This window comes from Paenibacillus montaniterrae (assembly GCF_018403185.1).
Taxonomy (GTDB): Bacteria; Bacillota; Bacilli; order Paenibacillales; family Paenibacillaceae; genus Pristimantibacillus; species Pristimantibacillus montaniterrae.
On sequence record NZ_BOSE01000005.1, the window covers coordinates 261,414 to 319,084 of the forward strand.

The 57,671-nt window shown below is 46.3% G+C and carries 53 protein-coding genes (1 of these 53 only partly in view); 13 read left to right on the forward strand and 40 right to left on the reverse strand.

Annotated features, from left to right (window positions below):
• From KJS52_RS14910 to KJS52_RS14920, 3 genes are all read right to left on the reverse strand, one after another.
• Positions 1-3,338 (reverse strand): DUF8202 domain-containing protein (locus tag KJS52_RS14910; protein WP_213516593.1); only part of this gene is annotated, 3,338 nt, incomplete at its 3' end.
• Between the two features lie 409 nt (positions 3,339-3,747).
• Positions 3,748-5,634 carry a M56 family metallopeptidase gene (locus KJS52_RS14915; protein ID WP_213516595.1) on the reverse strand — a complete coding sequence of 629 codons (1,887 nt, stop codon included), beginning with the start codon at positions 5,632-5,634 and terminating at the stop codon, positions 3,748-3,750.
• On the reverse strand, positions 5,634-6,023 hold the full coding sequence (locus tag KJS52_RS14920) for a BlaI/MecI/CopY family transcriptional regulator (protein WP_213516597.1): 390 nt from the start codon (positions 6,021-6,023) through the stop codon (positions 5,634-5,636). Before KJS52_RS14920 ends, KJS52_RS14915 begins: the two co-directional genes overlap by 1 nt.
• 151 nt (positions 6,024-6,174) lie before the next feature.
• Between KJS52_RS14920 and KJS52_RS14925 the strand changes: the two genes are divergently transcribed.
• Genes KJS52_RS14925 through KJS52_RS14935 form a run of 3 tightly spaced genes read left to right on the forward strand, consistent with a single transcriptional unit; the run spans position 6,175 to position 8,931 of the window.
• On the forward strand, positions 6,175-6,861 hold the full coding sequence (locus tag KJS52_RS14925; RefSeq protein WP_213516599.1) for a FadR/GntR family transcriptional regulator: 687 nt from the start codon (positions 6,175-6,177) through the stop codon (positions 6,859-6,861).
• Positions 6,862-6,910: 49 nt separating this feature from the next.
• Positions 6,911-8,137, forward strand: coding sequence for an MFS transporter (locus tag KJS52_RS14930; RefSeq protein ID WP_213516605.1), 1,227 nt, complete (start codon positions 6,911-6,913; stop codon positions 8,135-8,137).
• Positions 8,138-8,148: 11 nt separating this feature from the next.
• Complete coding sequence (locus KJS52_RS14935) at positions 8,149-8,931, forward strand: ABC transporter ATP-binding protein (protein ID WP_213516607.1); 783 nt, start codon at positions 8,149-8,151, stop codon at positions 8,929-8,931.
• A 147-nt stretch (positions 8,932-9,078) separates the two neighbouring features.
• On the opposite strand, the gene KJS52_RS14940 is transcribed toward KJS52_RS14935, so the two are convergent.
• Positions 9,079-9,903 carry an ABC transporter permease gene (locus tag KJS52_RS14940; protein WP_246563593.1) on the reverse strand — a complete coding sequence of 275 codons (825 nt, stop codon included), beginning with the start codon at positions 9,901-9,903 and terminating at the stop codon, positions 9,079-9,081.
• Positions 9,900-10,874 carry an ATP-binding cassette domain-containing protein gene (locus KJS52_RS14945; protein WP_213516612.1) on the reverse strand — a complete coding sequence of 325 codons (975 nt, stop codon included), beginning with the start codon at positions 10,872-10,874 and terminating at the stop codon, positions 9,900-9,902. The genes KJS52_RS14940 and KJS52_RS14945 overlap by 4 nt, the downstream gene beginning before the upstream one ends.
• Before the next feature lie 208 nt (positions 10,875-11,082).
• Between KJS52_RS14945 and KJS52_RS14950 the strand changes: the two genes are divergently transcribed.
• Positions 11,083-11,859 (forward strand): TioE family transcriptional regulator, encoded by a 777-nt coding sequence (locus KJS52_RS14950; protein ID WP_213516614.1) that lies wholly within the window; start codon positions 11,083-11,085, stop codon positions 11,857-11,859.
• 5 nt (positions 11,860-11,864) lie between these two features.
• On the opposite strand, the gene KJS52_RS14955 is transcribed toward KJS52_RS14950, so the two are convergent.
• The 7 genes from KJS52_RS14955 to KJS52_RS14985 form a co-directional block, all read right to left on the reverse strand.
• Positions 11,865-12,716 (reverse strand): glycosyltransferase family 2 protein, encoded by an 852-nt coding sequence (locus tag KJS52_RS14955; RefSeq protein WP_213516616.1) that lies wholly within the window; start codon positions 12,714-12,716, stop codon positions 11,865-11,867.
• Complete coding sequence (locus tag KJS52_RS14960; RefSeq protein WP_373871366.1) at positions 12,694-13,776, reverse strand: glycosyltransferase; 1,083 nt, start codon at positions 13,774-13,776, stop codon at positions 12,694-12,696. The genes KJS52_RS14955 and KJS52_RS14960 overlap by 23 nt, the downstream gene beginning before the upstream one ends.
• A gap of 204 nt (positions 13,777-13,980) precedes the next feature.
• Complete coding sequence (locus KJS52_RS27975) at positions 13,981-15,174, reverse strand: collagen-like domain-containing protein (RefSeq protein ID WP_213516620.1); 1,194 nt, start codon at positions 15,172-15,174, stop codon at positions 13,981-13,983.
• A 196-nt stretch (positions 15,175-15,370) separates the two neighbouring features.
• Positions 15,371-16,756 (reverse strand): collagen-like protein, encoded by a 1,386-nt coding sequence (locus tag KJS52_RS27750; RefSeq protein ID WP_281425608.1) that lies wholly within the window; start codon positions 16,754-16,756, stop codon positions 15,371-15,373.
• A gap of 399 nt (positions 16,757-17,155) precedes the next feature.
• Positions 17,156-18,283, reverse strand: coding sequence for a tetratricopeptide repeat-containing glycosyltransferase (locus KJS52_RS14975; RefSeq protein ID WP_246563595.1), 1,128 nt, complete (start codon positions 18,281-18,283; stop codon positions 17,156-17,158).
• The gene (locus tag KJS52_RS14980) at positions 18,280-19,380 is read right to left on the reverse strand and encodes a tetratricopeptide repeat-containing glycosyltransferase (RefSeq protein WP_213516622.1); all 1,101 of its coding nucleotides are present in this window, start codon (positions 19,378-19,380) and stop codon (positions 18,280-18,282) included. The genes KJS52_RS14975 and KJS52_RS14980 overlap by 4 nt, the downstream gene beginning before the upstream one ends.
• Positions 19,377-20,927 carry a glycosyltransferase gene (locus tag KJS52_RS14985; RefSeq protein WP_213516624.1) on the reverse strand — a complete coding sequence of 517 codons (1,551 nt, stop codon included), beginning with the start codon at positions 20,925-20,927 and terminating at the stop codon, positions 19,377-19,379. The genes KJS52_RS14980 and KJS52_RS14985 overlap by 4 nt, the downstream gene beginning before the upstream one ends.
• 376 nt (positions 20,928-21,303) lie before the next feature.
• On the opposite strand from KJS52_RS14985, the gene KJS52_RS28015 reads away from it, so the two are divergent.
• Positions 21,304-24,039 (forward strand): hypothetical protein, encoded by a 2,736-nt coding sequence (locus tag KJS52_RS28015; protein WP_281425606.1) that lies wholly within the window; start codon positions 21,304-21,306, stop codon positions 24,037-24,039.
• A gap of 209 nt (positions 24,040-24,248) precedes the next feature.
• A complete protein-coding gene (locus KJS52_RS14995) occupies positions 24,249-25,400 on the forward strand; it encodes a WD40 repeat domain-containing protein (protein WP_213516627.1) in 1,152 nt (383 codons plus the stop codon).
• A 188-nt stretch (positions 25,401-25,588) separates the two neighbouring features.
• On the opposite strand, the gene nadE is transcribed toward KJS52_RS14995, so the two are convergent.
• The 9 genes from nadE to KJS52_RS15040 form a co-directional block, all read right to left on the reverse strand.
• Positions 25,589-26,407, reverse strand: coding sequence for an NAD(+) synthase (gene nadE, locus KJS52_RS15000; RefSeq protein ID WP_213516634.1), 819 nt, complete (start codon positions 26,405-26,407; stop codon positions 25,589-25,591).
• 18 nt (positions 26,408-26,425) lie between these two features.
• Positions 26,426-27,040, reverse strand: a complete 615-nt coding sequence (gene nadD, locus KJS52_RS15005) for a nicotinate (nicotinamide) nucleotide adenylyltransferase (RefSeq protein ID WP_213516636.1) — start codon at positions 27,038-27,040, stop codon at positions 26,426-26,428.
• Between the two features lie 708 nt (positions 27,041-27,748).
• Positions 27,749-29,227 carry a nicotinate phosphoribosyltransferase gene (locus KJS52_RS15010; RefSeq protein ID WP_213516638.1) on the reverse strand — a complete coding sequence of 493 codons (1,479 nt, stop codon included), beginning with the start codon at positions 29,225-29,227 and terminating at the stop codon, positions 27,749-27,751.
• Between the two features lies 1 nt (position 29,228).
• Positions 29,229-29,798, reverse strand: a complete 570-nt coding sequence (locus tag KJS52_RS15015; RefSeq protein WP_213516640.1) for a cysteine hydrolase family protein — start codon at positions 29,796-29,798, stop codon at positions 29,229-29,231.
• A 26-nt stretch (positions 29,799-29,824) separates the two neighbouring features.
• A complete protein-coding gene (locus KJS52_RS15020) occupies positions 29,825-30,601 on the reverse strand; it encodes an NUDIX hydrolase (RefSeq protein WP_213516642.1) in 777 nt (258 codons plus the stop codon).
• A 139-nt stretch (positions 30,602-30,740) separates the two neighbouring features.
• Positions 30,741-31,073 carry an MmcQ/YjbR family DNA-binding protein gene (locus KJS52_RS15025; protein ID WP_213516644.1) on the reverse strand — a complete coding sequence of 111 codons (333 nt, stop codon included), beginning with the start codon at positions 31,071-31,073 and terminating at the stop codon, positions 30,741-30,743.
• Positions 31,074-31,174: 101 nt separating this feature from the next.
• Entirely contained in the window at positions 31,175-31,606 is a 432-nt protein-coding gene (locus tag KJS52_RS15030; RefSeq protein WP_213516646.1) for a Fur family transcriptional regulator, read from the reverse strand.
• A 153-nt stretch (positions 31,607-31,759) separates the two neighbouring features.
• Entirely contained in the window at positions 31,760-32,839 is a 1,080-nt protein-coding gene (locus tag KJS52_RS15035) for a CobW family GTP-binding protein (RefSeq protein WP_213516648.1), read from the reverse strand.
• A 34-nt stretch (positions 32,840-32,873) separates the two neighbouring features.
• Positions 32,874-33,239, reverse strand: a complete 366-nt coding sequence (locus tag KJS52_RS15040) for a (2Fe-2S) ferredoxin domain-containing protein (RefSeq protein ID WP_213516650.1) — start codon at positions 33,237-33,239, stop codon at positions 32,874-32,876.
• A 166-nt stretch (positions 33,240-33,405) separates the two neighbouring features.
• On the opposite strand from KJS52_RS15040, the gene KJS52_RS15045 reads away from it, so the two are divergent.
• Entirely contained in the window at positions 33,406-34,404 is a 999-nt protein-coding gene (locus tag KJS52_RS15045; RefSeq protein ID WP_213516652.1) for a CobW family GTP-binding protein, read from the forward strand.
• Between the two features lie 47 nt (positions 34,405-34,451).
• Here KJS52_RS15045 and KJS52_RS15050 read toward each other — a convergent pair whose 3' ends face one another.
• The 9 genes from KJS52_RS15050 to KJS52_RS15090 all read right to left on the reverse strand — a co-directional run bounded on the left by KJS52_RS15050 (position 34,452) and on the right by KJS52_RS15090 (position 42,274).
• Entirely contained in the window at positions 34,452-34,910 is a 459-nt protein-coding gene (locus KJS52_RS15050; RefSeq protein ID WP_213516654.1) for a Fur family transcriptional regulator, read from the reverse strand.
• Between the two features lie 16 nt (positions 34,911-34,926).
• Positions 34,927-35,802 (reverse strand): class I SAM-dependent methyltransferase, encoded by an 876-nt coding sequence (locus tag KJS52_RS15055; protein WP_213516656.1) that lies wholly within the window; start codon positions 35,800-35,802, stop codon positions 34,927-34,929.
• A gap of 43 nt (positions 35,803-35,845) precedes the next feature.
• A complete protein-coding gene (locus KJS52_RS15060; protein WP_213516658.1) occupies positions 35,846-36,619 on the reverse strand; it encodes an ABC transporter ATP-binding protein in 774 nt (257 codons plus the stop codon).
• Positions 36,620-36,631: 12 nt separating this feature from the next.
• A complete protein-coding gene (locus tag KJS52_RS15065; RefSeq protein ID WP_213516659.1) occupies positions 36,632-37,738 on the reverse strand; it encodes a FecCD family ABC transporter permease in 1,107 nt (368 codons plus the stop codon).
• The gene (locus KJS52_RS15070) at positions 37,738-38,946 is read right to left on the reverse strand and encodes an ABC transporter substrate-binding protein (protein ID WP_213516661.1); all 1,209 of its coding nucleotides are present in this window, start codon (positions 38,944-38,946) and stop codon (positions 37,738-37,740) included. The genes KJS52_RS15065 and KJS52_RS15070 overlap by 1 nt, the downstream gene beginning before the upstream one ends.
• A gap of 90 nt (positions 38,947-39,036) precedes the next feature.
• On the reverse strand, positions 39,037-39,792 hold the full coding sequence (locus tag KJS52_RS15075; RefSeq protein WP_213516663.1) for a class I SAM-dependent methyltransferase: 756 nt from the start codon (positions 39,790-39,792) through the stop codon (positions 39,037-39,039).
• Between the two features lie 191 nt (positions 39,793-39,983).
• Positions 39,984-40,394, reverse strand: coding sequence for a CBS domain-containing protein (locus KJS52_RS15080; RefSeq protein WP_213516665.1), 411 nt, complete (start codon positions 40,392-40,394; stop codon positions 39,984-39,986).
• A gap of 126 nt (positions 40,395-40,520) precedes the next feature.
• Entirely contained in the window at positions 40,521-41,294 is a 774-nt protein-coding gene (locus KJS52_RS15085) for an alpha/beta hydrolase (RefSeq protein ID WP_213516667.1), read from the reverse strand.
• A gap of 35 nt (positions 41,295-41,329) precedes the next feature.
• Positions 41,330-42,274: a COX15/CtaA family protein gene (locus KJS52_RS15090; protein ID WP_373871367.1), complete on the reverse strand. Its 945-nt coding sequence runs from the start codon at positions 42,272-42,274 to the stop codon at positions 41,330-41,332.
• Positions 42,275-42,404: 130 nt separating this feature from the next.
• On the opposite strand from KJS52_RS15090, the gene KJS52_RS15095 reads away from it, so the two are divergent.
• Both KJS52_RS15095 and KJS52_RS15100 read left to right on the forward strand, forming a co-directional pair.
• On the forward strand, positions 42,405-43,031 hold the full coding sequence (locus tag KJS52_RS15095; RefSeq protein ID WP_213516669.1) for a TetR/AcrR family transcriptional regulator: 627 nt from the start codon (positions 42,405-42,407) through the stop codon (positions 43,029-43,031).
• 132 nt (positions 43,032-43,163) lie between these two features.
• The gene (locus KJS52_RS15100) at positions 43,164-44,450 is read left to right on the forward strand and encodes a leucine-rich repeat domain-containing protein (RefSeq protein ID WP_213516671.1); all 1,287 of its coding nucleotides are present in this window, start codon (positions 43,164-43,166) and stop codon (positions 44,448-44,450) included.
• A gap of 93 nt (positions 44,451-44,543) precedes the next feature.
• Here KJS52_RS15100 and KJS52_RS15105 read toward each other — a convergent pair whose 3' ends face one another.
• Both KJS52_RS15105 and KJS52_RS15115 read right to left on the reverse strand, forming a co-directional pair.
• Positions 44,544-45,875 carry a GNAT family N-acetyltransferase gene (locus tag KJS52_RS15105; RefSeq protein WP_246563597.1) on the reverse strand — a complete coding sequence of 444 codons (1,332 nt, stop codon included), beginning with the start codon at positions 45,873-45,875 and terminating at the stop codon, positions 44,544-44,546.
• An 80-nt stretch (positions 45,876-45,955) separates the two neighbouring features.
• Positions 45,956-46,108: an aspartyl-phosphate phosphatase Spo0E family protein gene (locus tag KJS52_RS15115; RefSeq protein ID WP_213516673.1), complete on the reverse strand. Its 153-nt coding sequence runs from the start codon at positions 46,106-46,108 to the stop codon at positions 45,956-45,958.
• Positions 46,109-46,356: 248 nt separating this feature from the next.
• On the opposite strand from KJS52_RS15115, the gene KJS52_RS15120 reads away from it, so the two are divergent.
• Both KJS52_RS15120 and KJS52_RS15125 read left to right on the forward strand, forming a co-directional pair.
• Positions 46,357-46,701: a helix-turn-helix domain-containing protein gene (locus KJS52_RS15120; protein ID WP_213516674.1), complete on the forward strand. Its 345-nt coding sequence runs from the start codon at positions 46,357-46,359 to the stop codon at positions 46,699-46,701.
• A 219-nt stretch (positions 46,702-46,920) separates the two neighbouring features.
• A complete protein-coding gene (locus KJS52_RS15125) occupies positions 46,921-48,294 on the forward strand; it encodes a PepSY-associated TM helix domain-containing protein (protein ID WP_213516872.1) in 1,374 nt (457 codons plus the stop codon).
• An 81-nt stretch (positions 48,295-48,375) separates the two neighbouring features.
• Here the strand turns inward: KJS52_RS15125 and KJS52_RS15130 are convergent, their stop codons facing one another.
• The 3 genes from KJS52_RS15130 to KJS52_RS15140 are packed head-to-tail and all read right to left on the reverse strand — an operon-like array spanning position 48,376 to position 50,231.
• Positions 48,376-49,005, reverse strand: coding sequence for a class I SAM-dependent methyltransferase (locus KJS52_RS15130; RefSeq protein WP_246563599.1), 630 nt, complete (start codon positions 49,003-49,005; stop codon positions 48,376-48,378).
• Positions 49,006-49,029: 24 nt separating this feature from the next.
• Positions 49,030-49,545 (reverse strand): nitroreductase family protein, encoded by a 516-nt coding sequence (locus KJS52_RS15135; protein ID WP_213516676.1) that lies wholly within the window; start codon positions 49,543-49,545, stop codon positions 49,030-49,032.
• Positions 49,542-50,231: a nitroreductase family protein gene (locus tag KJS52_RS15140; RefSeq protein ID WP_213516678.1), complete on the reverse strand. Its 690-nt coding sequence runs from the start codon at positions 50,229-50,231 to the stop codon at positions 49,542-49,544. Before KJS52_RS15140 ends, KJS52_RS15135 begins: the two co-directional genes overlap by 4 nt.
• A gap of 164 nt (positions 50,232-50,395) precedes the next feature.
• Between KJS52_RS15140 and KJS52_RS15145 the strand changes: the two genes are divergently transcribed.
• A complete protein-coding gene (locus KJS52_RS15145) occupies positions 50,396-51,490 on the forward strand; it encodes a polysaccharide deacetylase family protein (protein ID WP_213516680.1) in 1,095 nt (364 codons plus the stop codon).
• Positions 51,491-51,746: 256 nt separating this feature from the next.
• Here the strand turns inward: KJS52_RS15145 and KJS52_RS15150 are convergent, their stop codons facing one another.
• On the reverse strand, positions 51,747-52,601 hold the full coding sequence (locus KJS52_RS15150) for a helix-turn-helix transcriptional regulator (protein ID WP_213516682.1): 855 nt from the start codon (positions 52,599-52,601) through the stop codon (positions 51,747-51,749).
• Between the two features lie 197 nt (positions 52,602-52,798).
• Between KJS52_RS15150 and KJS52_RS15155 the strand changes: the two genes are divergently transcribed.
• Positions 52,799-54,808, forward strand: coding sequence for a beta-galactosidase (locus tag KJS52_RS15155; RefSeq protein WP_213516688.1), 2,010 nt, complete (start codon positions 52,799-52,801; stop codon positions 54,806-54,808).
• Positions 54,809-54,926: 118 nt separating this feature from the next.
• Here the strand turns inward: KJS52_RS15155 and KJS52_RS15160 are convergent, their stop codons facing one another.
• From KJS52_RS15160 to KJS52_RS15175, 4 genes are all read right to left on the reverse strand, one after another.
• Entirely contained in the window at positions 54,927-56,123 is a 1,197-nt protein-coding gene (locus KJS52_RS15160) for a macrolide family glycosyltransferase (RefSeq protein WP_213516690.1), read from the reverse strand.
• A gap of 60 nt (positions 56,124-56,183) precedes the next feature.
• The gene (locus KJS52_RS15165; RefSeq protein ID WP_213516692.1) at positions 56,184-56,783 is read right to left on the reverse strand and encodes a hypothetical protein; all 600 of its coding nucleotides are present in this window, start codon (positions 56,781-56,783) and stop codon (positions 56,184-56,186) included.
• 63 nt (positions 56,784-56,846) lie between these two features.
• A complete protein-coding gene (locus KJS52_RS15170) occupies positions 56,847-57,503 on the reverse strand; it encodes a PadR family transcriptional regulator (RefSeq protein ID WP_246563601.1) in 657 nt (218 codons plus the stop codon).
• 94 nt (positions 57,504-57,597) lie between these two features.
• Positions 57,598-57,671, reverse strand: partial view of an ABC1 kinase family protein gene (locus tag KJS52_RS15175; protein ID WP_246563603.1) — the final stretch only. Its footprint extends 1,597 nt past the window's final position; the window shows 74 of its 1,671 coding nt (coding positions 1,598-1,671); its start codon lies off the right edge, out of view; the stop codon is at positions 57,598-57,600.

A 57,671-nucleotide genomic window follows, 5' to 3' on the forward strand; every position in this document is an offset into this window, starting at 1 on the left:
TCTTGTGTTGCAGTTGGATCAGCAAGTACTGCTTTCGCTTCTGTCAACGCTTCTTCTAATGCTTGCCAGCTTGCTTCTGTGTACGCCTCTTCCTTCAGCTCACCTGTTGAAATCGCTTCGTCGATTTCATTAGCTTTTGCTTGAAGCAAGGTTTTGTCCACTACTGGCAATGTTGTATCTACCTTGATTGTCTTGCTGTCGCTATTCGTTTTGCCGTCTTTCGTCGCGGTCACGACTACCGTATGATCACCATCAGTTAGGGCGTTGTCTGGCGTGTAGCTCCAGTTGCCTTCCTCGTTTACAGTTACTGCCACTGCTTCTGCTTCACCAATCTTCACCGTTACCGTCGAACCTGGGGTTGCGGTTCCTGTTATCGTTGGTTTTGAAACAAAGACCGTATCTTCTGCTGGCTCTATGATCGTGACTTCTGGAATCGGTGCAATTTTATTATCAGCTTCCATGTCAAATTTGTGAACAGGTGCACCATTTAAGCCTTTAATATTGCCATCCACTTTCTCATAAGAAACCAAGATGGTATCGGTATCTAGAATTGCCTTACTTGGCTTCAATCTCAGCGTTGTTTGATCCGAGTCAATTACATAACTCGCGATTGCTAACGGCTGTTCATTGATTGTTACCGTAAATCCATTCAAGTTAGATAAAGTAATCGGCTTATCAAAAGTCAAGACAATCTCTTGCTCATCAATCGTAACATCTTCAAGTGTTACAGTTGATAATTCAGGAGCAATTACGCTAAACGTAAAATACAGCCCATCTTCTAACGAAACATTTTCAGCTACGTAATGCGGAATTCCATTAATCTCGCTAATTGTTAAAGGATATTCGGTAGCATCAGAGAAATCCGAACTGCTGCTAACAAGCAATTTCTTACCAGCTAGAATTGCATCCTCCGGAATTGCTAATTGCACGGCTCCGACATTGTTCGTATTTTGGACTTTCCAAATCCGTTGCGCATGGTATTCCAAAGTATCCCCAATCTGCACATCGAATACTAAGCTTTTTCCATTGTCGCCCCAGATCAGGTATTGCCCGTCTTGAGTAAACTCATGCCCATTAGCTGCATTGGTGCCTTCAATCTTGCCTAGCCCAATTGCCACCTGTGGGATACCCGCATTAATACTACGGCTTTGTTTCTGGTTAAGACCTTGTGTATTGTCATATCCAATACCTGCGATGTTGTGCTTATAAGTACCATCGACTTCCCATACGATATCATCGTTGGTAGCAACGTAAGGGCTGTTACCACTATTAAGCGTAATCCCGTATTTCACCGCTAAATAAGTCTCGATCTTAGCTGCGTGTCCACTCGTCAATTGATCGTACAAAATAATCTCGGCGACATCACCGCCAAAGCCATGCCAATCATCAGTACCGCCATTTGTAGCTCCGATTACAGGAGTCAGCGTAAATGCTGAAAAATTATTATTCCGTCTAAGTGCTTCTGCTTTACCATCTACTCTAGCCGTTTTAGTACCAGCAATTTCATAGTTGACAAGCTGATGCCGAGTTCTATTGACAGTCCCAAAGTAGTCATAAATATTAGTTAGACCAGGTCCAGTGGTAAAATCATTACCATAACCACCCATTATTATTGCGCCGTTAGTTGAGTTATTAACGTGATCTTTCGCCCCAACTAGAGCTCCAGCGCTCGCGGTGCCATCAGGATACTTATAAACAGCATAACCTGATCTGAATGTAATTGGCTTATCCCCGATCAGTTTGGGTGAAAGTGGATAATGACCAATTCTCACGCCATTATTTTTGAATGTGACACTCGGGTTAAAATTCACACCGTTTGCATTCACTTCAGGCGTCTTCGTTTCTTGACCTGCCGGAATATCAAGCGTAAAGTTAATAGGATCTTGAGACTGATCTTCCCAACCTGTTAGCAGTCCGCCTTGTTGACCCAATCCCTCATCTGCTTTTAGCCAAAGGACAGGCTGTGATTCATGGACGCCGCCCGGAACAGCCGGTTTGACTACTCTCGCAAATGAAAAGGTCGCTCCATGTTCAAGCTGAATACTATTCAGCGTTACTTGCCCGGAAGCATTTAATTTGGTCGCGCTGTTATCAACGAGCAAATAATAATTGTATCGTTCCTCGATACCATCTAATTGCAACGTAATCTCGGTATCTACCCAATTAGCGGTTTTCTGAACCTTAAACTCGCGTGCAATTCGCTTTAAATCATCTGAAGGAACACCCGGAATAGTAACAGCTTGGTCGTACTCAACACTTCCATCATTATCACTGATTGTAAGGAATGATTTATCTGCTGCGATTTCATTTAGATTTTCTTCGTTAGATGCAGCAATTTCTTCGCCCAAAGCAATCGTTACTAACGCACCTGTTTCTTGTGATTTGGACTGCTTCTGTTCCAACGCGCTGGCATCGTCTTTACCTATTCCCGCAATCCGATTACCGAAGCCAGTGTTTTCTGCAGCTGTCCACATTTCAGTGGCTCCATCGCTAGCAAGATAATCCATGGAATTCCCGTTCTCATCTTTGAGCGTAAGTCCATATTTCAGTGCCAGGTAACTGTTCACTTGCTGACGCTCGGCGGGAGTGAGAATTCGATCAAATAGAATAACCTCCGAAATGGAACCATCAAAGCGACTATAATGACCAGCCCCAATGTAATAAGTTCCAAGATTCCCAAATTTCATTTGCACCTGATTTGCGGAATCAACCTCCAATTGACGACCATCTAGAGAAAGAGCCCACTCTTCGTTTGAACTTCTAATATTTAGTACACGACTCTTCAAGAGATCATACTCGCTCGGATCAATTTCGACGGTTCTACTTCTTGTTGAAAAAGCAGAAGTTACAATCTGCGATCCGTCACCATACTTGGCATTCTGATAACTACTCCCGAGCTCCCAAGGGAATGCATTAGGGTTTTCATAATGATCTCGAGCTTGTACAGAGAATATTTCCCTTTCAAAATCGTCAGTTCCAAATGCAGATGTACTGAAATAACCCGAACTACTATTAATCGTAATCCCTGGGTTGAAGTTAATAGTTGAAGCTTTGTATGGTTGTTTACTGTTTTGTGTTGCATTCCATGTTCTGTCATCCGCTAAGTCCTGCAACTTGATAACCATATCGTCAGTGTCCTTAATTGCGCTCTCTACTACATCTACCCAAGAAATTAAGCTAGCACTTACTCCACCTGGAGCACTGGGTTCTACCGGCGTCTCTTCACCCTCCGCCGCATAAATCAAGCTGGCTGGCAGAGTGCCGATAATCAACATGAAAGCAAGCGTGAGAATGATAAAACGATGCCATGTCTTAGTTCGACTTCTTGCTGAGTACATAACTTCCTCCTATACTTGATTAGCCTGTATTTTGACAGTTTCAGATACCGCAGTTTCTGAATTGTCCCGGAGAACAGTGAAAACTTGCACGTATCATGTATACAGAGGAAAATATAATGCTTCTTCTTTAACAAAACCTCCCTTCATTACAAAACTCGACATTCATACAATGACAAATTTCCACAATATTCCCCACTACCATAGTTTAGCAACCCCACCTATACAAAATCTATACACAGTAAAAACGTGAATAATAACCCAATTTAAGGAAAATCAATGCATTGAGTGCAGCTTAATCTATACTCTTCATAAATGTAAACCTTAAATAAACGAAAAAAAGCGCACATTCAAAGTTTAGAGTGTACGCTGCATATGTGGTAGGTTGATCATATTGATCCCCATCCACAACCTATTTCTTAAGCTGGTCATACGCCGCATCATATTCCCAGCTTCGTCCATAATCATCGCTGACCAAATAAATGACTCCGGCAAAACCGATGTCTGGATCAATTAACTCGATCGGAAAATAGCCTTCTTTCCCATTAAATGTCGGAGATAATGGATTCTTTCTATATCTTTCGAATTCGTCTGGTAGTGACACCATTAGCCGCTCCCAGCTAAGACCTTGATCCTGCGTCCAATAAATTACAGGACCGTAATCGGCAAAATATCTGTATCCAAAAAAGCCGATCTCTTTGCTTGAAAAGCCGACTCCTGTTAAATGCTCAGCGTAGACTTCATTAGGATTGCCAATTTCCTGCCACGTTTTTCCACCATCCGAGGTTTGATAGACAAAATTCAAAGCTCTCGCGACTCCTGCCGAGTTGCCAACGGTCATCCAGCCATCCTTCTTATTCGTAAATCCAATAAAAAGCTCACTGCCGCTAGCTCCTTCAATAATAGAATTACTCCATGTTTTCCCCATATCATCGCTTATCGCCACATGAATTTGCAAGGGTTCATTTTCACTAGCATTATACACAATCGCTGTCTTATCCTCTGAAATGAAAAATCCGCTTTCGCTTATCCCATTTTCCCAAGCTGCTTTAGCAGGGTCCACCTTTACTGGCGATTTTGCGATAACCTCTCCATCTCGATAAGAAATTAAAATATTGCCTTCTTCATCAATCGAATAGGAATTGCCGGCATCAAATGTTACTATTGATGCGTAAGCAGGACTGGAATAGATTGTCCCCGGCTTCATTTCCTCACCCGCCTTGACGATATTAGTACAAGCAGCCAATACACTGACTGAAATAATGAGAAACAGTGCTGGTACAAAAACGGAAAGACCATTGCGTTTTTTATTCATGGTTAGGATTGAAATAAATCGTTGCTGCATCGTTTGAACTCCTCCGGTAAAATTTGTGGATAAAGCGAGCTTGCGAGACTTCGGACCTTGCATCGCATCCAAAATCGCTTCGCAATACTGCTTGCGATACGCCAAATCATGTGCAGCTACAAGCGTCTCGTCGCAATAGATTTCGAGCTCGCGGCTAGCCTCGCGCGACATGAACCATACAATTGGATTAAACCAGTGAATGGCCTGCACGAGCATAAGCATTAGCTTGTAAAAAATATCATGTCGCTTATAGTGAATCAGCTCATGCTTAACAATAAAGATCAGCTGATTGCGATCATAGTATTGATGCGGCAACAACAGAACAGGTTTAAATATTCCCACTAGCATCGGATTTGGTGCTTTCTCGCTTACTAGAACTGTAACGGAAGCCCGCTTTATCCCCATCTCTTTAAATACGCCAGCCAAGTCCATCTCCTGCTCCTGTGCTATGAACGGCTTGCTCCAACGAAGTGCCTGTTTCCGGAAAAACAAATAGCTGGAAATATGATAGAGTAATACGACCAGTACTCCCAAAAGCCAAATCCATGCCAAGCTTTGCAGCAGCGAGGACAGATTGAATGTGCTCGCATCTGTATGTATTGGCTGTGCTGCTGGTTGCAATGCTGACTGTGACTCTGGCTGCAATGCCGGATCTGATACTGCTGATACTGGCTGCGGTGCAACAGACATTTCGAACTGCATCGTTGAAGAAGGAGCTCCTTGAAAAATCGCTTGCAAAGCTGAACGATCCGTTATATCAATGGATATAATAGAGTCGTCAAATGAGAGATTAAAAGGAAGCAATAAACGAATCGCGATGATTAACCATATCCAATAGCGCCATTTGGCTGAGTAGTGCTTTCTTAGCTTTGGCGATGCGATTGCCATTGCAATAATTAGCAAGCTTGTTGTAAATGAGATTAGCAATATGTCTATAAAAATCTCTTCAAGCATTATCGCTCATCCCTTTCAACCTGATCCAGCAGTGCGCGCAAATCAGCAAGATCCCGTTTATTGATCGCTTTTCCGTTGTATAAGGACATCACCATATCTTGAATGGAATTTCCAAAAAGCTTCTCCAGGGTAGATTTTCCTTCACTCTCCTTGTACTCCTCCTCTGCAATGGCTGCATGGTAGCTGTTGCAGCGACCTTGTTTTACACAATGAAGAAATCCTTTATCGACCAGACGAGACAGCACCGTCATTAAAGTTGCAAGTGCCCATTTACGCTTGCCGCGAAGCTGCTCTAAAATATACGATGCGCTTACTGGTTGGTCTGCCTGCCATACAACAAGCATGACCTCCAATTCCGCATCGGGCAGGCGTTTGATTTCATTTTCCATATAATGTCCTCCCATTTATACAAGTGTATAAAACTATATTACACAATTGTATAAATTAACGCAAGCAGAAATGATCCATCATTTAATTTGTGACCAATACACTTGTAAAGCTCCAATAAATGTGCTATTTTCTTAAACAGGAGATGATCAGATGAATGATAAATTTTCATTTAAAGCGATTAACCAGCATAAGCTGGTCGATGATGTGGTGAATCAGCTGCAGCAAAAGATTTCCTCAGGAGACATCAAGCCCGGAGATAAAATTCCGCCAGAGCCGGAGCTGATGGAGCTGTTTGGCGTGGGCCGCTCTACAATCCGTGAAGCGATCCGTGTTCTCGTGCATGCGGGACTGCTTGAGAAAAAGCAAGGCTATGGTACTTATCTGAAAGCAAGCCCGGTTATTCAAGAGCCGCTCACTCATCGCCTGCATCGTGCGGAGCTGATCGAGGTCTATGAAGCACGTAAAATGCTGGAGCTGGAAATTTCCAGATTAGCCGCTCTTCGTCGTGATGAGGAAGATCTGAAAAATATGCGGACTCATCTGGACACGCGCAGCTTTGCACTGCAGCAAAATGATCGGGAGCTCTATGCGAAATCAGATATCGAGTTTCATATGGCAATTGCGGTTGCCAGCAAAAACGGTGTGATCATTGATTTATTCCGCACCTTTTCCCATGTATTAACCGATGCGATCAACAAGCTAAATAAAGAATATCGCTCGCATGATCCGCAAACCTACTATCATGAACAGCTATACGAAGCGATTAAAAATCAAGATCCAGAGCTCGCTTTAAAGTGGACCCTTCTCAATCTGGAAGGGACGATTGCCGAATTATAATTTTTTTAAGATCAAACGTCAGATGATATGATGTTTATTGGAGGTTACGATGAAAAACAGCACATCTCAAGCTACTGTGTATACGATTTTGTTTTCGATCAGCCTGGTTCACCTGCTCAATGATTCGATTCAATCCGTTATTCCTGCTATATTTCCAATTTTGCATGATTCTCTTAAGCTAAGCTTTACGCAAATTGGCTGGATCGCCTTTACTTTAAATGTGACTGCTTCGATGTTTCAGCCGCTAATTGGACTGTACACCGATGCCAAGCCAAAGCCTGCGCTGCTGCCGATTGGCGTTGTATTTTCCTTGATCGGGATGGTAGTATTGGCGTTTGCCGCTAATTTTTGGCAGGTGATCGCTTCCGTCATACTGATCGGTATAGGCTCTTCCGTGCTCCATCCGGAAGCTTCCCGCGTCGCTTATTTGGCAGGCGGACCGCGTAAAGGATTAGCGCAGTCAATTTTCCAGACTGGCGGAAATATTGGTCAGGCGCTCGCTCCAGTATTCACTGCGCTAATCTTTGTTCCGCTTGGACAGTTCGGGATTATTTGGTTCACCCTTGCCGCGCTTGCCGCTATTTTTGTACAAATGCGCGTTGCTCGCTGGTATCGCGGCTACATCAGCCAGCAGAACGCGAACAAAAAAGCAGTGATTCATAAAGCCAATCCACTGCCCAAACCAATTATCGCCTACTCTATCGGCATATTGATCATGCTATTGTTTTCCAAATTTGTTTACATGGCAAGCATGACCGGCTTTTATGCGTTTTATTTGATCGACAAGCATAGCTTGTCTACCGAGCATGCGCAAATATTCATCTTCCTGCTGCTTGCCGCAGGAGCTGTGGGCACCTTTGCCGGCGGACCGATGGCGGATCGCTTTGGCAGACGCAATATGATCTGGTTTTCCATATTAGGAACAGCGCCTTTTTCCTTGCTGCTGCCTTACGCCAACCTCTTCTGGTCGGCTGTGCTATGCTTTTTTATCGGTTTTATTCTGCTTTCCGGCTTTTCCGTCATTATTGTGTACGCTCAAGAGCTGCTGCCAGGCAAGGTCGGAACCGTCTCCGGGCTGTTCTTCGGCCTCGCATTTGGTCTTGGCGGACTCGGTTCCGTCGTGCTTGGCACGTTGGCCGATCATACGAGCATCACATTTGTGATTCAAATATGCGCTTTCCTGCCGCTTATCGGCCTGCTTGCTGCGTTTTTGCCGACGGATGCCACCTTGCGTCTGCAGCCTGACAACATAGAGGCTGCTGCCACTAATGCCTAGGAGGAATTAAGATGACTGCTATTATCGAGGTTAAAGATATTACTTGGGAGCGCGAACATAAAACGATTTTGCAGCAAATTAACTGGACGATCAAGCAAGGCGAGCATTGGGCGCTCTTGGGGCTGAACGGCTCTGGCAAAACTACGCTGTTAAATATGATTAACGGCTATATTTGGCCGACGAAGGGGCAAATTTCCGTGCTTGGCCATAAATATGGGACGGTAGATTTGCGGGAAATGCGCAAGCGGATCGGATGGGTAAGCTCTTCCTTTCAAGAGCGAATTCATCCTAGAGAAAAAACACAGCATCTCGTCATTAGCGGGCTGCATGCTTCAGTAGGATTATTCGACAGGCCAGAAGAAGAGGATATAGAAAGAGCTGTGCAGCTTATGGAAACGCTCGGCTGTGCGCATCTGTTCGATCGCCCTTTTCAAACCTGCTCACAGGGAGAGAAGCAGAAGCTGCTCATTGCCCGTGCGCTGATGGCCTCGCCTGAGCTGCTTATTCTGGACGAAGCAAGCAACGGACTTGACTTTTTATCGCGTGAATCGTTGCTGCACAGCATTGCAAATCTGGTCAGACAAAAGGACTCTCCGACACTGCTCTATGTCACCCATCATGTAGAGGAAATATTGCCGGAATTTACACATACGCTGCTGCTTCGTGCTGGAACGGTGTTTGCAAGCGGCAAAACAGAAGAGGTTCTGACCAGCGAGCAGCTATCCTCTCTGTTTGACACCGCTGTTCAAGTAGATTGGAGAAATAATCGGGCTCATCTGTCATTACAAGCTTAATGCTGGAGTATGATCTGACGACTTGACATTGATTATGTGCTGAGAGAGGCTGAGCTGACAGTCATAGTATTATCGCCGGTTCCATTTTTCACGGTTCGATTTACTGGCTTTCAGCTCGGCTCCAGCCTCTCTGCACACATTTATCGCTTATTCATTCGTTTTTCGACGGTAAAACCAAAAGGTCAGCGGCATAAAGATGATGAGAATCATGCCAAGACCGCCGAAGGTTGTGAGCATCGTCGAGGTTTCAGCTGTACCGTGCACCAAGCCTCTCGCCGCAGCCGACGCCAGGCTGACCGGATTGAAATCGACAATCCTTCCCAGCCAGGCAGGCATTGTCGATGTATCGGCGAATACGTTGCTCGTAAACATAAGCGGATAGAGCACGAGATAGGACATCGTGCTGAGCGTCTCCGTCTTCTTCACGACGATGCCAAGGCAGGCAAAAATCCAGCTTAAGCAGAAGGCATAGAACATCACAAGCAGAAACGCCAGCAAGGCTCCTGCAATACCTGCATCCGGCCGAAAGCCAAGCAGCATGCCGATGCCAAATGTTGTCACAAGCGCAGCGGCAAACTGCAGCAGGGTAATCATCATCGTGCCAATGATCGCAGCAGGCTGCCAAAACGGCAATGTTCGAAAGCGGTTGAACACGCCGCGCTCAATATCGGTTTTAATTCCAATGCCAATGTACACCGTCATAGTCGTAACGGTATACACCATCATGCCTGGCAGCAGAAACTGCAAATAATTTCCCGTTGATCCGGATATGGCGCCTCCAAACAAATAAGTGAAAATCAGCAGAAAGACCGCTGGAAAAATAACTGAATCAATCGCCAAATAATGCAGCTTGCCTACCGTTTTCCGCCAGGAGCGCCAACCAAACACACCGATTGCATAAAGCGCATTGGCTCGCTGTGGCCGTTCGCGAGAGCTCATCGTCTGCAGTAATTTCGTATTTGCCTGGTTCATACCATTCCCTCCTCTAAGCCTTCCTCCTGTACGGCTTTCCCGGTTAACGCAAGAAACACCTCGTCCAGACTTGGTTGTCCTAGTGAAAACTGTGCCGTCTCAATGCCTGCTGCGGCAAGCTCCGTTAAGGCTGCAGCGGCCTGCCTGGCATCTGTCGTTTGAGCAGATAAAGCGGTCGGGTCAGCATACAGTCTGACATCCGTATGTAGCACGCGCCGCAGCACATGTTCAGCTTCTGATCGCTGATGCGGATGAGCAAGCCTGATCATAATTTTTCCTGAACCAACGGAAGCCTTTAGCTCGCTTGGCGTGCCTTCCGCTATGACGACTCCCCGATCTATAACCGCAAGGCGATCAGCCAACTGATCAGCTTCCTCCAAATATTGCGTCGTCAATAAAACGGTCGTGCCCTGCTCTGCCAAAAAACGGACAATATCCCACACATCATTGCGGCTTCGCGGATCTAATCCAGTTGTCGGCTCATCCAAAAACAACAACTCGGGAGCAACAAGCATTGCAGCAGCGATATCCAGCCTGCGCCGCATACCGCCGGAATACTTCTCGGCTGGTCGATCAGCAGCTTCAAGCAGATTGAACGCTGCGAGCAGCTGTTCCGCTCTTGCTGCAGCCGCTCGATGCGAGTATCCTGCCAGTCTTGAAAACAGCACCAAATTATCTCGACCACTCAGCTCCTCATCTACAGCAGCAAATTGTCCTGTCAATCCAATTTTCCGACGAACGGCATCCGACTCGCGAACGACATCCAAGCCGAAAATTCGCAGGCTGCCGCCATCTGGTCGAAGCAGTGTCGAGAGAATGTTGACCAATGTCGTCTTTCCTGCTCCATTTGGACCAAGCACGCCATAAACTGTCCCTCGCTCGATGCTTAAATCCAGTCCTTTCAGCACCTCCTTCGTGCCAAATGATTTTTTCAACGCCTGCACCTCTACGGCAAGTTCTTTTTTACCCAAGCTTCCACCCGCTTTCTCATTTTTTCCTGCTGCCAATTAGCTTACATGTTCAATTCTATAACACTGATGCAAATGAGAAGGTTAGGAAAATTACCGCTTTTACCAAGCCGTAATATACAAAATAAGCTTATCATGTTACTTTAATGTTTTTCGTAAATGTTTGAGAAGTGCGCAAGCCTTTGCTATAGTAGGAACGGGAGGCGAAGAAATGCGCTACTATAAACCAATAGAAATCGCCAGAGAACTGTACATCAGCACAAGTGCATTGCGGCATTATGAATCGTGGGGCATCGTTCCCGCTCCTGAGCGTTCGGATAAAGGCTACCGGCTGTACACCAAGCTGCATTTGGCTTATTTTCGCTGTTTGCGAGCGATGTTTGCCGGATTCGGCACAAGCGTAACCTGCGACGTGCTCCGCAACATTCAGAAGAGCGAGCTGGACGAAGCGTTCTGGCTTGTGAATCAGCAGCAGGCTAACCTGCATCACGACAAACGGATCGCCGAGCAAACACTCGAATTGCTGCAGCGTCCAGATCTGCCTCAATTGGCAAATAAAAAGCTGAAGAGCCGCATGACAATCGGCGAAGCAGCAGCAATCGCCGAGGTGCAGCCTTCAGCTATCAGACATTGGGAAAAAGAGGGGTTGATTGTTCCCGAGCGAGCCCCGGAAAACGGCTACCGGTTGTTTACACCTACGCATATAAGACAAATTTTGCTCATTCGCACCTTGCGCAAGACAGTGTATGTGCTGGAAAATATGAAGGAAATTGTGCAGAGCATTGAACAGCATAACCTTGAAAAAGCGAAGCAAATTACGCTGGAGGCGCTATCGAGCATACATGACCGCAGCCGCAGGCAGTTCTATGGCGTGCATCAACTGGTCGAGCTATGTATCGAAGCAGGTCTAATTGATCCGAAAGAATATGACAAGGGCCTATGGTATGACTATTACAACCAGACGAAGCAGCCATCTGAAGAGACTTGAAGAAACTACCGATGAGCAATTTCTGATATTGCTTTAGCCTTATAGGCCTCGACCTTCGACAGGTCTGCCTCCCGGTATAGATGTAATGCAGGATACTGCGTTTCCACAAAGAGTGAAAAGCCAAGCGCTTGCGCGCGAACACAGAAGTGTCGGTCTTCGCCGCGAAAGGACAGATTAGGAATTTCTGCAAACCGCATCCCGGCTTCAAGCGCTTTGCGACTTATTAAAGTGCAAGCTCCCAATCCGCCAACCTCATATATGCCCGGCTGGCGCAAAAGCTGCAAAAACTGATCAGAGCGGCGCCATTCCTCGTCCCTGTCGAGCATTTCTTGCCTGTCTTTTCGGTAAAATGTATATTCGTCCTGCAGCCATACTTGCGGCAGCTCGATTTCGTCCGGATACCATTGGGTCCAAAATATATTGGAGATGATATCTTTATTAGAGCGAATTAATTGCTCAAGTGTCTGAGGATGTAAAACCAAATCGGAATCGAGAATAAACAAATAATCAAAATAATGCTTCCGTGCGTATTGAATAATCTGATCCTTCAATCGCGCGACTTTCCAGATTAGCTTCTCGTCCCAAATATGAGTGTGCTCGTCTTTAAAATATGTGCTCATTCCAAAGTCTTGACTACTCGCAATCGTTACATTTAGGTGCGATTTTTGAAAATGAAGCAGCAGGTCGCTTGAAGCTCTGTTTTTGTTGTCGTCAACAAAATAATAGCTGACCTCCACTCCTTCATGATGAAGCTCCTCTAAAGACTTTAAATATTCTGCAAGAATATTCGGCTTTTCCTGGATAGGACTGCCTATAACTACTCGCTGTCGTGTACTATGCTTCTGTACCAAATTCATCGTCCCCCTCTCCTAGTTGATGCACCTTCCAAAAGTATTGGCGATTATAGAGAAGACTGGGATGCGTCGGATGATAACGAAGCGCCAATTCATTATGCCGAAATGCTTCCTCGTATCGCTCAAGCCGGCTGTAACACAAACAAAGCTGCAAATGAGGAAACCAGGTACCTATCGCTTCGTTCCATACTGCCATTGCTTCAGACTGGCTGCCTTCGATTGCGACCGTATACCAAAAAATCGCGCTGTCGTATTGCTGCTCATCCCAAAAAAATCCTCCTAGCGCGCAAGCTAATTCTGGCTGCGGCTTTTCGTACATTAGCGCATGTGCAAGCGCTGCAAATCTCTTTTCACGATCTCCCAATCGGGCATAGCATTCCGCCATATTCAGACATGCGCGAATATTATCCTCCTTCCATCCTTGACCTGTATCCAGCATCCGCTTATATTCCTTAACTGCCTCTTCGTCCAATTGATGGTCCTTCAATTCATTAGCAAAATAGAACAAATCCCGAACGGAGAATTTTTCTCCCTTCTCCTGCAGCTTTCGATAAATCTGCAGATTTCTGTCGGTATTTGGTTTTTGCTTTCTATGAATAATGCATACATCGCTTTCCAGGCAAGTGCCATAAACGGCTAAATCCTCATGCACAGCCCCCTCCCAAAGAAAATGTCTATCTCTTCTTACCAGGCGGGTGCGACGCAAAACGACAGTAGGTTTTCCAGCCTCGTCGAAGCCAACCTTATAGGGCATTATGACATGATCTATTGAAGGATTCAGGCTTTGCTTGAGCGCTATAAAGCGTTGGCGATCCTCTTCTTCAATAACATCGTCTGCGTCCAGCCATAAAATATAGTCCTGTGTTGCTTGGAAAAAAGAGAAATTGCGCGCATCCGCAAAATGATCATGCCATGGATAATCAAATACTCGATCGGTAAAACGACAGGCAATCTCCCTCGTCCTATCGATAGAGCCAGTATCTACAATATTGATCTCATCAGCAATGCCTGCTACAGAAGCAAGCACCCGTTCCAGCGTCTCCTCCTCGTCTCTTACAATCATACACAAGCTTATCGTAATCATTCTCTGTCACCTGCTTCAGCTGCATAAATAAATTCGCTCATATCCCAACATATTCCGCCGAAGTGCAGCATATGCTGTCCCTTCAGCGAAAAATAGCTATTCTACTATCCATGCTGCTTTAAACAAAGAAGGTGATCCGAGTACATCAAACCCGAATCACCCTGCTCCTGACAATGCAGCAGATCAGCTGACTACAATGATAGTGATCGCGGCGGGAGTCAATGAATGCGATACATCTAAGCCATAGGACGTTGCCTCAGTATTTGCGAACATTAGACGCAATGAATATTGTGTATTGTCATCGCCAGAGTATATATTCATAGATCCATTTAACAACACCGGTTTGTCTACGGAAACAACTGGAGTCATAACCTGACTCTCATAAATCGGTTGGCCAGCCTGAGGCGGGGTTTCAGAATACAGCTCAATTCCTGGATCGATATTAATGTCAGCGAGATCCACTATAGTTTCTATTGGAGTTACTGGATGAACGCGTACAAGTGCCCGATAGTTGATATAATAGATATGACCTGATTTTAATGTAAAATATTGATATAAAGTGGAACCATTTACAGTTACCGGTCCTCCTAATTGAATCATATCTCCTGAAGTTCCTGCTTGCGCAGCAATCGGGATTACCGTATGATCTGCAGTAGCACTTACAGAGCTAATAATCCTCATTGCAAATAAAGTAGAGTTCGCAAAATTGCCTGGCGCACCTGTCGCACCCACTGGTCCCGTCGGACCGCTGAATCCTTGCGGACCGGTCGCTCCTGTATCTCCCGTCGCCCCCCTGTCTCCCGTCGCACCCGTTGGACCTAACGGACCAGTTGGACCATCATTACCGCTAACCCCCGTCGCACCAGTCGGACCGGTCGCACCATCACTGCCACTCATCCCCGTCGCACCAGTTGGGCCGGTCGCACCATTGCTTCCTGGACTACCGTTTCCTCCACTAGGACCTGTCGGTCCCATTGGCCCTGTATCACCCTGGGAACCTGTTGGCCCTATTGGGCCAGTTGATCCAGTTCCGGCTGGACCTGTCGCGCCAGTCGGTCCAGAATCCCCTGGCGTACCTGGCGATCCGCTAGGCCCGGTTGGGCCTGGAGTTCCTGCCAGGCCAGTTGGGCCCATTAGACCTACCGGTCCAGTCGGGCCGGTCGCACCATTGATTCCTGGACTACCTTGTGGGCCACTCGGGCCGGTAATACCTCGTCCAGTTAACCCAGTCGGGCCGGTCGGACCGGTTGGACCAGTTGGACCCAAGTCAACTTCTGGCAACGTTGGGCCGGTTGATCCTGTTGGACCGGTTGATCCTGTTGGGCCGGTTGATCCTGTTGGGCCGGTTGGCCCATCTTCCGGCAAATTATCTGCCATGCATTATCTCCCCATTCATATTGATATGATCAGTTTCCAATTTATTATATTTCGCACTTAGCATGTCTTATGCTAACTAAATCGCACCAACCCTATGTAATTATTACAATAATGCTTCGATTCCAGAAAAGCCTAGGGCGCCTTAATGATCATTGCTGTTAAGACACCCTGTATGCTTATTTAGCTTGTTAAATTGTTAAGGAGTAAACGGAACATATGGCCCTACATATAACAAGCTTATATCCATTGCCACTTGCGTATTATAGGTATTGCTAATTACATTAGCTACATCTACGTCAACCACCTGGATTCCTCCAGTTCCAAGATTTTGGATAGAAAATGAGTTAGTACCGCTTGCATGAATCCGCCCGATTCCGGTTGCATGAACGCTTGAGGGGGGAGCTCCTACTGCTGATACAGGCTGCCATGCATTTAATCCAATTACCGTATCCGGGCTGTCACTTTGAACGATTCCGACAACTATCATATCACCAGTCGGCGTTCCTGCTTGCCAGCCAACATTAAGATTCATCACGACCTGATAAACACCAGGAACATTAACTGTAAACTCGTCATTCGTAGGAGCGTTAAGCGTAACCAGACCCGGAACTGTCATATATTCGACATAATCGATGACCAATTTATCTCCGGGATTATAGTAACCTGCGGTACCCGATCCATTATTCGAGTGCAATATGGCAAACGGCAGCACTTGCGGGCCAGTTGCTCCTGTTGCTCCCGTTGCTCCTGTTGCTCCCGTTGCTCCCGTTGCTCCCGTTGCTCCCGTTGCTCCCGTTGCTCCTGTTACTGCTGGGCCAGTTGGGCCGGTATCACCTGTTGCTCCCGTTGCTCCTGTTACTGCCGGGCCAGTTGGGCCAGTTGCTCCTGTCGCTCCTGTTCCTGCCGGGCCAGTTGGACCTGTTACTCCCGTTGCTCCTGTTACTGCCGGGCCGGTTGGACCGGTATCACCTGTTGCTCCTGTCGCTCCCGTTGCTCCTGTTCCTGCCGGTCCGGTTGGACCGGTATCACCTGTTGCTCCTGTCGCTCCCGTTGCTCCTGTTCCTGCCGGACCGGTTGGACCGGTATCACCTGTTGCTCCTGTCGCTCCTGTTGCTCCTGCTGCTCCTGTCGCTCCTGTCGCTCCTGTCGCTCCCGTTCCTGCCGGGCCGGTTGGACCGGTATCACCTGTTGCTCCTGTCGCTCCCGTCGCACCTGTCGCTCCCGTTCCTGCTGGACCCGTCGGGCCTGTTCCCCCTGTTCCACTCAAGCCTGTTGGACCTACTGGACCTGTCGGACCCGTCGGGCCCGTTCCCCCTGTTCCACTCAAGCCTGTTGGACCTACTGGTCCCGTGGGACCCGTCGGGCCTGTTCCCCCTGTTCCACTCAAGCCTGTTGGACCTACCGGTCCCGTCGGACCCGTCGGGCCCGTTTCACCTGTTCCACTCAAGCCTGTTGGACCTGTTGGACCTCTTAGACCTCTTGGACCTCTTGGACCTCTTGAGCCTCTTGAGCCTCTCGGACCTTTTGGTCCCCTCGGTCCTCTCTGCCCTCTTGATACTCTGGATGCACTTGAGCCATCCATATAGGTTGCCTCATTTACCATACGCAACCATTGCCGCTCAATCCTTTTCAATTTTAGAAGTTTCGTCCGCCTTGTTTTTTTCTTATATGCCTTTTCACTTTTACGACATTTATTTGCACAATATGAACAATATTTAGATTTGGGAAATGAAGCCAATCGCTTTATTTTGCGACTCTTGGTTTGAGCCATTATTATTTTCCCCCTGTGTTTGTGATACGATTTTTTCAATATATACACCTCCCATACATAGCTCCGTATATATTATGCAGATGTCTCGTATTATCTTGTGTTATTACCTAATTAGAAATAGGGAATTCAACAAAAAAAGACGTGACTGCTCTGATCATCCAGATCAAATGCAAGTACACGTCTAGCATTTATTTATAATATATGGAGCATTTACACTTGCTTCTTCAGCTTTGAGCGGATAATGCTGTAATTGTTTTGCAGTCGTTCATTCTGCGGGGACATCTCTGCTGCTGTCCGGGCAAACTCGCAGGCTTGCTCAAGTAAACCGAGCCCATAGCTGGCAAGCGCTCCTAAATCGTAGATCGTTGAGTCCCAAGCGAACGCCTCGTTCTTATAGATGTCGGATTTTTCTTTAATTTTTAGCGCTTCATGCACCATATGGTAAATGCGCGGCCAATCCTCTTTCTGATAAGCTAATCGGGCCATCTCCACATAAGGCTCCCTCATATAGGGCACCTCTGCTATCGCTTTGTACAGCCAGCTGCCAGCCTTGTCGTATTCTCCTTTCTCCTTGTACGCTCTGGCAATATATCGCATCGAGGCACAACGTTCCTCTCTCCATTGCGATCGCGGCAGCTCCAGATGCTTTTGCAATGTATCAATGCACTGATCCCAATAGCCGTAAAACATATATTCCCTGCCCAAATAATGCATATTCCGATCATCCTCGGGATCTTCCCGCACAGCCATTTCCAATAGCGGCAAATATTGCGCCCGGGACTTCTGCGGATCAGGATAATGATTAAGCTGGATATCCCCCTCCCAGGCATATTCATGATCAGAACCATAATACTTCAAAAATTCATGAACGGGATGACTCCAACGAAAACCGTGCCGACGATGAATCTTATCATACCAAAAGGTTAAACCACGAGAGCCGTCCGGATTAAAGCTCCATGTATACCTGTATTTTAGCTGGGTTGTCGACTTTGTCCAGGCCCGCTCCAGTTTTTCTCGCCAGCCTTCCTCCAGTACTTCATCAAGATCGGTACAGACACATACGTCTACATCACCAGGCACAAAATTCAACGAGATATTTCGAGCGACATCGAACCTCCACGGATCTACCTTCACCTGATAAACCAAGGCGCCTCTGGCTCGCAGCTTCGTTACCGTGCTATCTGTTGATCCTGTATCGGTGACAATAATCAAATCTGCCTCCTGCATTGAATCTATCCAGCGTTCTACAAACTGCTCCTCGTTTTTTGTGATCGCGTAGACCGCTACCTTCACTAAGCTCAACCTACCTTCCTTCGTCAGCTCAGACGAAAGCTTCAAGCCTTCGCCTGCTTTTCCAGCTTGGCTTGAATAATTTTATAGTTATCCTGCAGCCTTTCATCATTAGGAGACATTTCCGCTGCAATGCGCGCATGTTCACAGGCTTGCTCCAGTCTACCCATCTCATAGTTGGCAATCGCTCCCAAATCATATACGGTAGAGTCCCAGCAAAAACCTTCATTAATATAAGAATCTGTACGCTCCTTAATTCGCAGCGCTGCCTCCACCATATGGAGCTGCTTCGGCCAGTCCTTCTCAAGATAAGCGAGCTTAGCCATCTCGACGTACGGCTCTCTCGTATTAGGAGACTCTGCCAGCGCCTTATAATACCAACGGTTAGCTTCATTATAGTTTCCTTTTTCCTTATAAGATCGGGCGATATAACGCATGGAAGCGCAGCGCTCCTCATCCCAGCGCGCGCTTGGCATATTTAAGTGCTTCTGCAAAGTTTCGATACATTTATCCCAATAGCCATAAAACATATATTCTCTGCCAAGATAATGCATATTCCGATCATCGTCAGGATCTTCACGCACTGACATCTCTAGCAATGGGAGATATTGACCTCTTGATTTGCTCGGGTCTGGGAGATGGTTTAACTGGATGCTTCCCTCCCAGGCGTATTCATGTGGAATAGTTCCATAGTATTGCAGCACTTCATGTACCGGATGTGTCCAGCGGAAACCGTGTCTATGATGAATTTTTTCGTACCAGAACGTCACGCCTCGTGAGCCATCCGGATTGAAGCTCCATGTGTACTTATAGCGCAATTGAGTCGTCGTCGGCTTCCAGGCTTGCTCCAGCTTCTCCCGCCATCCCGGCTCAAGAACTTCATCAATATCTGTACAAATGCATATATCAACATCACCGGGCACAAAATTCAACGAAATGTTTCGAGCAATATCGAACCGCCATGGATCAACCTTGATCCGATAGACTTGTGCTCCTCTGGCAAGCAATTTGTCCACGGTATTATCTGTCGATCCAGTATCAGCTACTACAATCAAGTCAGCCTCTTGCATGGAATCCATCCAGCGATCAACGAAATGCGCCTCATTCTTTGTAATCGCATAGACTGCTACTTTTTTCCTACTCATAAAAGTTGCCCTTCCTTTCGTGCCAGCTCCAAAACTGTCTTTTTCAGCTGCTCAAACGATTCATCCCATGCCGATGCATTATAATGATAATCCGTTATCCGATCCTGGATGCGCTCTGCCTCCTTCAAGGCGAACCATGCTTCCGTATTGTTGCCGATCTGATGCAGGTACAACGCTTTGCTGTAGTACGGCTCTCTTCGGCCCGGTAAAAAATGGATGGCTTGATCCAGCGATAACTTTACTAACGCAGTTTCATTGCGAGCACTATATACTCTGGACTTCATATAATAGAGATAGGATTTGTCGCTATTCTCAATATTGATCGCTGTTTCAATCGCCTTCATAGCATCATCATATCGCCCGGCGGAAATATATTCCTCTGCCAGGAACGACCATGATTTCCATACATCCTTTCTTTCCTTTACTGATTGCTCCAGCAATGGCAAATAAGAGGAACGCGATTTGGATGTATCCGGCTTCTGATACATCCAAAATTCTGGTATATACTTTACTTTCTCTTCCCCGTTATATTCCAAAATCTCGTGTACTGGTAATTTCCATGTATAGCCCAACCGTGAATGAATTCGTTCATGCCAATGCTCTGATTCACCACCGCCCGGCCAGAAGGTTTTGAATTTGTGATAATAGCGAGTGTACCCATACTCCCACTGGTTGATGAGATGCTCTTTCCAGCCGTCCATTAGATATTCATCAATATCCAGTGAAATACACAGGTCAATTTCCGGATTTACAAGCGAGAGTACTGTATTCCGCGCATCATCAAATCTCCATGGTGAAACCAAAATTTTGTAGGTTGATAATGGTACATCAGGATTCGACTTACGAAACTCACTAATAATCTCGTTGGTTCCATCAGTAGAGCCGGTATCACATAACACGATCTCATCCGCTTGCTTCACAGATTCCAGAAAGCGCTGCATAAAGGCGGCTTCATTTTTATATATTCCGTATACCGCAATCGTAGGTGCGTGGGCGTCTATTACATCTTTTTCAGTGTATAGCTCTGGGTTGAAGCCTACATACATGCCGATCTCGTTTTCTGTATGACTAAGAGCAAGATGAGGGAATGTAGCCATTACTTCTTCGTGACTCCAATCATCCTTTTTATGCTCTTCATAAGGATTATCTCTGTAAGGACCTTGTGGATAATGAACAATTGGGATGCTGATGAGAACGAATTCGCTGGATTCTAACAATTTGTTATAGACCTCGATCGCTTCTTCCTTGATTAGATGCTCCAATACATCTCCGAAAATCGTCACGCCATATCGCTTATCAGGTACGAACTCTCTAACATCCTGCTGGTACAATTCATCATATTTTTGCTTAAGGTGGTACTGTTCTACATACGGCTCCCATACCTCAATTGCTGCAAATGTAGCTCCAGGCAGGATTGGTCTTAACAAATCCGAATATGTCCCTGCTCCAGCACCTACATCAAGAATCGATTTATTAGTGCATTTGCCGATAAGCCGTTTAATCGACTGTTTTTTCCATGCTTTACCTGATTCTGAGCTAAAGGGCATTTCTGTTCCTCCTATTTCCTCATAAAGATATATTGAAACAGTAAATTTATATGAGCGATGTAATAAAAGTATGCTTATGTCGTCTGATCACACCTCTCATTCAAGACTGCCATATAATGTGGACAAATTGCCAACGTCAAATGAACATTTTACTAATTAAGGGATTTTGATGTAGAATATATCAATTTTGCAACATATAGTAATTTTAGATTCTTAAAAACAGGCATCTCGCATTATATAGAAGACTATAATGTCGATTACAGCATCTAGTTAATCACATTAGTAGAGTATATAAGAGGTCCTTGTGCTTAGGAATCTGCAAAACTAGAATCCAGCAAAGCTGGATTACTAAAGATATTGGAGAGGAGTTTGTACCATGCAAGATCATAATCAATTTGAAGAAGACAACGATCTTCTTCAGGATGTAGGACCTACCGGTCCGACGGGGCCGACTGGACCAGGCGGGCCAACTGGAACTCCAGGGAACCCTGGTTTCAACGGCTCCACAGGGCCAACAGGACCAGGCGGATCACAGGGGCCGACAGGGCCAACTGGAGCACAGGGGTCGACAGGACCAACCGGAGCTGGCGCTACCGGGCCGACTGGACCAAGCGGCGGCCAGGGCCCTACTGGACCTGCCGGTACGGGTGATACCGGACCGACTGGACCAAGCGGCGATCCGGGTGCTACTGGACCTACCGGACCTCAGGGATTGATAGGACCAACTGGTAGTCCGGGACAATCAGCGACGGGGCCGACTGGACCAAGCGGTGGCCCGGGCGCTACTGGACCGACTGGACCTGCGGGTACGGGCGCTACTGGACCGACTGGGCCTAGCGGACCTGCTGGACAAAGCGGCGATCCCGGCGCTACTGGACCTACCGGACCTGCCGGACAGAGTGGCGAACCGGGTGATACCGGACCGACCGGACCAAGCGGTGGCCCGGGCGCTACTGGACCGACTGGACCTGCGGGTACAGGTGATACAGGGCCGACTGGACCAAGCGGCGATCCAGGTGCTACTGGACCTACCGGACCTGCCGGTACGGGTGATACCGGACCGACCGGACCAAGCGGTGGCCCGGGCGCTACTGGACCTACCGGACCTGCCGGTGCGGGCGCTACTGGACCGACTGGGCCTAGCGGACCTGCTGGACAAAGTGGCGATCCCGGCGCTACTGGACCGACTGGACCTGCGGGTGCAGGTGATACAGGGCCGACTGGACCAAGCGGCGATCCCGGCGCTACTGGGCCTACCGGACCTGCCGGTACGGGTGATACCGGACCGACCGGACCAAGCGGTGGCCCGGGCGCTACTGGACCGACTGGACCTGCGGGGACAGGTGATACAGGGCCGACTGGACCAAGCGGCGATCCCGGCGCTACTGGACCTACCGGACCTACGGGTACAGGTGATACAGGGCCGACTGGACCAAGCGGCGATCCCGGCGTTACTGGACCGACTGGACCTACGGGTACGGGTGATACAGGGCCGACCGGACCTACAGGGCCTGGCGGAGGAGGAGCTCCTGATTTATGGGATTCTTTTGTTTTTAACTCTTTCAATTTAGGTCCAACTATGCAAACACAAAGCACCCTTCCCTCCGTACAACTTGAACAAAACGAATACGCCAAAATCGATGTTTCATTCTCATTAGCATTTTCCATTACTGGTGCCACTGGGCCAGTAAGTGTTACGTTGCAGTATGAGTTGTTTGGCAGTGACGATAATGTGAATCCGATCTACCAAAACACCAGCATCTACAGTCTTGATCCTGCTATTGCATCAAAGCCATTTAGAGAACCGATTTCTTTTACAACTGTTCACAAGCCATCGCAGCCAGGAACGTTTACGTATACGCTGCAAGCACAACTAACTTCCGATTCATCTCAGTCAATCCTTAGCGAACAACTTGGCGCCATATCAATGAATGCACTTGCTGTAAATTCGACTGATGATCAGAATAGTGAGCCAGGAGAAGATGTCGAAGCAGCGAATGACAAGTATGTCTACTTTCTCAGCCATCCTGGTGGCGGAACCAGTCAGGATTTAAATGTCATTGACTACGTTGCCAACCCGTCAGCACTCGCTTCATTTTCACCAATATCGTTAGGTGCATACAGTAATACAATCGCCGTTTCGGCTGACTACAATTATGTGTATGGAGACAGCGGCACTGCTTTCGACTTAAATACGTTAGGTCCGATTGTTAGCACACAGTTGCACCAGGTCGTCAACCATTTTAACGTCGGAGCCAATGGGTGGGGCGTTATCGTTTCGCCAAACAACCGCTTTGTAGTCTTTAGTCAAGGTGCTATGCCATTCAATGCCGTTATCTTTGATTTGTTAATGGGTCCTGTACCTTCGCCTGTCTCACTTGGCAATGATGGCGGACTCGTAATGGCTGTCTCTCCGAATAGCAGATATTTCGCCTCAATTGGCCGCTATGGAAACGTTCAATTAGTCGATCTCGTTCAGAAGCAACCGATTGACAATAACTTCCTGGCAGGCCCTTACAGTCTGGATCCATCAGCGATGGCTTTCTCTCAAGATAGTCAAACTCTGTTTATCGGATCTGGAAATGACTTTAATATGGCGCAGTATAAAAACGTTTCTGGCGGTCAGGCATATAATTTGAATGACCCGTTATCCAGCATCGTAAACTGGCACGACAACTATATTTACGGCATTTATCGGTACGATACAACGTATTCTCAGGTCGTTAAATTGTCTGCCAAGGACGGCGTAATTTCCAACTACACCACAATCCCAAGCTGGCCTTATCAGTACAACCTGCAGATCTCGCCAGACAAAAACTGGGTTGTCGTGCAGCATGCTGCAGGGGTGCAGATGATCCCAACCAGCACTGACCAATGGCAGTTCAATGTACCAATTAATGTAGGAACGACGACAACCTACGCCTATCTTGCGATTACTCCGGACAGCACAATGGCTTATGCCTCCTATGACAATGTAATCTATCCAATCGTGCTTTCCGAGAGTACAACCTCTGCAGGAACGCCGATTACGATGACCGATCCTATTACGGATATGTGCTCTGCTCTTACACTGTGCAAGCAACAAGGAACTAACCTTGCAGATCGACTGTAATAGATCAGATCATTTCCTTCATTACAACTAAAATCTAAAAGCAACAAGCGACTAAGAGGCTTCTTTCAAGTATACAACCAAGCAGCAGATAGTTGAGCAAGCAGCGCTTAACTATCTGCTGTCTCCAATATCATATTCCCTCCTTTCCGTATGGCATCTATCCCTATTAGAAAAATTAACTTATCTTTTATGAAAGGAGTTGTTGCTTCATGCAACAAGTAGATCCTTTAGCTCAAAACAAAGCGGCTACTAGCAACTATGTTTACTTTCTCAGCCATCCTGGTGGCGGAACCAGTCAGGATTTAAATGTCATTGACTACGTTGCCAACCCGTCAGCACTCGCTTCATTTTCACCGATATCTTTGGGCGTATACAGTAATACAATCGCCGTTTCGGCTGATTACCATTATGTGTATGGAGACAGTGGCACTGCTTTCGACTTAAATGCGTTAGGTCCGATCGTCAGCACACAACTGCATCAGGTTGTCAACCATTTTAACGTCGGAATAACTGGGTGGGGCGTTATCGTTTCGCCAAACAATCGATTTGTAGTCTTTAGTCAAGGTGCTCTGCCATTCAATGCCGTTATCTTTGATTTGTTAATGAGTCCAGTACCTTCGCCTGTCACACTTGGCAATGATGGTGGACTCGTAATGGCTGTCTCTCCAAATAGCAGATATTTCGCCTCAATTGGCCGCTATGGAAACGTTCAATTAGTCGATCTCGTTCAGAAGCAACCGATTGACAATAACTTCTTGGCAGGTCCTTACAGTCTGGATCCATCAGCGATGGCTTTCTCTCAAGATAGTCAAACTCTGTTTATCGGTGTCAAAAATAACTGGGACATGGCGCAGTATAAAAACGTTTCTGGTGGTCAGACATATTATTTGAATGACTCGTTATCCAGCATCGTAAACTGGCACGACAACTATATTTACGGCATTTACCGATACGATACAACGTATTCTCAGGTCGTTAAATTGTCTGCTAAGGACGGTGTAATTTCTAACTATACCACAATCCCGAGCTGGCCTTATCAGTACAATCTGCAGATCTCGCCAGACAAAAACTGGGTTGTCGTGCAGCATGCAGCAGGGGTGCAAATGATTCCTACCAGCACTGACCAGTGGCAGTTCAATGTACCGATTAATGCAGGAACGACAACCTACGCCTATCTTGCGATTACTCCGGACAGCACAATGGCTTATGCCTCCTATGACAATGTTATCTATCCAATCGTGCTTTCGGAGAGTACAACCTCTGCAGGAACGCCGATCACGATGACCGATCCTATTACGGATATGTGCTCTGCTCTTACACTGTGCAAAAATCAAGGAGTAGGACTCGCAAGTCGACTGTAATAGACAGTATCGTTTCATTTGTTGCAATTAATTTCTTATGCAGCAAATAGTTAAGCAAGCCGCAGCTTAACTATTTGCTCCTCTAATCATATTACTTGCATAAAAAGCAATCACCCTGGAGTGCTTATGTTGATAATCTCAACAGCAGCGTTCTCAGGGTGATTTTTTATCTCAGGATTGGAGTGAAATTACTTCCACCATTGATCGAACGGCGTAACAGGCAGCTCCCGCTTGTGCTGGGTCATTGCATAGCGCTTCTCAATTGCAGATTTCGCAGCAGCTTCTACTTCGTTGCCGACCAAGTAGTCATCCAACTGGTTATATTCCATGCCAAGCTCAGCTTCGTCAGCCTGCTGCGGCTTGTTATCTAGCAGGTCCGCCGTTGGCGTTTTAAGGTACAATCGTTCAGGTGCATTCAGCTCCTTGAGCAGCTCGCGGCCTTGGCCCTTCGTAAGACCTGTTAGCGGCAAAATATCCGCTCCACCATCGCCATACTTCGTAAAGAAGCCGGTAATCGCTTCGGCTGCATGGTCGGTTCCAACTACAAGGCTTTGATGCTCGCCAGCAATTGCATATTGTGCGATCATCCGCATTCTCGCCTTCACATTTCCTTTATGATAATCGGATAATGCCCGATCATCGCTTTCCTGATACGTAATGGCAAATGCATCTACAGATGCGCCAATGTTAAAGGTGAGTGATTGGTCTGGTTTAATAAATTGCAGAGCAAGCTGCGCATCGTCCTCATCCTGCTGGACGCCATACGGTAGACGAACGGCATAAAAAACAGCCTCGTAGCCTTCTGCGCGCAGCTCTTCAACCGCTAGTTGAGTCAATCTTCCGGCAAGCGACGAGTCCTGACCACCACTAATGCCGAGCACGAAGCCTTTCGCTCCTGTTTTGCGGCAATATTCCTTAAGGAAGTTTACCCGTGTACGAATTTCCTCTGCTGCGTTGATCGCAGGCTTGACATGCAGTGCGTTCATAATTTCAGTTTGTTTACTCATCTTTCTGTCTCCCTTCGGCTATTTGTACAGGTTATTGCTTTTTATATATTCGTAAACCTTGTCGGGCACTAGATAACGAGGCTCGCCGCCCATTTTCAGCTCATCTCTAATATAGCTTGAGCTGATCTCCATTGCCAATCCCTTGTCTATTAGATGAAACGTCTGTCCGTCATCCGCATTGCGCAGAATTGGCGATTTGCTAATGGCAGATAGCATATTGATCCCGTCTCTTGCCATGACGATAAATTTATTCTCGTGAATCAAATCCTCAGCCCGCTTCCACTTTCCTTCGCCAATATCGACGAGCAGATCAGCACCCATAATGAAGTAAATTTCATCGTCAGGATATTTTTCGCGGAAATGTCTGAGCGTAAGATAGGTTGCGATTTCCCAGCCAAGCTGGTTCATTTCGTAATCATCGACTTCAAATTTATCGTTGTCAGCAATTGCCAGACGGACCATATTCATACGATGCTCGTCAGATACATGCAGCTGCTTATCCTGTCTCTTACTGGAGCAGGGCAGGAAAATAACTCGATCCAGCTTGCAGCGATGAGCCACCGTGCTTGCTGTCCATAGATGGACATTCGTTACAGGATCAAAGGAAGATCCGTATATTCCAATTTTCGCCATATATTGGCCTCCTTCAACGCTCCGGAGCAAAGCATCCTCAAGTCGCTTTTTAAATCGTAATGCTCTTATGAAATTTTTTATGGTCGCATTACGATGTTAAAGGCGACACACTCCGTTTTTCGGTATGCTTTGCTCCTTCGCTGTAGCTTTTTTTGAATGCGGGACCAAGAAGCTTGGACGCTAGTAGAAAATGAGGAGCGCAGCGTAGGCAAAAGCTACGTGAGCACCTTCAATGTTTCCGCAGGAAACATGCATCGGAAGCATATGCCTTTCGCTAGCGTTCAAGATTCGCCGCCGACTACGCTACAAAGCAAATCATCGTCATCAAAGTCGGATTTTTAAACCTCCCTTCCAATAGAAGTTTAAAAATTCGGCTTTCAGGACCAAGAAGATGGCACGATACTAGAAGGCGAGGAGCGCAGCGTAGGCAAAAAGCTACGTGAGCACCGAAGCCTTCGGTAGCGTGACATATTCGACGTCGAATCCACTACAACGCAATAGCATCGTCATCAAAGTCGGATTTTTAAACCTCCTTTTCAATAGAAGTTTAAAAATTCGGCTTTCAGGACCAAGAAGCTTGGACGCTAGTAGAAAATGAGGAGCGCAGCGTAGGCACTTGCTACGTGAGCACCGGAATTTTCGCTTGCGTTCAAGATTCGCCGTCGACTAACCTACAACGAAGTTACATCGTCATCAAAGTCGAACTTTTTAAACCTCCTTAACCTTTCTGCGTACTTCTTCTATTAATTTCATTTTATTCTCCCAACACTCCTGACTAAGATTTACCGGGTACTCGGCTGGGTTTAGCGTGCGTTTGTACTCTTCCCACAGGATATCCAAATTTTCCTGAACGAACTCGCGAATGTCCTGCAGCGCAGGAAGCTGATACACGAGCTTGCCTTGCTCAAAGATTGTATGGTGCAGCTCGCGCGCCTCGAATCCTGTGACGAATTTGGCAATGTACGTGTGTACGGGATGGAACATGTGCAGGCGCTGCTCGTTTTGCGGCTCCTCATGCTCCAGTGCGATGTAGTCGCCCTCGGATTTGCCGTTCGTCTTATTCACGATGCGGTATACTCGCTTGCGTCCTGGAGTAGAAATTTTCTCGGGATTGGAGCTGATTTTGATCGTATCGACCATTTTGCCCGCTTCGTCTTCAATTGCAATCAGCTTGTAGACGGCTCCCAGCGCCGGCTGATCGTAAGCGGTAATCAGCTTCGTTCCGATGCCCCATACATCGATGCGCGCTCCTTGCGCCTTCAGGTTCATGATCGTCTGCTCGTCGAGATCGTTGGAAGCGTAAATTTTAGCGTCGGGAAAGCCTGCTTCGTCCAGCATTTTGCGAGCTTCCTTGGACAAATAAGCAAGGTCGCCGCTGTCAAGGCGAATGCCCTTGAAGCTTATGCGATCGCCAAACTCCTTGGCAACCTTGATCGCTGTTGGCACGCCTGATCTGAGCGTATCATACGTGTCGACGAGAAATACACAATCTCTATGCGTTTCGGCATACGTTTTGAACGCCTTGTACTCGTCGCGATAAGCTTGCACCATTGCATGGGCATGCGTGCCTGATACCGGAATGCCGAACAGCTTGCCCGCTCTTACGTTCGAAGTTGCGTCAAAGCCTGCGATATACGCGGCTCTTGTTCCCCATATCGCAGCATCCATTTCCTGAGCGCGGCGAGTTCCGAACTCCATGCAGGCATCGTTAGGCGCCACATGCTTGACGCGAGCTGCCTTGGTCGCAATCAGCGTCTGGTAGTTGACGATATTGAGGATGGCCGTCTCAATAAGCTGCGCCTCGGCAAGCGGCGCTTCGATACGCATGATCGGTTCATTGGCAAAAACCAGCTCGCCTTCCTTCATGGAGCGGACGGTCCCTGTAAAGCGAATCGTCTGAAGATAGGCCAAATACTCATCGCTGTAGCCTTCTTCACGCAAATACGCGAGATCGCTCTCGCTAAAGCGAAAGCCGTGCAAATAGCGAATGACCCGCTCCAATCCGGCAAAGATCGCAAAGCCATTTTGGAAAGGCAGCTTGCGGAAATAGACTTCAAATACAGCTTTGCGGGTATGCATGCCGTCCTGCCAGTAGGCCTGAGCCATATTGATCTGATATTTGTCGGTATGCAGCGCCAGGCTGTCATCAGTATGGTTGAATGCTGCGAATTGTTCGTTGTAGTCCATATTAGTCTGCCCCTTTCTTGACAACCTGAGCGCCGAGCGAGCCTTTGAAATGTCTTAGCGCCCATATATGGCCCTCAGGATCAAAGCTTGCCACCGCATCCTCATGCACAATGATGTCGAACCCTTTATTATAAGCATCTACCGCTGTATGAAGCACGCAAATATCGGTGCATACGCCAACCAGATGAAGCTCGCTTATCCCTCTTGCGCGCAGTCGAAGCTCCAGATCCGTTCCGGCAAATGCGCTATATCTCGTCTTATCCATCCAGTACACATTAGCTGCTTGCTTGTTAGCCTGATACAGCTCCTCCAATGCTCCATACAGCTTGCGTCCTGCTGTGCCCTCAATGTTGTGCGGCGGAAACAGCCTCGTTTCAGGATGAAACGGATCATTTTCCTGGTGAATGTCGATTGCGAACACGACGTAATCACCATTGTCAATAAATGCTTTAGTAAGCTCAACCATTCGCCCTTCAAGCGCTTGGCCAGGCGCCCCGCAGGTCAAGGCCCCGTCTGCAGCTACAAAATCATATGTGTAATCGATATGAATTAACGCTTTTTTCTTTTCCATCTTCGTTCTCCTCCTTATGTCAGCCATTATATTTTGGCATGATAAATGGATCTCTTTAAGCCTACATCGACGAACCGATATAGCTGTGTCGGTCTTTTCGACGTTCTTGTCGTTTTCTTCCCCTTCACCTCTTCGATGAACGGCAATGATTTGATCTTTCTGGCAAACGCCGGCTCCAACGTTATCGCTGAATCATCAGTTACGGTAAGCAGAACAGCCTGCAGCTCCGAGTACGTAAACTCCTCAGGCAAAAACTCCTTGGCTGCTGTCGTTTCAAGCAGCTTCTGGCGAATGATGTGAATCGCATCGGCAACGATTTGTGCATGGTCAAAGGCAAGCTCCAGCTCCATTACCTCCTTGACCGAAAACAGCTGCACATCCGCAGCATCATCATTTGCCTCTCGGCTGGATAGCTTATGCTCTGGCACGATCGCATAATGCGCGTTGCTAATAATCCAGCCCCGCGGATCACGCCCGGGCTTATCGTATACGGCGAAATGCTCCAGATGAATATTTTCTACGCCCGTTTCTTCCTTCAACTCGCGCATTGCGCTTTCGAACGCGGTCTCATCAGGATTGACAAATCCGCCTGGCAGCGCCCACTTGCCAGCCTCAATATTAGGTCTACCTTCACTATCGTACATGCTGCGCTGAATGAGCATAATTTTAAGATCGAGCATCGGCGGCTTGAACTCCTCCGATTTAACAGGCAGTATGGTAAATACAGCGATATCGGAAGTATAGCCGTCAGGTGTTCGGTATTTTTTTACATCGTATTGCTGCAATGCTTCCTTGTTGCTCACTGTATGCCTCCTTCATTTATTAACAATTATCATTTTGTTAATTGTAATATAGTATATGTATTCCCTTTTGTCAACGTGCCAATACCTATTTGGTAAAAAAGTCTTATGCATATAGGCCTCAGCTTTAGCTGCCCCTCTATTAGCCATTGCGAGTTAACTGGTGGCTTTGTCTGATCATATCGTGTATGACATCCTCCGGAACGGTGCCGTCGAGAATAATCGAGTTCCAATGATCCTTATTAAGATGGAAGGCAGGAACGACTGATGGATACGTATTGCGATAGAAATCCAGCCAGCCGGGCTGACATTTCACATTAATCCAAATATGACCATCTTTTTCAAAAATCCAGGCAAACACTTTTTTATTGCTTTTATGTCTCATCACCGTCCAGTTTTTGTCGCGAAACGGATAATCCTCATATGTATTTTCCAGACTTGCGCAATAATGAATAGCTTCCTCTCTCGTTTTCATCCGTTGCATCTCCTTTTGCAATTACTTGAATGATTAAAACAGCTCATTCGCGCAGCTTGGCACGAATGAGCTGTATATGTTAACTTTTCGATAAAAGCAGTTTATATTTGCTGACAGTCCTCACAAATCCCGTAAACCTCAAAGCGATGATTCAAAATCTTGTAGTTGCCAGGAAATTCAGGTCCTTGATCCATTGGACAATATACAAATGGAAGCGTTTTTTCGCAATTGACGCAAATTAAATGATGATGATGATGGGAAACACAATTTTCTCTAAACTTCAACCCGCCTTCCATAAAATAAAAATGCTCCAGCACACCCATTTCGCTTAACATGCGGAGATTGTTATAAACGGTAGCCAAGCTGACGCTTGGATACTTGATGACCATTTGATCGTACACATCTTTAGGGGACAAATAGCCGTCATGCTCAGCGAAAATTTTCGCAAGTGTTTTGCGCTGCTCCGTCACCCTCCAGCCGTTCCTGGACATTTTATCCAGCATATCCTTTACCTTGCTCTCGCTTTCTTTCATATGTTTAACCTTCCTTTTCCTGAAGTTAACATTAGCTACTCGCACGACTATGATAAACGCTATCTTAACATTTTAGCAGGAAAGTAGGGTTCTTGTCATATGAAGGCTTTCAATCTGATATAGCAGGAGGCTGACTAAGCGGGTTCTTCATGGTTATTGACACAGCTGCAGCTTTTTCTCAAGCTCCTGCTTCGGAAATTGTTCACCTATAAATACGGCAACATCAAGCACTTCACCTTGCGGCGTTATTCGCAAAATATCCAGCTCACGGAAGGCATATTGAAACATCATTCTCCCTCCTGTACCTGCTTCAGTAAAAATCCCTTTTGCACGATAAACGTTTTCTGGCAGTTCATCGATCATTTGCTCTAAGCGTGCTCGATCGATTGGCTGATTGAAGTAATGTGTATGAACCATAACGTGATCATAGGAATGATAATGTTTATGTGGTTCATCGTGTGCATGATCGTGATTGCAATTATGATCATGATTATGGTCATGACCATGCCCGTCGTGACTGCATTCATGCTCATGCTCATCGTGAGTGCACCCGTGGCCATGAGCATGATGGTGGGTATGCTCGTCATGATGCTTCTTTTCAAAGGATACATCCATACTTTCTTGCAGCACCAGCTTAAGCAGCTCATTGCTTATCTCACAATAAACCGTCGAATATATCAATGCATTCGGATTCAATGCGGCTGCTAGACTGTTCGCCTCACTCAGCTCCTTATCGCTTATACGGTCGGCCTTATTCAATAAAATCATAGAGGCGCAACGAATTTGTTCCTCCATCAGACGATACGTCTTCCCTGTTCCTTTACGATGCCAATCGAGAAAATGCGCTACATCCACTACAGATATCATCGAATGAATTTCAATAGGCACCAGCATAGCTGCTTCAGTTACCGCTTCAAAAATTTCTACAGGATTGGCGACGCCTGTTGCTTCAATAAGAATCAGATCAGGTGATTGCTCTATCATCAAGTTTCTGATCTCCATACCCAAATCTCCCCGAATCGTGCAGCATATGCAGCCACTTAGCAGTTCACGAATTGAAATCGCTCCATCCAGCAGCTGACCGTCAAAATTGATATCTCCGACCTCATTCATAATCACTGCGGGCCGCAATCCTTTATTCGTATAATCATCTAACATTCTCATAAGCAGCGTCGTTTTCCCGCTTCCAAGAAAACCGGATAGAATGACTAACGGAGTAGTCTGTTTATTCAATGTATTCCCCTCAATTCGTTTTATAATCTGCTATCTACTTTGGAGCTTTTTCCACTCCGGTTATCGAAAGGCCAGTGGCGATAAATCGACGGTCAAATGAATAGACGGTCTTATCATCATCCAGTCGTTCACCAGAGTAGTGTTTTCGTACAAGCTCTCTTCCTTGCTCAGGAGTAATATCCTTATACCAAACTCCTTCTGGGTAGGCGATTACAACACAGGCATCCGCACACCGACCATTGCACATTGTTCTCGTTGTATGAATTTGTTTATCTGCTCCGATTAGAGCAATCTCATCTCGAATTGCATTAGTCACCTCATCGGCATTCCTTCTCATACAACTACCACCATTACAAATGAGCAGATGGCAGAAAGTCTCTTGCAAGTTCCATGTTGTCATAGCAGTTCTCCTTTCGAGCATTTAGGCACTACATAACCTATGTCTTAAATGTAATAATTACAATTATAGCGATTACTATAACGTTTGACAAATGATTTTCATAGTCTTATACTTTACTTAACTGTAAAAATTACATTTAATTTAACAAGCTAAAGGAGCGAATGTTATGACAAATTTACAAGCTGATTCGCGCATCCCTGTTACAGTACTGACAGGATTTCTTGGCGCGGGCAAAACAACGCTGTTGAATCATGTTCTGACTGCCAATCATGGTGAAAAAATTGCCGTCATTGTTAACGAGTTCGGTGAAGTTGGGATCGATAATCAATTGGTTGTCGGTGCAGATGAAGAAATTTTTGAAATGAACAATGGATGTATTTGCTGCACAGTAAGAGGTGATCTTATTCGCATTCTCGCTCAGCTTATGGAAGCGAAGCTTGGCAAAGGCAAGCGCAAGGCCGATTTTGATCGTGTGCTAATTGAAACAACAGGACTTGCTGATCCAGCTCCAGTAGCTCAGACGTTTTTTGTTGATCCAGAGATCGCAGAAAACTTCCAGCTTGACGCCATTGTGACGGTCGTAGATGCCAAGCATGCAGATCAGCATCTGGACGAAGGTCATGAAGCGCAAGAACAAGTTGCTTTTGCGGATATTCTTCTACTGAATAAAACAGATCTTGTATCTGAAGCCGAGCTGCAAAAGCTGGAAAAGCGACTACATACGATGAATTCTGCTGCCAAGCTCTATCGCACCCAGCAGTCGCAAATTGATATTAAGCAGATTCTAGGAATCGGCGCATTTGATTTGGACAAAAAGCTGGAAATTGACCCTGGTTTTCTTGAGGAAGAAGACCATGACCATGATGACGATGTAACCTCCGTCTTCTTCCGCGAGCTTCGCCCGCTTGATCTGAATAAAGTCGAGCAATTTCTGAATGAATGGCTAATCGATCATGGTGTCGACACGTTCCGCTATAAAGGTGTGCTCAATATTAAAGGAGTCAAAAAACGCGTCGTATTCCAAGGCATTCATATGCTGTTTAGCTCCTATCCGGATCGCGATTGGAAGTCGAATGAAGTGCCGAGCAGTGAATTTGTTGTGATCGGCCGCAATCTGGATGAAGAATGGTTTCGCAAGCGGTTTGCCGAATGTGTAGCAAGCTAACCCGATTTTAAAGCAGGGGGAGACCTCGCAGCTAAGCAAATAGCTAGCTACGAGGTCTTTGTTATTGGAGCTTGATGCTGGCATTGCTCACAAAGCCCATATATTTCAAAGCGGTGATTCACGATTTGGAAGTTTTGCGGCAAATCGAGATCGTACTCCATCGGACAAAAATCAACAGGGACCGTTTTCTCGCAGTGCAGACAGATCAGGTGATGATGGTGATGATGATCATTCGGCAAACAGCAGCCTTTAAATTTTGATCGCCCGTCCATAAAATACAGCTGCTCCAACAGCCCCATGTCGCTTAAAAGACGTAAATTTCGATATACGGTATCAAAGCTAACGCCGGGATAGTGCTTGGCCATCTTGTTATAAACATCTCTCGGCGATAAGTACCCCTCATAATCGCTAAAAATTCGCACAAGCGTTCGACGTTGCTCGGTAACTCGCAGCCCGTTTTGTGTCAGCTTTTCAAGCATTTGATTGAACTGTTTTGGTGTCCCCATATCGTCACCCTCCTGTTCAAGCCTTGCGTGATAGCGTGTTTCTCAATAAACCTTCAATTCGTTCTGGCTGCCAATACAGCAGTGCCGCCTTGAAGCGGTGGGGGTAGAAATAACTTCCATCCTTTTCCTTCACAAATTGATGAAGAATGGCTTCTGCAGCTTTTCGATCATAGCCTGCATCCAAAACAGCGGCTAAATTACTTTTGATCAGCTGCTCCTCGCTATCATACCGATAGACCCGCTCCAGCTCCATAATCTTGCAGTTGACATCTATGCCAAGCTCATACAGCATATTGGTCAAATAAATGTAATCCCGCCGCTGAAATTTGACCTTATAGCCGAGCTTTCGATGAATCTCCAACAGATGAGGCTTTTCCGGTCCACTCGTTAATCCGACGATAGCCAGCCGTTTTGCCGCATTGTTCATATTAAGAAGCGCCCGGTCAATATCCTGCATGCGATAGTAGCAATTGATCCCGAAAACGACATCATACTGATCCTGTGGCTTGTATTCCTCCCATTTGGCGCGAATAAACTGCGTATGATGAAGACCTCTTCTTCTGGTTTCCTCTTGCAAATAATCGAGCACGCTGCTGGAGCTGTCAACGCAGGTCAGCATGGATGCTTTTTCTGCTGCAGCGAATGTATAATTGCCCCATCCAGGCCCAATCTCCAGCACATGATCCCCAGGCTCCAGAAAGCGGAGAAGCTCAGCTCGAATGCTGGAGGCATAGTCATCCAGTGCATTCGATTTTTGCGGGATATAGGTTTGCCAGAACGCTTCCTCTTTATCGTCATCAATCATTCGTTCCGGCAAATTTCCACTCCAGTCCTTCATACCTTCGTTCCATAGCTGTTTAAAATTCATATCAAATCGTACGCCATGATACATCGTTATTCTTCTCCTTCTTCCGCATCTAACTGCATATAAGCAGCTACCTGTACAGCGACTCAACCGCCGTCATTTTCAAACCATAAGTCGCCGCCTCAATTTCCATCCTTACCCCATAAACCTTCTCCATGTTAGCTGCTGTAAACACTTCTTGCGGCTTGCCGCTGGCAAACACAGCTCCATCCTTAAGCATATAAACAACATCTGAATAACGGGCAGCCAGCTCAAGATCATGTAAAATCAGCACGACCAGTATGCCAGAACGCTTCGCCAGATTGCGCACAATTTCCAATACCTCAAGCTGATGGCGAATGTCCAGCGCTGAAGTTGGCTCGTCAAGCAGCAACATATGCGGCTGCTGAGCCAGCGCCCGCGCAATCAGCACCTTCTGTCGTTCACCACCGCTTAGCTCATCCATATAACGCTCAGCATACTGATTTAAATGCAGCTCGGAAAGCAGCGACTCCACAATAGCCAGGTCGTGCGTTCTTACTCCCCAACGAATATATGGCTTACGCCCAAGCATCACCGTCTCCATTACCGTAAGCGGAAATCCCAAGGGAGCTTGCTGCGGCACATAGGCTTGCATTTTCGCCAAATCAGCTGATTTGATAGAACGTACATCTTTGCCTGCAATGCTTACGCTCCCTTTCTGAAGCGGAAGAATGGAAGCCATGCTTTTAAGCAGGGTGGTCTTCCCAGCTCCGTTAGGGCCAACAATACTGGCCACTTCTCCTTGGTTCAGGCTCATATGAATATCGCGCAAAATAAGGTTGGAACGGTAGCCGAAGGTTAACCCTTTAATGTTCAAGAACAATTCGCTTCCCCCTTACGTCCAATATTCCTTGCTCTTTTTGATAAGTAAATAGACAAAAAACGGTGCGCCGAAAAAAGAAGTGACGATCCCGACCGGAATTTCAATCGGGGACAGGACCAGTCGCGCAGCTGTATCTGACAGCAGCAAGAGCAAGGCTCCGATCAGCCAGGAGCAAGGCAGCAAATAGCGATAATCGGTGCCGATCAGCATCCGGCTAATATGAGGAGCAACCAGCCCGATAAACCCGATAATTCCTGTAAAAGCAATGGTCGTTGAGGCGATCAGCGTTACGACCAACAGGCAAATCAAGCGCATCCGCTTCACTTTGACGCCTAGCGTCTGTGCTACCTCCTCACCGGATACGAGCGCATTCAGATTCCATGCGTACCTCATAAGCACCACCAGCGAGACAGCCAACAACGGCAATAAGAAATACAGCACCTCCCACTTCGCTCCCCAAAAGCCGCCCATTAGCCAGATCGTCAAATCCTTCAGCGCCTCATTATTGGAAAAATACTTAAGCGCCGATACGCCAGCGGAGAATAATTGACCGATTGCTACTCCCGCAAGCAGCAGCACCGTCGTTGAGCTGCTTTTCATGCGTGAGACACCATAGACAATCCCGACTGCCAAACAACCGAAAACAAAGGCATTAAAGGCGATCAGCCATTGATTGGAATGAGCAAGGTTGATTCCGAAGGCGCTAGCACCCGCTACAATAGCGAGTGCCGCACCAAAGGATGCCCCGCTGGAAACGCCGAGTGTAAATGGGTCGGCAAGCGGATTGCGCAGCAGCGCCTGCATAATCGCGCCAGCCGAGGCGAGCGCAATCCCGCTCACCACAGCCATCACAATTCGTGGAAGCCTGACTTCACGGACAATGTACACATTCATTTCATCGGTTGCGCCTCCCGTTATCATCGCAAAAAGCTCGCCTGCTGGCACATTAGCCGAGCCTTTCATAATCGCTGCGCCCGTTACAAGGAGCAGCAGAACAAGGAGCAGTACAAGCAATGAAAGCTTGCGAATCGAGCTGCTGCGATATAGGTGCGACATAGGCTCAGCAGTAGAGCTTAACTCCTGCGAGGCTGTATCCTTGAAGCGAACTGAGCTTCCCATTACTGGTTCTCCTTAAACGAATGGTACCAAATTCCTTGATAAGGAACGCCAAGCCATTCTTCAAAATATTCTCTGGCATAAACGTCAGGATCAACATCGACAAAACGTTCTGGATACAACCATTTGGCGAGCTGTAAAACACCGATATATCGTTTATCTGATCCAATAAAATTCGTATGGAAGAAGTAAACATCCCGATTTTCCCCTGCTTCCAGCTTGCTTAAGGAAGAAATGGACAAAATATTGGCGAATGCCTCATTAATTGGCCCGGTATCTGTTGCCTCGTACCCGCCAAGCCAAGTGCCATGCAGCGTAATAACGTCAGGGTTTCGTTGCAGCACATACTCCTCGTCGACCATAATGGTCGTAGAGGCTTCAGCAGGATTCCACTGCAAATCAGCCGCATCCTTACCGCCAGCCAATATAGTGGCATAGCCTTCGCCAACGCCAGGCGTACCATCTAATGATTGGCTCGGGAAAATACGATAGCCTCCATTAGAGTTAAGAAAGCCGGCTGACAAGGCCAGCACGCTCTTTTTTTCGTTTTCATCAATCGATTGAATACGTTCTGTCGAGATTTGCTCGATCCCATGCTTCCACTCCAGAAACTGCACCGCCCGCTCCTCTTGACCGAACAATTTGCCGAGCAATGTCCACTCCTCATCGACTTGATCTGGCAAATAATTGTTCATCCTAATTACCTTAATGCCGGCTGGCTCCAACTTTTCCTCCAGCTTCTCATCGGGACGATTTGTATAAGCAAATACGACCTGTGGCTTTAAACTAAGGATAACTTCGAGATTGACCTGTCCAGTCTCTCCGACATCAGGCAAGCCTTCAAGACCGAGATAGGCGTTATTTTTAATCGTATTGTCGCCAGTAGCAATAATTCGCTCGCCTGCTCCCAACAGAGAGATTGCCTCTGCCGTATTGCGATTAATGACTACTGCTCTTTCAATCGGGACATCTAATGTTATTTGCTTGCCGCTAGTATCAGTAAACGTCCACTCAGATTTTTCAGCTTGCTCGTCCAGATTGGACTGCTCATTTGACGCTTGATTAAGGCCAGATTGCTGATTTAACTGCTGGCTTGCTTCTGTTGTGATATGCGGACTGTTATCCTTGCCGCTCGAACAGCCTGCAAGCATAACCCCAATAATAACGATGCATGCGAAGAATACCAGCTTCGTACCTTTTTTGAAAAACATAGCTGCTCCCTTTCTTTATATGTAATAATTACAGTTTCGATTCATGTTTTGGTATAGTTAAAGAGCGTGTGCTTCATATGTTGTTATTCCCTATTTCTTATGTCCCGTCATAATCATTCGACTTGATAATCGAGGATCATAAACTTGCCCATCATAGCTTCCATATACTGAATCCAATACAAGCCCCGCTTCGTTCAACATAGCTGCCAACGCTTCGGCTGTATAAAGCTTGACTCGCTCGGTATAGCGCCGCGGCGGTCTATTCAACTCCTGAATGACAATTTTTTTCACGACAAAGCCTTCTTCGATTTGACGCATCTCCGAAATTACGACTCCTTGCTCAACCCTCTGCGAAAAAGGAACAAGGTGCTCTGCTACATAACTTGCATTCATCAGATCAATGACGAATCGTCCGTGTGGCTTTAAGGCTCTACGGATTTGTCTCAGTACCTTCATCTGCTCGCTGTCTTCCTCAAAATAGCCAAACGATGTGAATAAATTAACAACAGCGTCAAAGCCTTCTGTAAACCTCGCATCATCAGGCAGCGCTCGCATGTCGCCTTCGATCCACGTAATCCGTTGGTTTGGATCGGACATTCTTGCTACTTGAAGCAGTACAGAGGACAGATCAACTCCCGTTACGCGATAGTTTGCATCGGCAAACGTCAGAGCGTGCCTTCCTGTACCGCAGCACAGATCAAGAATATGACTTTGTTGCGGCAGCTTCAGCCATTGCAGCATATTTTGCACTTCACCTTCGGCATGCTCTCTGTTCCGATGACGGTAGATGAGCAAATAATCTTCGCCAAAGCTTTCTTCATACCACTTTTGTACAGTTTGAATCATTGTTCCTCCTTTTTTAATTGTAATAATTACACTTTAATAGATTAACAACAAACCTTCTACATGTCAATTACGAATCAACGTACTCAAACACATTAATCCGCTTGGCAGCAAAAATCCCGCCAACTACCTTAGAAAGAGTTGGCGGGATTTTTGCAATTTAGTCCTTGGCTATCTTACGGTCGGTTAAGCAACTAACGCAGGCTGAATAACTTATTTTTACAATAGCTTATAATATCGCTTCTTCTAATAATTCCGATAAAATGATCCTTGTCATCCACGATCGGCACAAAATTTTGCTGCATCGATAAATCGATCAAATCTTCAATTTGCGCTTCAATCCGAATCGGCTCTACCTTCATGCGCTGCGGCACATCGGTTAGCGAAATTTTATGCGTATTTTCGAAGCTTAGGCCCGGTGTGTTTTTCAGCTTCCACAATAAGTCGCCTTCGGTAAGTGTGCCTTCATATTTACCCTGCTGATTCACGATTGGTATTGCCGTAAAGCGGTGAAATTCCATTTTCTCCAATGCTTGCCGCATCGTAGCTTGCGGTGTAAGATAAGCTGTTTTTTCTTTAGGAAGCAGGTAAAATGCAATATTCATAGAAAAGGCTCTCCTTTTAAATCAGCTTAATGAATAGTTGATATATTTATGATAGCCTTTTACAATTCAATGTTCAACAGCAGCCCATTTACACAGGAGTAAAGGATTTACCGAAGGATGATCGATTTAGTTGTTGCCGACTCCCAGCTCGCTGATCCAATTTTGCATAGCAGCTACAACTGATTCCAGCTGCTGCCGCTCTTCAATTTCAGGTTCATTATCCCCCTTCTGCATCCCATAGGACCCAAACTGTCCATGATTCCCTCCATCTATACGAACAAAGACAGTTTCTGCGGGCAAGTTAGCTTTGCTCTCCTCCCAAACCTCTTGATTCAGCACCCCGTCATCTGTACCGGTAATTTGGAGAATAGATAGCCCTGAATCCTTCAAAGAACCACCTTCATCAGCGTAAGAGGCGAGAAAAAATACGCCTTTCAATACATCAGCGTTTTCCGATGCAAATCGGGCAGCGAATGCTCCACCCAAGGAATGTCCTCCAATTACGAATGCTTCATCAGGGTACTCATTTATAAAGGATTGTGCTTTATTTTGACCGAACATTGCCAGATTAAACGGCATTTTGGCAATATATACGCGATGTCCTAGCTCGGCTAACGCTCTTGCGAACGTCGAATAGCTTTCTGGTTCTACCAGTCCACCAGGGTAAAAAATAATGTTAGGCTGGATAATCTCCACACCTTCAGGCTCAAATTTGAAACCATCCTTTACTTCAGTAATGGTTACTTTATTGTCACTTTGAAATGCAGCCTCTGCTTCAGCAGATGGAGCATACGTAGCTGATTTCAAATATACCAACATCGCCACGACCAATAACACCAAGATTATACCTGTCCATGCAACGATTTTAGGCCATTTTCTTTTTTTCACTGCTTCTGTCATGGCTAATGCCTCCTCATATGAATCTAATACTATTCTTAACTTGCTTTGCTCCTTGCAGTCTTCGTTAGTCTCCATACAATGTAGCTCATATAAGTAAGGAGCCCAAATAGTACAGCAATACTTGTCATATGTGCAAGCACGACAAACATATACACCTCTGGACGGCCAATCGTGATCATAAAAGCAGCTCCGCTAAGCACCTGGAACACAATTAACAGCACGGAAATAAAGCCAAGTATTTTAAGCTCTCGATTCTCTTTATAGCTTCTGTAAATCCATACAAAGAGCACGACAATTAAAGCTGCAAGTAAAAATCCAGCAATGCGATGAATAAAGGCTATTTCTACGCCACCAGATAGCTCGGGGATAATTTGGCCGTTGCATAATGGAAATCCAGTACATGCCCCAGCTGAATCCGTATGGCTAACAAAAGCACCTGTGTACACCACAATGTAGGAGTATATCATTACTCCCCACACAAAATTACGAAACGCTTTAGTCGTTCCAGGCATTTTTTCAAAAACAGCTAATCCGCCAAGCCTCTCCTCTTGCATCGCTCCCAAGCTTGTCATTAAGGAGCCTGCAAGAGATATAAAAGCAAAGCCTAAGTGCAGCGCCATTACAGGAGGAGACTGCGAAAACACAACCGCCAACGCTCCCATCGCTCCTTGAATGCTTACAAAGATAAGCGTCAGGAAGGCAAAGAATTGCAGGTCCTTTCGATTCTTGCCATACATTAAAAATAAAACAAATACAATTACTGCCAAAATTCCAGCTGTCGTACTTACCAGTCTGTGCGTGTATTCAATGACTGAAGCAAGCGTGTGAGCGGGAACGAATTTCCCGTGACATAAAGGCCATTCTGTTCCACATCCTAGTCCTGACTCCGTACGAGTAACGACACCTCCGCCAAATGTTGCAAAAAACATAAAAACTGTCGTCAAATAGCTCAACCGTTTCAAAAAAGAAATCCGGTTCAAATTCTGTTCACCTGCCTGCTCTCATTGTTGTTTGGGTCGCTGCTTTACTGATTTCTAATAAATTATATTTACCGGTAAGTAAAATTACAAGTTGATTTTGATATATTTGTACAATTGTCATAGAATATTCATGGAGGCGATAACGATTAACAAGCAAACTCAACGATCTCGTGGTAGACCGAAGCAGACCAAGGATGATCTTTCCATACAAGAAGTAATTATTGCAACAGCTTCAAGATTATTTTTAGAAATAGGTTATGAGTCTTTGTCCCTTCATGAAATTGCAAATGCATGCAACGTAACAAAACCGACCATTTATTATTACTTCACAAGCAAATCTGAGCTTTTTAAAGTTGCAATCACTACAATGTTGAAAAATGTACATCAAAATACGATGCACTTATTGAATGAAGCTGACAATATGGAAGCAGGCTTGCTTCGCGTAGCTGAAGCTCGTATTGCCAGTCCTCACATCAAAGTAGAAATGCTATTGAAAGAAGCGGAAAGCTCCCTCAGTGAAGAGCAGCTGCAAGAAATTAAAGATGCCGAACAACGCGTCTATCTTCTTCTTTCTAATTTCTTTCAAGCCGCTATGGATGAAGGCTTGCTTCGCAAGGATGACCCACTATTCCTTGCCCATACCTTCTCCACCATGCTGCTGATTAGTAATCGAGAAGATGCTCTCCGTCTACAAGGTTCTCATTTGGAGCTTGCTGAAAAGGTTGTCGGATTATTTTTGAAGGGTACGCTTGCATAACGATACATAACGAAAAATAGCGGCAACCTATGCAGCATATGCGATCTGCAACTTATGCTGCATAAGGCTCGTCATTGAAGGTAGTTGAAATCATTAATTAACGATCGTATTCGTTGTGCAAGGAGAAGGACTATGAATATTACCGAGGAATTCCATGATGCCCGATTCAAGACATTTGTACTGGACAATTTTTGCGAAAATCGCGAGCAGATATTGGCGAGTGATGTAGAGCGAGTCACATCATTAAAGCTTACGAATCAAAAATTTGCTAGCTTGAAGGGGATTGAGCATTTCGTTTCGCTTGAGGAACTGGATTGCGCATTCAACAGCTTGTCGGAGCTCGATATTAGTCAAAACACAAGCCTTAAAACGCTGGATTGCAGCGGCAACAAGCTGACTTCACTGGATACAAGCCATAACCCAAGCTTGGAAAAGCTTGCTTGCCGCAACAATGAGCTTAGCCATTTGGATGTCAGTTTTAATCCGCTGCTGCAAGAGCTGAACTGCAATCAGAATACAATTATTGACCTGGATCTATCGGCCAATGCCGGGCTGAAGCAATTGGATTGCGGCTTTAACCGACTGCGAACGCTAGATGTCAGCCGCAACACGCAGCTTGTGCAGCTCATTTGCTATTGGAATATACTTTCGGAGCTGCAGCTTGACCAAAACACGAAACTGCAGGAGCTCAACTGCAGCTACAATGCGCTATTTCATTTGAATTTGGAAGCCAACACGCTGCTGAGCTATCTTGATTGCGGTCATAATCATTTAAGCAGCTTGACGATTAGCAATTGCACGCATTTGATTGAGCTGCGCTGCAACAACAATCATTTGACTCGGTTAGATGTTGCCGGCAATCCTGATTTACGCAGCCTGCGCTGCTTTAACAACCATATTACCGAGCTGGAGCTTAGCCATAATCCGCTTTTAACTGAGCTATATTGCTCTGAAAATAAAATTTCACAGTTGGATACGCAGCATAATTCCAAGCTGGAGCGATTAAGCCATTCAGATAATCTGATCGTTGTGCCAGACCATACCGTTGCAGGATTCACAACGTTTCAATATGATGGATCGCTGTCTTATTATACAGCTGCTCTTGATTATAAAGGGAAACCGCTTTCCATTATCGTTGATGTGCATGATAAGGCCAGCATAGAGCGAATCTCACCAGTAATCGAAAAGGCTTGGACTCATTTTGATCAGCTCCATGAGCAGGCAGTGCAGCGCATAGCCGAGCAGCACCCTGATGAGGATGTAAATGAATTGGTCCTTTCCACGCTACAATTTGAGGAGACCGGAACAATTCGACTAGGCTACGACGCAGGCGACACCGACGCCGGCCGACTTTATATTTATGCCATATTTAATAATATCCTTGAATTGGATAGCCAGCTTGTATATGAACTATATTGATCGATGCAGCAAGTGATGGTTGAGATGGCCAGGCCGTCAACCATCACTTGCTCTTTGGTTCGAATGGCTTCAGCACAGTGCAGTATATAAAAATCAAACCCGCGCATTAGCAGCATCAATGCCGGCACGAAACGCTTCCTCATCCCCGTTCTCCAAGCCAAATAACGCTTCCTGCAGCGCAAACGTTCCTTGATAAAACAGGACACGGTCCATCAGTGCAGACAGTTGAGGATTCTCATTGACTAAAAACTGAAAAAAATGTTCTCCATATGAAGCACGGAGCGCTGCATAATCTACAGCAGGATCGCCAAGGCCAGCTGAACCGAAATCAAGAATGCCGCTAATCTGTTGACTTGTCGCGTCATATAAAATATTGGTCGTACCGAAGTCGCCATGAATAAGCGTTGGAACAATCCTTGTACCGGCTTCAGATGCCAGAAACGCTTGGAAATGCTGCTCCGTCCACTTTCTTGCATCTGGCTTTAAATGCGGATACAGCTTTGTTTGAATCCGTTCGTAGAGCTCTGCCCATTCCGCATAAGCGTTGTAATTCTGCCGTTCCTCGAGTAATAATTCATCAGTATTAACACGATGCAGCTCGCGTAAGAATTCAGCTAGCTGACCAGCCAAACGTCTAACGATCACTTCATCACCAATCTGCTGCAGCAGCTCCGCATCAAGTGGTTCCCCTTCAATTTTCCGATAGCCGATAAACGGACGAGCCGATGCCGATGCATCAGCATTGCGGTAGACAGGTCGCGGAACCTCCAGTGGAACCCGATCGGCAATCAGATCCAATATGGCGGCCTCGCGCGACAGTTGGCGGACACCTGCTTCATATTTTGGAAAACGAAAAACCCATTCCGAATTAATGAGCAATATGTAACTGTTTTGACCAGCATTTATCGGCTCTACTGTGTTCAAAGCAAGCTCAGGACACGAGGTGCGAACGACCTGAGTTAAAAGCTCGAGCTTCATTTCCACCAGATCAAGCCCTTGTGCAAAGCCGTTTGGCACCACCCGCTTCACCATAAAGCCAAACCGTTCAAAAAAACCGCAGCTATGCTGAGAGGTTTCAATCATAACAATGGACAAATGCGGTTCTGCGGCAATTAGACGCAGCCGCTCTTCAAGAAGCTGAGTTCCGACTCCGTGGCGGTGCAAGTCACGACGGACCATACCCCAGCATAGAACCGCAAGCTCGCGATTTTTTTCTGAGGTTGCGTATCCGCCGCAGGCTACGACTTCTTCTTGCTCATTCACCATAACAAAGTACGGTCCAGGCAGCTTCTCCAGAAACGAGACGAAATCTTGCCGTTCCTCAATCGCAAAATATTTGGGTACATTGCCGTCAAACAAGGCCAGACAAGCCTCTCGGTCCTCATTCCGATACGCACGCAATCGATAGCTAGTCGAATCGAGCACCATCATCCCTCCAATTCTATTTCTTATTAAGAATAATAAGCCTATTCCCTCAATCTAGCAAAGCATTATTTCCCGAGAAATTATTTTAGTTGGTTCAGCTTCAATTTCTGGTATCGATTCAACAGCTCGTCCAGTTGAGCAGATTTTTGTATAACATCACTGGATTGCAAACCCTTTTCAAGACCAAGTTCAATCAACTCTTGGCGCAATGCTTCGATCTGTAATAGCAGCATGTGTTGTTCAAATAATTGAGACTTATCCCTGGATTGCAGTATCTTCCCTCCGCTTCCCCTGTTAATCGTTCCATTGTATAGATCACGCTGACTAAGTGTATGATAAATGAAAGTTTCTTAAAATTACCAACAGTAGTTTTATGAATGATCGATTTATTTTGATAAGGACTATTTTAATTATAAATTAACACTATAGATACCTCAAGCCCTCTCTTGGAATCGTCTAGACTTAAATAAGAGGTGTTGTTATGGAACGTACTCTTGCCGCTTTAATCGGTGCTAAAATTAAAATGCATCGCCAGAGCAAAGGCTTGACACAAGAACGCTTGGCTGAAGCTATCGGCTCTACTCCTTCGTATATTGGTCGTTTAGAGCGCGGCGAGCAAAATGTTAAAATCCAAACGATTGAAAAAATTGCAGATGCTTTAGAGATAAATGCCTCTCTACTATTCTCTGACGAGAATGAACAATTTCTCCGTTCGAAAAAATGGGTCTGGGAGAGTCTTACTTTGCTGTTGCAGCAAAGCGAAAGTCAACAGCATCGTTTATATCGTGTACTTAAAGAAATCGTAGCACATGATGAAGACAAATAAGGCGCTTCGTTATGGTACTCCAATAAAAATGCAGCCGCTTCACAAGAAGCAGGCTGCATTTTTTATTTGCGATAGCTCGATTCAAAAAGTTGTCACAAATCGATTATAACCTGACTCTTACGAGTCATTTCATTATTGTACAGCTTAAATTAACATTAGCTTTGTTCTGCGACAAACTTCTGAAATCAGAATAAAAAGATGTACATTAAGGAGCATGATATGAAAAATACGTTCAACCCTTTTCAAAGACTTCATTTTTATGCAGCTTGCATCATTGCCCCATTACTTTTAACATTAACTTTATCGGGTATCGGTTATTTATTTTACACAGATGTGGAAAAAGCCATTTACAAAAAAGAACTTTTCGGGCGAAGCGAGGTAAATGTTGAGCAGAGCTTGGATGAAGCGATTCACGAAATAAGCAGCAAGTATTCAGGCTATTCTATTGGCAAAATTAGCGTCATGGAAGAGCCTTATAACACCAGAGTTACGATTAGCAATGATGACGGTGATTCTTATTATATTTTTCTGGACAGCCATAATCAAATCGTTGCTGCGCAAAATGCTAAATATACGTACGCTAATTTTATGAGGAATTTTCATAGTTCCCTGTTTACCGGAAGCACCTTTATCCGATATTTAGTCGAGCTTACGGCTTGCTGGACAATATTCCTCATCGTATCGGGCATATATATGACATTTAAAAAGAAGCTGCTTTTCAAAGCAAAGCGAAAAATCAGCAAATTAAAGTTTCAAAAGATACATGCTATGCTGGGACTTGTCATTTCTATCCCTTTAATCATCATTGTAGTAACCGGAATCCCTTGGTCTGTCTTTATGGGAAGTCATATTAGCAAGTTTGGCCAAGAACACCCTGAATTGGGGAGAACCGAGCTGCGCTATAACCCGCCACAGTCTGATGTAAATGAAATTCCTTGGGCTACAAGAAGCTTGGATCAACCCGCCTCCAATCATACAGGTCATGCAGGTCATGCCGAGCATGCAGAGCATCATTCTGCTGCACGTGTAAATTTTAACATTCCCGGCCAGCAAAGCTTGGAAACCATTATAAACCAGGCTCAAGCTGAAAATATAACTAAACCGTTTTCGATCGTCTATCCATCCAATGGACAAGGAGTCTTTACGGTTTCTAAAGGAAGCAATACGGGCATAACCGGGCTAGATGTTAGTCCATACGAAGAAACAACCGCATATTTTGATCAGTACTCCGGCCAATTCATTACCAGAATAAACTATGATGATTATGGTATTATAGGAAAATGGTTTACTTGGGGAATTCCGCTCCACGAAGGACACTTGTTTGGAATCGCTAATAAAATTTTAAACTTGATGGTCTGCCTTGCGTTTCTTGCAGCGATCGTAATCGGCTTCCTTTCATGGATGCGAAAAATAAAGCCTGGAGATTTCAATATGCCTAGAAGAATAAATAAGCCTTGGTCAATAGGAGCATTAGCTACCGTATTGCTACTGGGCATATTAATGCCGCTGTTTGGCATATCTGTACTCGTTATCGTTATTATTGAGAGCATCATCTACTATTCTACTAAAAACAAAATGCTCCGCACTCCCTGAATTCGACAGCCGGACTAGGACAGCAATTGCCCGCTGTCCTGGTTTTGTTTAGCTTATTTTCTATTTTATTGATCGTCTTGGTCAGGCCAACTTCTCCACGACCACTTGTAAGACATAGCAGCCTCCGCTGTGATACAAGCCTTCTGTACGCTCAACTTCCCCTGTAAAAAAATGCTTAAGGCGATATTGCTTGCTCCATTTCAGCATTTCCGTTGCACTGTACAACCAACTTACATCCTTTGGACCGCCTGAATTGCAGTTGATTTGCTCCTCCTCGTACACTTCCATTAAAAAGCAACCGCCCGGCTTTAATGATAGAATGATTTTATTTAAAACCTGGTATTGATTGATGCGTGGAAAATGACCGAATACCATTACAGCAGCATCGTACTGCTCAATTGGCAGATCTTCTTCAATTAAATCCACCTGTTTTGTCTGCACCTGTACACCGTTTTTTGCTGCCAGTGCCTCCGTTTTGCGCAATCCTTCCTGCGAATAGTCATAAGCTACAACCTCATGCCCTATTCCAGCCAGAAACACAGCGTTGCGGCCTTCTCCTTCGGCGTAGGCTGCTACTTTGGACTTGGAAGCTATAAACTGTGAGGCCTCCTGTATAAAAAGATTCGCTTCCTCTCCATATACATAAACGCTTTCACGATATCGTTCATCCCAGCTTGGAACGCCTGGACTGCTGCCTTTAATTCTATTCAAATAAATCCCTCCTTATTAAAAACCTCACCAAATATCAATCCTTACTGAACGCTTTTCTAACTTAGAAGTCCAATGATCCTCGAAGTAACCAAAGCCGAGCACACCAACGAATCGTTCATTCGGCTGCAGCTCAGTTGCTGAACAAAATGTTTCGTTTTCAAAACGCATTGGCAAATGCCAGCTCATGCCAATTCCACTTGCGGCAGCAAGGATTTGCAGGTTTTGAACCAGGCAGCATGCCGCTGCAAAATCATCCTTTGCCTCTCGCTCGTCTGACGGTACAGGGGCTGCGACTATTAAGCAAGCAGCCGCTTCCTGAATTAGCGCAAGCAGCTGAGACTGCTCATTCTTGGCTAGCGTCTCTCCCAGCTTGTCGCGGTAATCCTTGGCTATCCAAATAAATCGCCATGGCTCACGCATATGATGATTTGGCGCCCATACTGCTTCATCCAGCAATGACAGCACCTGCTCTTCTGTTACCGGACGCGCACTAAATCGATCGTATTCTCTAATTTGCTCCATCGTTGTCTGCAGGCTCATGCATGTCCCTCCTTATCCTGCTGCTTTCCCAGCACTGTCCATTTTTCCTGCGCTGCTGTTCGGCGCTTGCTCTTCGGCATTTTATCGAATTCCCCAATGTACAGCAAGCAAATAAGTCGCTCATCGGCAGCAAGCCCAATCCCAGTGGTCAGAGCAGCATGCTCAACAATAGGCTCTGTATTCCATACGAGTCCAAGCTTACGCTCCCAGGCTAACAGTGTAAAGCTGTGTACGATCGCGCTTGCAGCAGCCAACTGCCGATCGTTAGATGCATCGTCCGCCAGCTCTCGCCGAATGACAGCGACAATCGCTGGAATTTTCGCGACTCGCTCGGCCATTGCTTGAATGAATTTGCCGGGCATCCAGCGATACAAGCCTTGACTGCTATAAGCGTCCATAATAGCTGCGCCCGCCTTGCGTTTGCCTTGCTCACTAGCACAAATAATGAACCGCAGCGCTTCCGGTTCATGTTCGAGCAACACGCTTTGAGCAGCCAAATCAAGCAGATTGGCCAGTTCCTTTCCAGATATCGCTCGTTTGGCAAAGCTGCGAATCGTTCGTCTCTCACGGATAATCCGCGCTACTTCTTGCACAGCCTCGGTTGTACTCGAAAAGGAAGCTTGTTCACTATGCGCACTGCTTGCGTCTTCCACTATACGATGAGCTGGAGTTGTCAGCCTGTTCATAATCTCATCCCTTTCAGTTTCATCTTTACACTATATTATAAAGATAATGATAATCATTATCAATATTTAGTTTTTAATTGTCTCCATACTAAGTATGCATAGATTCGTTCCTTCGACACACAATAGGGTATATACAACAAAAAGAAGGTAATGGAGGAAAAGACATGAAGAGAACCGTTTGGCAGCGAGCATGCTTGGTTGTAATCGTACTATGCCTGCTCACACTGCCCTCAACAATTGCATATGCGGATGATACGTCCTTCTCGAAAGCCGACATCTATATTGACGACAAACCGCTGAATACGCCATATACGCTCCGCAATGAGCATCTGATGGTGCCTTTCCTGTTTCTTAAGAATACAGGATTGAAGGTTGATTGGGATAAGCGCAACCGCGCGGCTATGTTCAGCTATGGCAACCTTTTGATCGCATTGCCGGAGGGTAAGCCGTATTTCGAAGCCTATGACAAGCGTACCAACTCGTGGAAGAAGCATCCACTTGCCGCTCCGGCCGAGGAACTGGATGGGGTGACGTTTGTACCGTTGCTGGAAGTCGCGCAAATTTTCGGAATGAAATTCTCTTACGACGCCAAACAAACTCGCACTTCTATTACAACGAATATTAAACCAGCCGCCCCGCCCATTCTTAAAGGAAACACTGAGCGCAAGCTGGTGGCGCTAACGTTCGACGACGGACCTGATGAGCAGTATACGCCTATCATTTTAGATATTCTCAAAGAGAAAAAAGTACCGGCTACCTTCTTCGTTTTAGGCAAGCAAGTAGAACTGCTGCCCGACATGACTAAGCGAATCGTCAAGGAAGGCCATTGTATCGCCAATCACTCGTGGAACCACGCCAAGCTGCCGGATGTAACATCTTCAGAGCTAGTCGAGGAAATTGTATCGACCCAGAAGGAAATCCGAAAAACGACCGGCGTGCTAACGAATCTGTTTCGTCCTCCGTACGGTGCGCTTGCAAAGTCGGATGCACTGCTCGTCCAGCAAATGGGCATGAAAAACGTCCTGTGGTCGGTGGATACATTGGATTGGAGCGGCTTATCCGCGGAAGACATTCTGGCGATCGTCAGAAGAGAGATAACGCCAGGAGGCATCATTTTGCAGCATAACTTCCATTCCAAAGAACAACGGCTGGACGGGTCAGTCGAAGCGCTGCCTATTATCATTGATGAGCTGCAGGAGCAAGGCTACCAATTTGTTACGATCGAGACGATGCTTGGGCCAGAGCATCCAGCTAGATAACGTCCATAGCTTGTTTCCGGCCTCATTAAAAAATGACCACGCCACAAAAGATAGGGATGTTCCGCTGTCACGTCAGTTTTCTCTGATGATCTGGACTTCCCTTTTATCATGTAAATTTCTTGGAGCCAGCACATCGCACCAGGGCGTGTATGCAAACTCAGAAGGGAGCAGATTATGCCGAATGTTCGTTCATGCAAGGCGCTTTTTCGAAGGCGTACCGGGTGTAAGAGCCCCTAAGCGGGGTTGCATACACGCCCTAGCTCCTGTCAATCCGATGAAGACTGCGGAATTGCAGCGGTGTCATCCCTTCAAGCCGGTGAAAGCAGGAAATAAAGTAGCTTGCTTGAGAAAAGCCCGTTTCCAGCGCAATTCGCTTTATAGGCAAATCCGTGGATGTGAGCAGACGTTTTGCTTGAAGCAAGCGCGCCTCTAATAAAAAATCAGTAAACGACTTGCCGAATGTTTGTCCAAACTTGCGGCTGAAGTAATGCGTGCTGTATCCGGCAAGCGCAGCCGCCTGCTCGATTGACATCGGCTGGCTGCTATGAGCGCGCACATAATTGGCTACAGCGCGAATTTTATCGGCTGCCTGGTTGACGGGAACATTTAAGCGGGAGGATGTCGTTTGCAGTCGCGTCAACAGCTCGTATAAAGCAGCAGCCAGCCGATGCTCATCCTCCACTTGATAGGATCTCCCGATTGCTAAAATGCTCTCGATTGAACGCTCAATCGCAGGCAAATCCGCTAATGCAAACAGCCAGGGCTCGTCCAGCCCTTTTCCATCCAGCAACTCCTCAAGCCGTTCACCAAAAAAATGCACCCAGCGTATGTTCCATGGATCATGAGCATCCGAGCAATACCACTGTCTCATGCCAGGTCCATACAAAAAGCCTTGTCCCTTTGTCAATTCGTATCGCTGGCCCTCCGTAAACAGATAGCCTTTGCCGCCAAGCACAATATGCAGATTGTAGCAGCGATCAAGATTATTTTCTGTCGTGCGATATTCGCGCTTTACGGAATGCTCAGGATAATCACTATAGCCTCCTATAAAGTCTGGAAAGCATATATGTCTAGGAAACAACGGCTTCGGCAAAAAAATATGCTCGTACATCTCATCACCTCAAGCATGATTTTAATATTTATATAATCATTAGGTTGCTAAAAACTAAATAGATGATTTACTTGATGACAATATTTTAATATAAGTCGCATATTTTTGTCATTTATTTCGAACACTCCCTCACATAAAATTGAGATATGCAAGAACGATACTACCACATTCATCTGTCAGCAAAGGAGAGGGAATCGATGCAGCAATTGCTATACGGAGTCGCTTATTACGATGAATATATGCCCTATGAGCGGCTTGACGAAGATATTCGAATGATGAAGGAAGCAGGAATTAATCTCGTGCGCATCGCAGAATCAACATGGAGCACGCATGAGCCGCAAAACGGGGTTTTTGACTTTACAAGTGTGGACCGCGTGCTTGATGCAATGCATCAGGCAGGCATACATGTCATCGTCGGAACGCCAACCTATGCGATTCCAACCTGGATGGTCAAGGAGCACCCGGATGTGCTGGCTGTTACACCGAACGGTCCGGGCAGGTATGGCGCGAGACAAATTATGGATATTACCAATCCAACCTATCTCTTCTATGCCGAGCGCATCATTCGCAAGCTGATTGGCCGCGTATGCAAGCATCCAGCAGTTATTGGCTATCAGATCGACAATGAAACCAAGCATTATCATACAAGCGGTCCCAATGTTCAGCAGCGCTTTATCAAGTACGTCAAGGAGCGCTTCGGTACAGTTGAGGAGCTGAACAAAGCATTTGGCCTCGATTACTGGAGCAACAGAATTAATAGCTGGGAGGACTTCCCTTCGGTTGTCGGCACGATCAACGGCAGCCTGGGCGCGGAATTTGCACGCTTTCAACGACAGCTTGTGACAGACTTTTTAGCCTGGCAGGCTTCCATTGTGAATGAATACAAGCGTCCAGACCAGTTCGTCACGCATAATTTCGATTTTGGCTGGAGAGGCCATTCGCACGGCGTGCAGCCGGATGTCGATCATTTCGCAGCTGCTCAAGCGGTTGATATTGCTGGAGCTGACATTTACCACCCGTCGCAAGACAAGCTGACTGGCAAGGAAATTTCATTTTGCGGCGATTCCACTCGCTCGTTGAAGGGAACAAATTATTTCGTGCTGGAAACTCAAGCCCAAGCTTTTCCGCATTGGACGCCTTACCCAGGGCAGCTGCGGCTTCAAGCGTTCAGCCATTTGGCTTCCGGGGCAAATATGGTGGAATATTGGCATTGGCATTCTATTCACAATTCAATTGAAACCTACTGGAAGGGCTTGCTTAGTCACGATTTGGGCCCGAATCCTACCTATGAGGAAGCGAAAACAATCGGGCGGGATTTTGCCAAGCTGTCCGACAAGCTCATTAACTTAAAGAAAAAGAACCGCGCAGCCGTACTTGTTAGCAATGAAGCGCTGACATCTATGCAATGGTTCCCGCTTCCGGGAGGAAACGTCAGCTACAACGATGTCGTTCGTCTCATGTATGACCGCCTCTATGAAATGAACATCGGCTGCGACATTTTGTATCCGCAATCCGACTCATTTGAGCAATACGATTTAATTGTCGTGCCTGCTTTGTATGCAGCATCGGACGAGCTGCTTGCCCGCTTGAACGAATACGTCAAAAACGGCGGCAACATCGTATACACCTTTAAAAGCGGCTTTGCCAATGAGCATATTAAAGTTAGAAGCGAGACGCAGCCTGCGATAATAGGCGATGCATGCGGCATTCAATACAGCCAGTTTGTGGAAGCAAGGGACGTAACCTTGAAGGGTGATCCGTTTGAGGTAGGTGCTGAGCATAATAACGTCAATGTTTGGATGGAGCTGCTCGTACCGACAACGGCGGAAGTCCTCGCCTTCTACGATCATCCGCACTGGGGAGCATACGCCGCTATTACTGAAAATCGATATGGCCAGGGCACAGCTACCTATATTGGCTGCTTGCCTAGCGAGCAAGTAATAAGAAAAGTGTTGGAGCGAGCCTGCCGTACCGCAGGATTATGGGGAGTGGATCAAGAGCTGCAATTTCCAATCATCGTTAAATCGGGGATAAATGAAGCAGGACGAACCATTCGTTATTATTTCAACTACTCCGATGAGCCTGTATCCTTCTCCTACCCTCACGAGGATGGAGTTGAGCTGCTAACTGAACAGCTCATTCGCACAAATGGGCAATTAAGCCTGGAGCGCTGGGGAGTAGCAATTATCGAAGCAGACGGCGAGTAAGAACCTAACTGGATAACGCTATTTGTGACAATCGAAGTCTGGCTGGCCGGAGTAATTTTCCGCTGGACTCTTATTAGATCATTGAGCGTTATCCAGTTGCTTTTTGAATCACCGCCACCTACATTCCTGATCTACTCTTATAAGCAAAAATTTCCTCAACGGCTCGGCGGTAGCCGCCTGCTGCGCGGAACGACTCTCCGATTTGTTCACATGCCTTTTGAATCGATGCATCCGCTAATACTTGCTCGGCTGCTTCCCTGAGATTTTGAGCAGTTAAGCCTTCCTGTTTCAGTTGAATCCCCGCTCCAAGCTTGGCAACCTGCTGCGCTACGACAGGCTGGTCGGCGCTTTGCGGTATGACGATGAGTGGCACGCCATAAGTTAAGCCCTCGCTAACGCTATTCATACCGCCGTGTGTAATGAACAATTTGGCATGTTGCAGCAATTCCAGCTGCGGCACATAGCTGCGTACAATAACATTCGCCGGGATGTCGCCCAATTCCTCGATTCGCGTTTGTCTGCCTGCTGATAAAATGACCGTGTAGTTTGTTTCAGCAAATGCTGCCAGGCAAAGCTTGTAAAACTGTATCGCCTGGTTGAAAACTGTGCCCAGCGAAATGTAAATTAAATGCTCCGTATCAACGTTCGTGAAATCGAATTCACGAGTTGCAGGCAGGTCTATAGTTGGCCCGACAAACTTGAAGGACTCATCAAAGCTCTCTCCATCCGGCTGGAAGCTTTTCGAGGTGTAGACAAGCGTTAGTGGCGCTGGATTGTAAGCAACCTCATAGGCAGAGCCTACCCGCACGTTGTACGTTGCCTCCAGCTCGCTCACTAGTTGTTGGAATTGCTGCCGGGCGCGTTCATTTACTTCTGCCTCAGCGCGAAGAGCTAGCTGCTCTTGCATTCGATCAAAGCTGCTCTCTTGCATAGCAAAGCTTGTGCAGGAGCAAATTGCCGGCAAGTCTAGAATTTGTGCTAGCAGCCGACCGCAACCAAACATCGAATCATGAATTATATAATCGAAATGCTCTCCTTGCGTTTGCTCAAGCACAGCTGGAATGACGATGTCAGCGGTGCGCAAAAGCCCGCCGACTCGTCCCCAAGGGCTTCTTCCTCCAGCCAGAAACGCCTCGATAAATTTGCCTTCATTAATCGTAATCATCCTTGCGCCAGTTGACTCAATACGCTCCCGAAATTGCTCCACTGCAACATAAACGACCTCTTCGCCTTGTCGGATCAGTTCTCGAACGACTCCTAGGGTCGGATTAATATGTCCTTCAGAGCCAGGATTAATAAATAAAACGCGTCCCATAGCTTCCACCTTTCGTTCCATTCATCCAGTTATACTGTCAATTAGTTATTCTAAGCCTGCTTAATGCGACGTTTGGCTGCGCCCTTGCAGCCATTGCTCGAACTGAGCCGGAGTCCGTACAGCATCGTCTAATACAGCCGTATAAATATCAAAGCTCTTCACCTGATTTCCGTATTCACTTCTTGCTGCCCAAAAGCTTTTAATCGTGAGAATCGCGCTCACCGCTTCTGGCGAAAGGCGATCTGGCAGCGTGCGAACATGGTGCAGATCAGGCTGTTTTTCTGGCTCATCTACGAACCAAATATCCATTTCCCAAACATTGCCGCTGTGGGATTTGTACGTCAAGCCGATAAAATAACCGTCCGGGTAAGCCGGATCGGTGTTCCAGCTGCCGGTATCATTTATAAATTTCAACTCTCGAACTCCCGGATTGCTCATTAGCTGCGCAGCAATGCCGGCAATTGCAGCAATATCCAGCCTGGAGCAAACGACCGTCATATCGAGGTCTCGCCAAACCATTAAGCCTAACGCCGCACTGCCAACCTTTACGGGCTCGCCGACTGCTTCAAGCAGCTCATTTAGCTTCAATTCCCCCGCCACAACAGCAGCTTCAGCTTGCAGCTGCTGTTGCCGGGCAAGCAAATTCTCCTGTTCTATCATTGTTCCTCCTTAATATCTGTTTTTACTTTTTGTGATTGCTTCATTACGATCACGTTCTTTTCATTAATCTTCTTCGCGTTCATCCTTGGGCCTATCGTTTTGCTTTGCTCGTTCACTATCGTTTTGCTTTGCTCGTTCACGCAGCTCTTCCATATTCCAGGTCAGCCTGTTCGCCTCTATATCTGCAATGACCGATTGAAGCCAGTTAATTTCAGCTTCAAGCACCACTCGTTGGTATTCTGCCTCCAGCAAAAACAGCCTCGGCAGCTTCAGCGACTCTCCTATCTGAAATTGCTCCGCGAGCCGTTTAGATGAATGGACAAGCGCATTTACTCGCTGCTGAAACAAACGTGCGACTTCTTCTGGCGTTAGCAATACTAGAAACGAGACCGCTGCAGGAAACTCTAAAAATTCCTGGGCTGGTGTGGAAATCATTTCGCGAATCCATGAATAGGCAGCGTCGCGTCCCAGCTCCGTAATCTCATAAACAACAAGATCTGGTCTCCCCTCATTCTTTTTCTTTCCTTGAATAGCGATCGCTTCGTCTCGATACAAGCGGTCAATCGTCTGATAGATGCTCGTTCGATGGCGAACGTTAATAACCTCGTCCTTTCCCCTTTCTTTAATAAGCTGCTGCAAACGATAAGGATGCATCGGCTCCTCAATCAGAAAGCAAAGTATGGCTAGTGCGACAGGTGATTTTTTAATTGCATTTCTCATAGTCATAATATTACTATTAATAACATAACGCGTCAACGGTTAACCGCAGCAAAAAAAAGCCTGCCTGGATTTTCATATCCAGAAAGGCTTTAAGCTAGAAACGTCCTGAACGAAAAATAGCGAACAGTAGCCAAAGAGACATTAACAGGGCTATGACGAACCCGATCT

Coding starts and splice junctions, on each gene's coding strand:
- KJS52_RS15040 (WP_213516650.1), bottom strand. CDS start 33,239: ATGACAACATGGAACTTGCAAGAGACTTTCTGCCATCTGCTCATTTGT.
- KJS52_RS15155 (WP_213516688.1), top strand. CDS start 52,799: ATGCAGCAATTGCTATACGGAGTCGCTTATTACGATGAATATATGCCC.
- KJS52_RS15015 (WP_213516640.1), bottom strand. CDS start 29,798: ATGGAAAAGAAAAAAGCGTTAATTCATATCGATTACACATATGATTTT.
- KJS52_RS15120 (WP_213516674.1), top strand. CDS start 46,357: ATGGAACGTACTCTTGCCGCTTTAATCGGTGCTAAAATTAAAATGCAT.
- KJS52_RS15145 (WP_213516680.1), top strand. CDS start 50,396: ATGAAGAGAACCGTTTGGCAGCGAGCATGCTTGGTTGTAATCGTACTA.
- KJS52_RS15075 (WP_213516663.1), bottom strand. CDS start 39,792: ATGATTCAAACTGTACAAAAGTGGTATGAAGAAAGCTTTGGCGAAGAT.
- KJS52_RS15085 (WP_213516667.1), bottom strand. CDS start 41,294: ATGACAGAAGCAGTGAAAAAAAGAAAATGGCCTAAAATCGTTGCATGG.
- KJS52_RS28015 (WP_281425606.1), top strand. CDS start 21,304: ATGCAAGATCATAATCAATTTGAAGAAGACAACGATCTTCTTCAGGAT.
- KJS52_RS15030 (WP_213516646.1), bottom strand. CDS start 31,606: ATGAAAGAAAGCGAGAGCAAGGTAAAGGATATGCTGGATAAAATGTCC.
- KJS52_RS15050 (WP_213516654.1), bottom strand. CDS start 34,910: ATGGGGACACCAAAACAGTTCAATCAAATGCTTGAAAAGCTGACACAA.
- KJS52_RS15025 (WP_213516644.1), bottom strand. CDS start 31,073: ATGAAAACGAGAGAGGAAGCTATTCATTATTGCGCAAGTCTGGAAAAT.
- KJS52_RS27750 (WP_281425608.1), bottom strand. CDS start 16,756: ATGGATGGCTCAAGTGCATCCAGAGTATCAAGAGGGCAGAGAGGACCG.
- KJS52_RS15170 (WP_246563601.1), bottom strand. CDS start 57,503: ATGAGAAATGCAATTAAAAAATCACCTGTCGCACTAGCCATACTTTGC.
- KJS52_RS15080 (WP_213516665.1), bottom strand. CDS start 40,394: ATGAATATTGCATTTTACCTGCTTCCTAAAGAAAAAACAGCTTATCTT.
- KJS52_RS15160 (WP_213516690.1), bottom strand. CDS start 56,123: ATGGGACGCGTTTTATTTATTAATCCTGGCTCTGAAGGACATATTAAT.
- KJS52_RS15115 (WP_213516673.1), bottom strand. CDS start 46,108: ATGCTGCTATTACAGATCGAAGCATTGCGCCAAGAGTTGATTGAACTT.
- KJS52_RS14980 (WP_213516622.1), bottom strand. CDS start 19,380: ATGAGTAGGAAAAAAGTAGCAGTCTATGCGATTACAAAGAATGAGGCG.
- KJS52_RS15125 (WP_213516872.1), top strand. CDS start 46,921: ATGAAAAATACGTTCAACCCTTTTCAAAGACTTCATTTTTATGCAGCT.
- nadD (WP_213516636.1), bottom strand. CDS start 27,040: ATGGCGAAAATTGGAATATACGGATCTTCCTTTGATCCTGTAACGAAT.
- KJS52_RS15140 (WP_213516678.1), bottom strand. CDS start 50,231: ATGAACAGGCTGACAACTCCAGCTCATCGTATAGTGGAAGACGCAAGC.
- KJS52_RS14950 (WP_213516614.1), top strand. CDS start 11,083: ATGCGCTACTATAAACCAATAGAAATCGCCAGAGAACTGTACATCAGC.
- KJS52_RS15010 (WP_213516638.1), bottom strand. CDS start 29,227: ATGGACTACAACGAACAATTCGCAGCATTCAACCATACTGATGACAGC.
- nadE (WP_213516634.1), bottom strand. CDS start 26,407: ATGAGTAAACAAACTGAAATTATGAACGCACTGCATGTCAAGCCTGCG.
- KJS52_RS15045 (WP_213516652.1), top strand. CDS start 33,406: ATGACAAATTTACAAGCTGATTCGCGCATCCCTGTTACAGTACTGACA.
- KJS52_RS14915 (WP_213516595.1), bottom strand. CDS start 5,634: ATGCTTGAAGAGATTTTTATAGACATATTGCTAATCTCATTTACAACA.
- KJS52_RS27975 (WP_213516620.1), bottom strand. CDS start 15,174: ATGGCAGATAATTTGCCGGAAGATGGGCCAACCGGCCCAACAGGATCA.
- KJS52_RS14995 (WP_213516627.1), top strand. CDS start 24,249: ATGCAACAAGTAGATCCTTTAGCTCAAAACAAAGCGGCTACTAGCAAC.
- KJS52_RS14925 (WP_213516599.1), top strand. CDS start 6,175: ATGAATGATAAATTTTCATTTAAAGCGATTAACCAGCATAAGCTGGTC.
- KJS52_RS14935 (WP_213516607.1), top strand. CDS start 8,149: ATGACTGCTATTATCGAGGTTAAAGATATTACTTGGGAGCGCGAACAT.
- KJS52_RS14955 (WP_213516616.1), bottom strand. CDS start 12,716: ATGAATTTGGTACAGAAGCATAGTACACGACAGCGAGTAGTTATAGGC.
- KJS52_RS15065 (WP_213516659.1), bottom strand. CDS start 37,738: ATGGGAAGCTCAGTTCGCTTCAAGGATACAGCCTCGCAGGAGTTAAGC.
- KJS52_RS14940 (WP_246563593.1), bottom strand. CDS start 9,903: ATGAACCAGGCAAATACGAAATTACTGCAGACGATGAGCTCTCGCGAA.
- KJS52_RS14930 (WP_213516605.1), top strand. CDS start 6,911: ATGAAAAACAGCACATCTCAAGCTACTGTGTATACGATTTTGTTTTCG.
- KJS52_RS14920 (WP_213516597.1), bottom strand. CDS start 6,023: ATGGAAAATGAAATCAAACGCCTGCCCGATGCGGAATTGGAGGTCATG.
- KJS52_RS14985 (WP_213516624.1), bottom strand. CDS start 20,927: ATGCCCTTTAGCTCAGAATCAGGTAAAGCATGGAAAAAACAGTCGATT.
- KJS52_RS15055 (WP_213516656.1), bottom strand. CDS start 35,802: ATGTATCATGGCGTACGATTTGATATGAATTTTAAACAGCTATGGAAC.
- KJS52_RS15070 (WP_213516661.1), bottom strand. CDS start 38,946: ATGTTTTTCAAAAAAGGTACGAAGCTGGTATTCTTCGCATGCATCGTT.
- KJS52_RS15100 (WP_213516671.1), top strand. CDS start 43,164: ATGAATATTACCGAGGAATTCCATGATGCCCGATTCAAGACATTTGTA.
- KJS52_RS15165 (WP_213516692.1), bottom strand. CDS start 56,783: ATGATAGAACAGGAGAATTTGCTTGCCCGGCAACAGCAGCTGCAAGCT.
- KJS52_RS15150 (WP_213516682.1), bottom strand. CDS start 52,601: ATGTACGAGCATATTTTTTTGCCGAAGCCGTTGTTTCCTAGACATATA.
- KJS52_RS15135 (WP_213516676.1), bottom strand. CDS start 49,545: ATGAGCCTGCAGACAACGATGGAGCAAATTAGAGAATACGATCGATTT.
- KJS52_RS15095 (WP_213516669.1), top strand. CDS start 42,405: ATGGAGGCGATAACGATTAACAAGCAAACTCAACGATCTCGTGGTAGA.
- KJS52_RS14960 (WP_373871366.1), bottom strand. CDS start 13,776: ATGATTGTAAGAGACGAGGAGGAGACGCTGGAACGGGTGCTTGCTTCT.